Source organism: Paraburkholderia ferrariae NBRC 106233, from assembly GCF_000685035.1.
In the GTDB taxonomy this organism is placed as follows: domain Bacteria; phylum Pseudomonadota; class Gammaproteobacteria; order Burkholderiales; family Burkholderiaceae; genus Paraburkholderia; species Paraburkholderia ferrariae.
On record NZ_BAYB01000040.1, the window covers coordinates 1 to 57,355 of the forward strand.

Here is a 57,355-nt window from a genome sequence, read left to right on the forward strand (position 1 = left end):
CCCGCTTCGCAGTGCAAGCCGATTGAGTACCCGAAGCCGGACGGCAAGCTCACGTTCGACCGTCTTTCTTCGGTGTTCATTTCCAATACGAACCACGAGGAAAACCAGCCGGCGCACCTGACGCTGAAGGACCCCACGGTGCCGGTGGACGTGAACCTGCGCACCTATGCGGGCCCGGAAGGGCGTTTCTGCCCGGCGGCGGTGTACGAGTTCGTGAAGAACGACGACGGCAGCGACCGGCTGCAGATCAACGCGCAGAACTGCGTGCACTGCAAGACCTGCGACATCAAGGACCCGACGCAGAACATCGTGTGGGTCACGCCCGAAGGCGGCGGTGGGCCGAATTATCCGAACATGTAAGATCGGCAACACATAAAAAAACCGCTTCAAACGAAGCGGTTTTTTCTTTGTTGCGTCTACAACCGATTCGCAGACCGATTCGCAGACCGATCAGAGATCGCTGGCCGCAATCTTCGGTGTGCCGACCACCACATCGCCGCACTGCGCGCGATGGCGCAGCGCGTGATCGATCAGCACCAGCGCGAGCATGGCCTCGGCGATCGGCGTCGCGCGGATGCCCACGCACGGATCGTGGCGCCCGAAGGTCTCCACCGTCGCCGGCACGCCGGCCTTGTCGATCGAGCGGCGCGGCGTGCGGATGCTCGAGGTCGGCTTGATGGCGATCGACACGGTAATGTCCTGCCCCGTCGAAATGCCGCCGAGCACGCCGCCCGCATGATTGCCGTGGAAGCCGTTCGGCGTGAGTTCGTCGCCGTGCACCGAGCCGCGCTGCGCGATGCTCGCGAAGCCCGCCCCGATCTCGACGCCCTTCACCGCATTGATGCCCATCATGGCGTGCGCGATGTCGGCATCGAGGCGGTCGAAGAGCGGCTCGCCCCAGCCCACCGGCACGCCCGACGCCACCACGTTGATGCGCGCGCCGATCGAATCGCCGTCCTTGCGCAGCGCGTCCATGTAGGCTTCGAGTTGCGGGACGATCTGCGCATTCGGCGCAAAGAACGGGTTGGCGGGCACGTGCTGCCAGTCCACGAAAGGCACGTCGATTTCGCCGAGCGCCGCCATGTAGCCGCGCACCTCCACGCCAAAGCGCTCGCGCAGCCACTTCTTCGCCACGGCGCCGGCCGCGACGGTAGGCGCCGTGAGGCGCGCCGACGAACGCCCGCCGCCGCGATAGTCGCGGATGCCGTACTTCTGCCAGTAGGTATAGTCGGCATGGCCCGGGCGGAAGGTCTCGACGATGTTGCCGTAGTCCTTGCTGCGCTGGTCGGTGTTGCGGATCAGGAGCGCGATGGGCGTGCCGGTGGTCGTGCCTTCGAACACCCCCGAGAGAATCTCGACCTTGTCCTCTTCCTGGCGCTGCGTGACGTGGCGCGACGTGCCGGGGCGGCGGCGGTCCAGCTCGAGCTGGATGTCGGCTTCCGCGAGCGCCATGCCCGGCGGGCAGCCGTCGATGACGCAGCCGATGGCCGGCCCGTGGGATTCGCCGAAGGTGGTGACGGTGAAAAGCGTACCGAGCGTGTTGCCGGACATGGCGGTCGTCCAAAGTGAATCGGGGAATTCTCCATTATGCCAGCCCGCGCGGGCCGTCGCCCCGGTGCCGGATCGAGCGGGCGCCCCCTGCGCCCCAACCCCGGCGCCCCACCCCCGTTTCAGCGCCGCGCGCCGCGCAGCGCGGCAACCGCGGCCTGCAACCCGTCGAGCGTCGCCTCGCCGGGCGCGAACGGCTCGCCCACCGCGAGCGTGAGCCGGTTCGTCAGGCCGCGCCGCCGGTTCTCCTGAGGCCGGCCCGAATCCGCCCCGCGCGAAAACATGCTGCCCCACAGCCCGCGCAGCGCCATCGGCACGACGGTCACGGGCGAGCGGCGCAGTATCTCGATCACGCCATGGCGGAACGGATTGATGTCGCCGGTGCGCGTGAGCTTGCCCTCGGGAAAAATGCACACGAGATCGCCCTCGGTCAGCGCCTCGGCGCAGGCGTCGTAGGCGGCTTCGAGCATGCCGGGGTCCTCGTGCGCGGGGGCGACCGGAATCGCCTTCGCGTGGCGGAACACCCAGCCGAAAAGCGGATGCCGGAAGATGCGGTAATCCATCACGAAGCGGATCGGCCGCGGGCTTTCGGCCATGACGACGATCGCATCGACGTAGCTCACGTGATTGCAGACCAGCACGGCCGGCCCTTCGGCCGGAATGCGTTCGACGTTCAGGAGCTTGATCCGGTACACGGTGCGGATGAGCACCCAGGCGAGAAAGCGCAGCAGGAACTCCGGCACGAGCGCGTAGATGTAGCCCGCCACCACGATGTTGAGCAGCGCGGTCGTGAGGAAGATGCCCGGAATGCCCACGCCCGCCTTGCTGAGCGCCATGGCCATCAGCGCGGAAACGATCATGAAGAACGCGTTGAGAATGTTGTTCGCGGCGATGATGCGCGCGCGATGGCTCGGCTCGCTGCGGCTCTGGATCAGCGCATAGAGCGGCACGCTGTAGAAGCCGCCGAACATCGCGAGCAGGAACAGGTCCGCCAGCACGCGCCAGTGCGCGCCCACGCGCAGGAACTCGCCCACCGTGAGCAGATGCGAAGCGGCGGGCACGGCGTGGCTCGCGAAGAACAGGTCGATGCCGAACACGCTCATGCCGATCGAGCCGAGCGGCACGAGCCCGATCTCGATGCGCCGCCGCGAGAGCCGCTCGCACAGCAGCGAGCCGATGCCGATGCCGAGCGAGAACATGGCGAGCAGCACGGTGACGACGTCGGGGTCGGCCGAAAGCACGTCTTTCGCGAAGTTGAAAAACGAGGCGAGGAAGGTCGCGCCCACGAACCACAGCCACGAGATGCCGAGCAGGCTCAGAAACACCGTGCGGTTGCCGCGCGCGAGGCGCAGGTTGCGCCAGGTTTCGGAAAACGGATTCCAGTTGATGGCGAGGCCGGGCTGAGAAGGCGCGCAAGGCGGCACGAACGCCGAGGCCACGCGCCCGACAAGCGCGACAGTCACGCAGATGCCGCCGAGCCACACCGCGCCGGCCGGCGCGCCGCCCGCCTGCGCGGCGCGGGCGACACCCGCAGCGTCTGCAACGCCGCTCGCACCGAGGCCGGCCGCCACGCCGCCCAGTATCGTCCCCACGAGGATCGCAACGAAGGTGCCCATCTCCACGAGCCCGTTGCCGCCGACGAGCTCGTCGGCGCGCAGCTTCTGCGGCAGATAGGCGTATTTCACCGGCCCGAACACGGCCGAATGCACGCCCATCAGAAACGTGCAGGTATAGAGCAGCATCACGCTGTGCAGCCCGAAACCCGCGGCGCCGATCAGCATCACCGCGATCTCGAAGGTCTTGACCCAGCGCATGAGCGTGGCCTTGTCGTACTTGTCGGCGACCTGGCCCGAGGTGGCGGAAAAAAGCACGAACGGCGCGATGAAGATGGCCGAGATGAGGAACGCAACGGTCTTCGGATCGACGCCCGAAAAACGCGCGGCCTGGTACGTGACGAGCGACGTGAAGCCGATCTTGAACACGTTGTCGTTCATCGCGCCGAGAAACTGCGTCCAGAAAAACGGCGCGAAGCGGCGCTCGCCGAGGAGCGCGAACTGCGAATGCGAGGCGTGGCCGTCGTGCTCGCGCGAAGCGTGTTCAACGGCGGGGATCGGGCGATCGTTCATCGGAGGGAATGAAATCGGGCAGGCAGTGCGGAAGTCCGCGCAAACCAGGCAAGCCAGACGCGAAAAAGCGCGCCGGACGCGCGCTTTTTCAGACTGGAGGAAAGACGGCTCAACGCGCCGGCTGACGGTCCTCTTCGGGCCAGTCGCGAATATAGGCCTTGAGCAGACGGTTTTCGAAGCCCTGCTCTTCCACCACGGCCTTCGCGACGTCGTAGAACGAGATCACGCCCATCAGCGCGCGGCTCTCCATCACCGGCAGATAACGCACGTGGTGCTCGAGCATCATGCGGCGCACCTCGTTGACATCCGTTTCGGGCGTGCAGGTGATGGGGTGGTCGTCCATGACCTTGCGGATCGTCGAAGTGCCGACGTTGCCGCCGTTCTTGCGCAGCGTGAGGATGACTTCGCGAAACGTCAGCATGCCGACGAGGTCGCCGTACTCCATCACGACGAGCGAGCCGATGTCGTGCTCGGCCATGGTATTGACGGCGTCCTGCAGTGCCGTGTCGGGCGTGACGGTGAAGAGCACGTTGCCCTTGACCTTGAGAATGTCGCTCACGCGCATGATGTGTCTCCTGAAATGCCGCGTCGTATGGGGGGAGATGCTGGAAAGATGCCTACCTGTTTTCGATCCTAGCGGAAAGGTCACCAAAAAGAAAGCAACCCGGGGAAAGCAACCAGGGAAAGCAGGGATCAAGTCCCGCCGCGCGCCGAAAAGCCGCGCCGCACGGGCATCCGGCACGAAAAACCGCTCTGACGGAGCGCCGGGCGCAGCGGCCCTGTCCGGCCGGATAAGGCGGCCGGGCGCACGGGTGCTTTCGCAGGCGGCAGGCGCTGTTATACGATTGCCCCCACTCCAGATATGACGCCGGTTCGGCACCGGCGCCGCCGCCACCATGCCAGACACCCGATTCGACACGCTCGCGCTGCACGCCGGCGCGGCCCCCGACCCCGCTACGGGCGCCCGGGCGACGCCGATCTACCAGACCACCTCGTTCAGCTTCCGCGATACCGACCACGCCGCCGCGCTCTTCAACATGGAGCGCGCCGGCCACGTCTATTCGCGCATCTCGAACCCCACGGTGGCCGTCTTCGAGGAACGCGTCGCGGCGCTCGAAAGCGGCGCGGGCGCGATCGGCACCGCGAGCGGCCAGGCGGCGCTGCATCTGGCCATCGCCACGCTGATGGGGGCGGGCTCGCATATCGTCGCCTCGGCGGCGCTCTACGGCGGCTCGCACAACCTGCTGCACTACACGCTGCGGCGCTTCGGCATCGAAACGACCTTCGTGAAACCGTGCGACCTCGACGCCTGGCGCGCCGCGCTGCGGCCGAACACGCGGCTGTTGTTCGGCGAAACGCTCGGCAACCCGGGGCTCGACGTGCTCGATATCGCCGCCGTCGCGCAGATCGCGCACGCGCACAAGGTGCCGCTCCTCGTCGATTCGACCTTCACCACGCCCTACCTGCTGCGTCCGTTCGAGCACGGCGCGGACTTCGTCTATCACTCGGCGACGAAATTCCTCGGCGGCCATGGCACGACCATCGGCGGCGTGCTGGTGGACGGCGGCACGTTCGATTTCGACGCGTCGGGGCGCTTTCCCGAGTTCACGGAACCTTACGCGGGCTTTCACGGCATGGTTTTCGCCGAGGAGAGCACGGTCGCGCCCTTCCTGCTGCGGGCGCGCCGCGAGGGGCTGCGCGACTTCGGCGCGTGCCTGCATCCGCAGGCCGCGTGGCAGCTTCTGCAGGGCATCGAAACGCTGCCGCTGCGCATGGAACGGCATATCGCGAATACGCGGCGCGTGGTGGCGTTTCTGGTGGCCAGCGAGGCGGTGGAGTCGGTCGCGTATCCCGAACTGCCGGACCATCCCGATCACGCGCTCGCGCAACGGCTTCTGCCGCGCGGCGCCGGCGCCGTGTTCAGCTTCAACCTGAAGGGCGGCCGCGAGGCCGGCAAGCGCTTCATCGAATCGCTCGCGCTGTTCTCGCATCTCGCGAACGTGGGCGACGCGCGCTCGCTCGTGATCCACCCCGCCTCCACCACGCATTTCCGCATGGACGCGGCCGCGCTGGCCGCCGCCGGCATCGCGGAAGGGACGATCCGGCTGTCCATCGGCCTCGAAGACCCGGACGATCTCATCGACGATCTCAAGCGCGCGCTGAAGGTGTCACAAAAGGTGTCGCAGCAGGCGCCCGCCACGCAGGCGAAGGCAGCCGGCAAGGAGGCGTCATGATCGTCGAGGTGCAAGGCAAGGCGGCCTATGCCTATACCGGCGGCCGGCCGTTCGATCCGGCGCTGCCCGTGGCCGTGTTCGTGCATGGCGCGGAGCACGATCACAGCGTGTGGGGCCTGCAGTCGCGCTACTTCGCCCATCACGGCTTCAGCGTGCTCGCCGTCGATCTGCCCGGCCACATGCGCAGCGCCGGCCCCGCGCTCGCGAGCATCGGCGCGCTCGCCGACTGGCTCGCGGCGCTCCTCGATGCGCTGCACGTGCCGGCGGCCTTCGTTGCCGGGCACAGCATGGGCTCGCTGGTCGCGCTCGAATTCGCGGCGCGCCATCCGGAGCGCGCGCGGTGCATTGCGCTGCTCGCCACGGCGTTTCCGATGGCGGTCTCGCCGGCGCTGCTCGAAGCCGCCCGCGAGCGCGAACCGGAAGCCATTGCGATGGTGAACCAGTGGTCGCATTCCACGCTTGCGGCGAAGCCGTCGAGCCCCGGCCCCGGCTTCTGGCTGCGCGGCACGAACCAGCGGCTCATGGAGCGGGTGTCGGCCCGCGGCGCGCCGCAACTGTTCCACACCGATTTCGCGGCGTGCAACGACTACGCGGACGGCCTCGCGAGCGCGGCGAAGGTGCGCTGCCCCGTGCGGCTCGTCGTGGGCCAGCGCGACGCGATGACGCCGCCGCGCGCCGCGCGCGCGCTTGCCGATGCGCTGGGCGCGGCGGATGTGAGCGTGGATACGGTGACGCTCGACGCGGGCCACGCGCTGATGACCGAGCAACCGGACGCGACGCTCGACGCGCTGTACGCGTTCGCGAAGGCGCGCTAGCGCGCCGCTGCGGGGGCTCGGGACCGCCCCCGTCCGGCCGCGCCGGATGTCCGGAAACCGGGTTGCGCCGCCTGGCGGATCGCTGGAGAATGGGGTTGTCCACGGACCCGGGCACGGTGTCCGGACAGCGCGCGAGGCAGGCTGTCGCGCAAAAGGGGGAGACAATGAACCACACCACCCACACCGGGCACTTCGCGAATTTCGCGGAGTTCTACCCGTTCTATCTGAGCGAGCACGCGAACCGCACGTCGCGGCGGCTGCATTTCATCGGGTCGCTGGGCGTGATCGGCTGCATCGCCATGGCGATTGCCACCGGCGACTGGCTGTGGCTGCCGGCCGCCATCGTCTGCGGCTACGGGTTTGCCTGGATCGGCCATTTCGCGTTCGAGAAGAACCGGCCCGCCACCTTCCGCCATCCCATCTACAGCCTGATGGGCGACTGGGTGATGTTCTCCGATATTTGCCGCGGGAAGATTTCGCTCTAGCTGCGCGGGCCGTCCAAGGTCGGCCGCTCGCGTCGCGCGCCCGAGGCCCCAGGAAGGCGCCAGGCCCTGGGCCTCAAGCCGACAGATGCGGCAGCGGCGCGTGCGACTGCGCCGCGTCCTCGGCGGCAGCCGCGTGAGCGCGCCGCGCGGCCAGCAGCGTGGCCAGCGAAACGCCCAGCTTCTCGTTGTCGAGCGCGCTGAGCAGCGTATCCGCATCGATCCCGCTCGACTTCACCTGCAACTGATACGCCAGTTCCTTGCGGTCGATCACGAAGCGCCCGAACAAGCTCGCCACCGTGATCCGCGCCGGGTTCGCGACCAGCAGGAAACGCGGCTTCGCGCCGTCGCTTTCGAGGCGCGCCACCAGTTCGTCGTCCTCCATGTCGTTCGTGAGCCGCGTGACGGTCGCGAGATCGCGTCTGAGCAATTGCGCAAGCTCCTCCGCCGTCAAACCCGGCTGGCCCGCATCGCGCGCGTCGGCCAGCCGCGCAAGCAGTTCGAGCGCATCGAGCAGGTCGCTGCCCGGAAAGCGCGGCCGGTCGAAGCGCCCCGTGCGTATCTCCGGCAACGCCGAGGTGATCATCGCGCCCATGAGCGTGATGATCCAGCTCAGATACATCCACAGCAGGAACATCGGCGCAGCCGCGAACGCGCCGTACACGGCGGTATAGGTGGGAATGCGCCGCACGTAGTAGCCAAAGCCGCGCTTGGCCAGTTCGAAGGCGACGGCCGCGGCAATCCCGCCCACCACGGCGTCGCGCCATTGCACGCGGCAGTTCGGCAGATACACGTAGAGCATCGTGAACGCGAGCGCGGTGAGCGGTAGCGTGGCGCCCACGAGCGCCCAGTCGAACACCATCGAAACGTGCTGCTCCGTGGCGAGCGCGAGCGAGCGTGTAAAGAGATACGACGAAATCGACAGGCTCACGCCAATCAGGATCGGCCCGAGCGTGAGGATCGCCCAGTACACCAGCACGCGCTGCGCGAAGGGCCGCGGCTTGCGCACGCGCCAGATCACGTTGAACGAGGATTCGACGGTCATCATCGTCATCACCGAGGTGACGAACAGCACGATCATGCCCATCGTAGTGAGGCCCTTGGCCTTCGACGCGAACTGGTTGAGATACTTGAAAATCTGGCTGTTGATCTGCGCCGGCATCAGGTGATCGGCGAGAAAGCCCTGCAGCGAGTTCTGGAACGAGGCGAAGATCGGGAACGCCGTGAAGAGCGCGAACGCCACCGTCGCGAGCGGCACGAGCGAGAGCATCGTGGTGAACGTGAGGCTGCCCGCCACCTGCGGAATGCGGTCCTCGCGGCTGCGCCGCGCGGCGAAGCGCGCAAGACGCCGGACCCCGTCCAGATCGAAACGAACCCTCGACAACACGTCCATCAGCCTGCCTTCCCGAAACGATGCGCCGCGTGAACCAACAGGCGCGGCCAACCCAGCCCCTATAATATCCCGTCCACCGACGAGGTCCGATGAAACCCATTCTTGTGCTCTATTACAGCCGGCACGGCGCGACGCTCGAACTCGCGCGCGCCATTGCCCAGGGCATCGACAGCGTCCCCGGCGCCGAGGCGCGCGTGCGCACCGTGCCGGCGGTCTCGGCCGTCTGCGAGGCCACCCAGCCCGACATTCCCGACGACGGACCGCCCTACGCCGAACCGCGCGACCTCGAAGAATGCGCGGGCCTCGCGCTCGGCTCGCCCACGCGCTTCGGCAACATGGCGGCGCCGCTCAAATACTTTCTCGACGGCACCACGCCGCAATGGCTCTCGGGCGCGCTCGCGGGTAAGCCGGCCTGCGTGTTCACCTCGACCGGCAGCCTGCACGGCGGCCAGGAAAGCACCCTGCTCTCGATGATGCTGCCGCTCCTGCATCACGGCATGCTGCTCGTCGGCATCCCCTATACCGAAACCGCGCTCTCCACCACGCAAGGCGGCGGCACGCCCTACGGCGCATCGCATCACGCGCGCGCGGATGGCCGCGGGCACGGGCTCGTCGCCGAGGAAAAGGCGCTTGCGTTCGCGCTGGGCGCGCGGCTCGCGCGCGCGGCGCTCGCGCTGACCGGGCGGCCGTGAACGCACCCCGGCCCGCTTCGCCGCCGCCCGTCACCGGCAATCGCGCGGCCGCGCTCGGCGCTTTCGTCACGCTCGCCGCGCTCGCGCTCTTCTGCCTCGCCTGGGAATGGCGGCTCGCGCCGCTGCGGCCGGGCGGCAGTGCGCTCGTGCTCAAGGCGCTGCCGCTCGCCATCGCGCTGCCGGGCGTGCTGCGCCGCCGCATCTATACGCTGCAATGGGCGTCGATGCTCGTGCTGCTGTATTTCGCCGAAGGCATCGTGCGTGGCATGAGCGACCCGGCGCCGGAAAACCGGCTAGGCTGGATCGAAGTCGTGCTCGCGCTGGGTTTCTTTGCCTGCGCGCTCGCGTACGTCGCGCCGTTCAAGCGTGCGGCGCGGCGTGCGAAGCGCGAGGCGGCATGAAGCAGGCGACAAAGCTGCCAATGAAGCAACCCATGCAGCGGCACATCGAGCGCCCCGCAGCACCCGAGCGCGCCTGAAAGCGCATCGGCACGGCGCCTGCCTGCCCGCCGGCGCCCCGCTTGCCAGCGCACCGTGTCACACTGATTCTTTCTCCCAACCGATAGTTGCCAGCCCGCGATTCGCGCGCCGCCCCGCGCCCGCGGATAGCCCCAAAGATCATGAGCCAGGCCCGCCCCGATACCCGTTCCGCCTTCCTCGCCGCCTGCGCCGAAGCCATCGGCGCCCAACATGTGCTGACCGACGCGCACGACACCGCCCCCTACGTGGCCGACTGGCGCAAGCGCTACCAGGGTGCCGCGTGCGCCGTGCTCTGCCCGGCCGACACCGCCGGGGTGGCCGCCGTCGTGAAGCTCGCGCACGCCCATCGGGTAGCGCTCGTGCCGCAAGGCGGCAACACCGGCCTTGCGGGCGGCGCGACGCCCGACGCTTCGGGCGAGCAAGCCGTGCTGAGCCTGCGCCGCCTGAACCGCGTGCGCGAGATCGATGCGCACAACAACACCATCACGGCGGAAGCCGGCGTGATACTCGCCGAAGTCCAGGCGCGCGCGGCCGATGCGGGACGTCTCTTCCCGCTCTCGCTCGCCGCCGAGGGCAGTTGCACACTCGGCGGCAATCTTTCGACCAACGCGGGCGGCACCGCCGTCCTGCGCTACGGCAATACGCGCGAGCTCTGCCTCGGCCTCGAAGTCGTCACGCCGCAAGGCGAGGTTTGGGACGGGCTGCGCGGACTGCGCAAGGACAACACGGGCTACGACCTGCGCGATCTCTTCATCGGCGCGGAAGGCACGCTTGGCGTGATTACGGCCGCGGTCATGAAGCTGCATCCGCAGCCGGCCGCGCGCGTCACCGCGCTGGCGGCGCTCGGCTCGGCGCATGCCGCGCTCGATTTCCTCGCGCTCGCGCAGCGCTATGCGGGGCCGCTCCTCACCGGCTTCGAACTGATGTCGGACTTCTGCATGCAGCTCGTCGGCCGGCATTTCCCGCAGTTGCGCTACCCGTTCCAGACGCGCCATGCGCAAGTCGTGCTGCTCGAACTCTCGGACAACGAAAGCGAAGAACACGCACGCGCGCTCTTCGAGCGTCTCATGGAAGCGGCGCTCGACGAAGGGCTCGTGGAAGACGCCGTGGTGGCCGAAAGCCTCGCGCAGTCGCAGGCGTTCTGGCATATCCGCGAGCACATTCCGCTCGCCCAGGCGCAGGAAGGGCTGAACGTGAAGCACGATATCGGCGTGCCGATCTCGCGCATCGGCCATTTCATCGAGGAGACCGATGCCGGAATCGCCCGCGCCGTGCCGGGTGCGCGCATGGTCACCTTCGGCCATCTGGGCGACGGCAATCTGCACTACAACGTGCAGGCCCCCGAAGGCGGCGACCCGAAACGTTTCCTTGCGGAAAACGAGAAAACCTTGAACCGCATCGTGTACGACAGCGTGCATCGGCATCGCGGCACGATCAGCGCGGAGCACGGCCTCGGGCAATTGAAGGTGGAGGAAGCGGCGCACTACAAGAGCGCCGTCGAGCTGAAGCTGATGCACGCGATCAAGGCCGCGCTCGATCCGCTCAATCTGATGAATCCGGGCAAGGTGCTGCGCTAAGGCGCCACCCGGCATCGACAGGAGACCCCAGCGTGAAAATCCGCGTGCTGTCCGATCTGCATCTGGAAAACGACGAGCCGGACACGATCCCGCACGCCGATGCCGATCTCGTCGTGCTGGCAGGCGACATCCACAACCATGCGCTCGGTCTGCGCTGGGCGGCGCAAACCTTCGATCCGCAGGTGCCGGTGGTTTATGTGCCGGGCAATCACGAGTACTACGACGGCGAGTTCGGCGCGCTCGAAGCCGCGATGCACGACGCGGCCTCCACGCTCGACAACGTGCACTTCCTGAACAACGCAGTCCTGACCGACGAGGCGGGACGCTGGCGCGTGCTCGGCACGACGCTCTGGGCGGACTTCGCGCTCTTCGGCGCCGACGATTCAGCCCGCGGCGATGCCATCGCCGCGGCCGAGCGCGTGATGCTCGATTTTCGCGGCCTGATCCAGGTCTCGTGGCCCGACAGCCCCGCCGCGCTCGCGCGGGACTTCACGCCGCAGGATTCGCTCGCGCTTCACGCCCACGCACTGGCCTGGCTGAAAACGGAACTGGCGAAGCCCTTCGCGGGCAAGACGATCGTCGTCACGCATCACGCGCCGCACCGGCTGAGCCTCGCGGCACGCTATGCGAACGACCTGGCATCAGGAGGCTTCGTGAGCGATCTGGATGCGCTCGTGCGGCCGCCCGTGGCGCTCTGGCTGCACGGGCACACGCATACGAGCTTCGATTACACCGTCAACGGCACGCGCGTGGTGTGCAATCCGCGCGGCTACCGCGACCGGCGCACCGGCGTGCCGGAGAACGGGGCGTTTGCGTGGGACAAGGTGGTGGAGGTGGCGGAACCTGGGGATTGAGGCGGCAGCGGGCTCAACCCAGCCCGCCGCGCGAGCGACCGGCGGCGCCGTTCTCGCGCTGCACGCGCAGCGACACCGGCTGAAGCTGCGCGCGGCGCATGCGCAGCAGGTCGCGCGATGCCGCGATGCCGATCAGGCCCATCATCACGGCGATGCCGATCATCAGATGCGTATCCATGGAAATCCTCGGGGTCTGGCGAATTGAACGTTAGCAAAAGTGTTTCGCTACGTTAGCAAAGCGCCGCGCGCCGAGGCGTAAGGAAGTGTTGCGATCCGCCGCAGGTGTAACAGCCTGTCACAACCCGCTGCGGCCCGAGACGCCGGCTGAGGTTCAGCCCGACGTGCAGCCCGAGGTGTCGCCTCAGGTCCGCGCGAACTGGCGCAACTCGGCCTGGTCGGTGGCGAACGTGGCCGGCAAGGTCTCGCGCAGCAGTTCGATCCACGTGCGGATCTTCGCATCGAGATACTGGCGCGACGGATACATCGCGTAGAGGTTCATCTCCTGCGAACGGTATTCGGGCAGGATCCACACGAGCTCGCCGCTGCGCAGCCCGCTGATGGCCGAATAGATCGGCAGGAGCCCGATCCCCATGCCCTCGCGGATGGCCACCGCCAGCGCCTCCGCCACGTTGACCTGAAACGTCGCAGCGCCGAGGTCGACGTTCTGCTCGCCTTCCGGCCCGGTAAAGCGCCATTGCGCCGTGGGGAACACCGGCGTCACCATCTGCAGGCACGCGTGCGCCTCGAGATCCGCGGGCTTTTGCGGCACGCCGCGCCGCTCCAGATAGGCGGGCGAAGCACAGGCAATGCTGAACGTGCTCGCAATGCGCTGCGAGACGAAGCCCGAGTCGGGCAGATCGGTCGCGAGCATGAGGGCGATGTCGTAGCCTTCGTCGAGCAGATCCGGCATGCGCTGGGCGGCCAGCGTGAGTTCGACGCTCACCTCCGGATAAAGCTGCTGATAGCGCCCCACCGCCGGCACCACATAGTGCTGGCCGAAGCTCGTCATCGAATAGACCTTGAGCTTGCCCGAGGGCCGCGCGTGCGCGTCGCCGGCCTCGGCTTCCGCCTGGTCCACATACGCGAGGATCTGCTCGCAGCGCTGCAGGTAGCGCTCGCCGGCCTCGGTCAGCGCGATGCGGCGCGTCGTGCGGTTCAAAAGACGCGTGCGCAGATGCGCCTCCAGATCCGAGACGGCCCGCGAAGCGTAAGCCGTCGTCGTATTCAGGTGCTGCGCGGCGCCCGTGAAGCTCCCCGCTTCGACCACCCGCACGAATACCCGCATGTTTTGGAGCGTATCCATAGCCTTCCTCGTGATGTCGGAGGCATTGTTACATATTTTGCAAGATCGATTATCACAGAATCCGTAAAAATCCCTTGCATCCTTACCGGTTATTCAGGAATCGATCGAAAAATATAATGCCTGACATTAATCTATAGCCAGGAAAAGGAGTAAATCGTGCAGTCTCCGGTACCGAAAGGACTCGCCGCGCTCACGGTTCTTACGTTCTCGTTGATAATCGCGGGCTGCGCCAGTACCGGAGGGGTTGCACCGCAAGACAAGCAGGCCGACGCCGCCCGGCTCGACGCCGGATCGGCCATCCGCGCGGCCAATACGGACGCGCAGTGGCCCGCCAGCGACTGGTGGAAAAGCTACAACGATGCGCAGCTCGACGCGTGGATCGACGCCGCGATCGCGGGCAATCCGTCGCTCGCGGCCGCGCAGGCGCGCGTGCGCGAAGCGCGCTCGATGGCGGGCGTGGCCGAGGCCGGGCTGCTGCCGCAGGTGAGCGGCAACCTGTCGGTCCAGCGCCAGCACTGGTCCGACAACGTGTATTACGGCCCGGGGCCGCTCGCCGGCGCCGACACCTGGAACAACACGGCCTCGCTCGGCCTCTCGTACCACCTCGACCTCTGGGGCCAGGACAAGAACAACGCCGAACGCGCGCTCGACCTCGCACACGCCAGCGCCGCCGACGCGCGCGCCGCGCAGCTCGAACTCGAAGTGAACGTCACGCGCGCCTATATCGCGCTTTCGATGAACTACGCGCTGCTCGACATCGCGAAGCAGACGCTCGCCGAACAGCAGAAGGTACTCGCGCTTGCCCAGCGGCGCCTCGCGGGCGGCCTCGGCACGCAGCTCGACGTGAGCCAGGCGCAAACGCCGCTGCCCGAATACGAGCGCCAGATCGACGCGCTCGAAGAGGAAATCGCACTCGGCAAGAATCAGCTCGCCGCGCTCGCGGGCAAGGGCCCGGGCGCCGGCGAAGCGATCGCGCGGCCCGCGCTCTCGCTCGCGAGCCCGGCCGGCCTGCCCTCGGCGCTGCCCGCCGAGCTGATCGGCCATCGCCCCGACGTCGTCGCGGCGCGCTGGACCGTGGCCGCGCAGGCCCGCGGTATCGACGTGGCCAGGGCCGACTTCTATCCGAACGTAAACCTGCTCGTTTCGATGGGCGGCTACGCGGCCGCGGGACCGCTCTTCCAGTTCCTCAAGTCGATGAGCGGCAGCTATAACGCGGGCCCCGCCCTCTCGCTGCCGATCTTCGACGGCGGCCGCCTGCGCTCGCAGCTCGGCGCGCAGTCGGCGGCCTACGACATCGCCGTCGATCAGTACAACCAGACGATCGTCACCGCGCTCAAGGAAATCGCCGACGAAGTCGTGCGCATGCGCTCGCTCGCCACCCAGGAGGACGATGCGCACCGCTCGGTGGCAGTGGCGCAGCGCAACTTCGATCTGTCCGAGGAAGGCTACCGGCGCGGCCTCACCGACTACGTGAACGTGCTGATCGCGCAGACGCAACTGCTGCGCGCGCAGGAAGGCGTCGCGCGCATCCAGGCCGCGCGCCTCACCGCGCAGGCGACGCTCGCGGCCGCGCTCGGCGGCGGCGCGATCGATGCGGCGGACCCTGCCGTCGCGACGCCCACCGACGCCGAGCAACTGCCCGCCCACGGCAAGAAGACCCGCGACATCCCGCTCGCGCCCGCCGCGCTGCTCGCGCCCCGCTCCGCCGCCTCGGCCAGCGCCAACGCGCAGCCCGCAAGCGGGGACCGCGCGGCTGGCGCGCTCAACTAACGCTAAACCAAGGCAGCGGCCATGCAAGCCCCCTCCTCTCCCACGCAGCCGGGCAGCCAGCGCCTCCTCGCCTGGTTCGCGGCGCTCTCCGACTGGGCGCGCACGGACGGCCTCGTCTGGATCTATCTCTTCAAGGCCATCGCCGCGGCGCTCCTCGCGCTCGGCGTGGCGATGAAGCTCGACCTGCCGCAGCCGCGCACGGCCATGACCACGGTTTTCATCGTCATGCAGCCGCAAAGCGGGCCGGTGTTCGCCAAGAGCTTCTACCGGCTCTGCGGCACGCTGGTCGGCCTCGTCGTGATGCTCGCGCTGATCGGCCTGTTCGCCCAGCAGCCCGAACTTTTCATCGCCTCCACGGCGCTGTGGGTCGGCATCTGCACCGCGGGCGCGGCGCGCAACCGCAACTTCCGCTCGTACGGCTTCGTGCTCGCGGGCTATACGGCCGCGCTGATCGGCATTCCGGCCTCGCAGCATCCGGACGGCGCGTTCATGTCGGCCATGACGCGCGTGTGCGAAATCTCGATCGGCATTCTGGCCTCGGGCTTCGTGAGCGCCGTGGTGTTTCCGCAGTACACGGGCGAGCTGCTGCGCGCGAGCGTGCGGCGGCGCTTCTCGTCGTTCGTCGATTACATTTCGGCGTCGCTCGCAGGCAACGTCGATCGTTCGCAGATCGAATCAACCAATGCGCGCTTCGTGGCCGACGTCGTCGGACTGGAGGCGAGCCGCAGCATGGCCGTGTTCGAAACGCCCGACGCCCGCATGCGCTCGGCGCGCATCGCGCGCCTGAACACCGAGTTCATGAGCGCCTCCACCCGCTTTCACGCGCTGCACCAGTTGATGAACCGGCTGCGCCACGACGGCGCCTCGGCCACGGTCGATGCCCTTGAGCCGTACTTCCGCGAGATCGCCCCGCTCTTCGCCAAGGCCGGCGAGCCGGTGCTCACGGCGGCCGACGCGGCGCACGTGGCGAGCCAGCTCGACGCCTACCGCGCGACGCTGCCCGCGCGCGTGCGCGAAACCCGCGCCGGGCTCGAAGCACGACTCGCGCAAACCGGCGCGGCCGAAAGCGCCGCGAACCTGCTCGACTTCGACACCGCAACGGAGCTCTTCTACCGCTTCGTGCACGAGATGCACGAGTACACGGCCACCTACGCGTCGCTCGCCGTCGATACGCACTCGCGCGAAAAATGGCTGGCGCGCTACGTGCCGAAAACGAGCTGGATCGCGGCAGGGGTCGCGGGCCTGCGCGCGGCGACCGTCATGGGGCTGCTCGGCGCATTCTGGATCGCGACGGCGTGGCCGAGCGGCGCAACCCTCGTGCTCACCGCCGCGGCCACCTGCGCGCTCGCGTCGTCCGCGCCGCAGCCCGCGCGCATGTCGAGCCAGATGGCGGTCGGCACGATCCTCGCGTCGCTCGTGGGCATGGTCCTCGTGTTCGGCGTGTTTCCGCACATCGACGGCTTTCCGATGCTGTGCGTCGCGCTCGCGCCGGCGCTCGCGTTCGGCGTGTTCCTCACGACGCGCCCGCAGTACGCGGGCTACGGCATGGGCTACTGCATTTTCCTGTGTTTCCTCGCCGGCCCGGACAACGTCATGCAGTACAACCCGGACAGCTACATGAACGACGCGCTCGCGCTCGCGATGTCGATGATCGCCACGGCCGCAGCGTTCGCCGTGTTCCTGCCGACCTCCGCGAAGTGGCTGCGCACGCTGCTGCTGGCCGAGCTGCGCGGCGCGGCCGTGCAGGCGTGCCGCGCGCGCCTTGCGGGTTTGCGCAACCGCTTCGAGAGCGGCGCGCGCGACCTCGTGTTCCAGTTGAGCGCGCTGGCCGGCAACGATCAGGCCTTGCGCCGCGACACGCTGCGCTGGCTCTTTTCCACGCTCGAAGTCGGCAATGCGGCCATCGACCTGCGCCACGAACTCGCCGCGCTGCCCGCGCACCCGCGCTATGCGAAGAGCACGGCGTGGCGCGCGGCGATCGACGCCGCGCTCAAGTCCGTGAGCGCCCTGTTCGAGCGCCCGGCCGCGAAGCGCTACGCAGCGGCGCTCGCCGCCACAGGCGCCGCGATCGAAGCGGCCCAGGGCATGCTGCAGTTCGACGCGACGCGCGAAGAGCGCCATCGGCTCCAGCGCATCCTGAGCCATCTGCATTTCATCCGCACCGCGCTCATCGACCCGCAGTCGCCGCTCGCGGCCTGTGCGGACCCCGAGGGCGCGCATCCGGGCGCCGTGCCCGCAACCTGAGGAGCTCACCATGCCTCGTGACGTCGCGTTCCTCGACGCCTACATTCCCGCGATCGTGCTGCTCTTCATCCTGAGCGCCGCGATCACCTGGGTGCTCGACTCGCTGCTCGCCCGCACGGGCCTGTACCGCGTGGTGTGGCACCCCTCGCTCTTCCGCGTGAGCCTGCTCGTGATCGTGAGCTGCGCGCTCGGACTCGCTGTTTATCGTTGATACCGACGGATATCGCTCGCTATCGTTGAACCGGATTCGAAGAATCATGACACTCCGAAACATCATTGGCTTTATCGCAACGGCCCTCATCTTCGTCGCCGCCATTGCGGCCGGGCGCGTGCTCTGGGTCCACTACATGGACGAGCCGTGGACGCGCGACGGCCGCGTGCGCGCCGACGTGGTCAACATCGCCGCCGACGTCTCGGGCGCCGTGGTCGATCTGCCCGTGCACGACAACCAGTTCGTGCACAAGGGCGACCTGCTCATGCAGATCGACCCGTCGCATTACCAGATCGCCGTGGAGCAGGCCCAGGCCGCCGTGGCCGCGCGCAAGGCCGAGCTCACCATGCGCCTTGACGACGCGAAGCGCCGCGCCGACATGGACAGCCTCGTCGTCTCGCAGGAAAGCCGCGAAAACGCCTCGCATACGGCAAATTCCGCCCAGGCGCAGTACGAGCAGGCGCTCGCCGCGCTCGACGCCGCGAAGCTCAACCTCGAACGCACGCGCGTGATCTCGCCCGTGGACGGCTACGTGACGAACCTGCAGGTGTTCAAGGGCGACTACGCGACTGGCGGCCAGGCCAAGCTCGCCGTGGTGGACAGCCACTCGTTCTGGGTCTACGGCTACTTCGAGGAAACCAAGCTGCCGCGCGTGAAGATCGGCAACAAGGCCGAGATCAAGCTGATGAGCGGCGGCACGCTGGAAGGCCACGTGGAGAGCATTTCGCGCGGCATCTACGACCGCGACAACCCGCAAAGCCGCGAACTCCTCGCCGACGTGAACCCCACCTTCAACTGGGTGCGCCTCGCGCAGCGCGTGCCGGTGCGCATCCATATCGACAAGGTGCCCGACGACATGATCCTCTCCGCCGGCACGACCTGCACCGTGGTGGTGAAGCCCGGGGCCTGAGCGCGCCGCGAACCGCGAGCCGCCCTGCGCGCGCCTCCCTGCGAAACCTCCCCGAAAAGCCGGTACCGCAGCCGGCGCCACACAGCAGCGGCGCAAAGCGCGGCATCATGGAGAACCCGCGTTGTCCGCGTCCATTGCGCTGCACTATGCTGCGGGGTCCGGCCCCACACCGCCGACCGCCAGGGAGGAACGCCATCATGAGCCGTTACCGCGACTTTCACCGCGAATCGATCGCCCACCCCGAGGACTTCTGGCGCCGCGAGGCCGCGCGCATCCACTGGGAAACGCCGTTCGACGCCGTGCTCGACCGTTCGAACCCGCCGTTCGCGCGCTGGTTCTGCGGCGGCCGCACGAATCTGTGCTTCAACGCGGTGGACCGCCATCTCGCCTCGCGCGCCGCCCAGAATGCGCTCGTCTATGTCTCGACCGAAACCGGCATCGAGCGCCGCTACACCTACGCCGACCTCCATGCCGAAGTGAACCGCATGGCCGCCGTGATGCAGTCGCTCGGCGTCACGCGCGGCGCGCGCGTGCTGATCTATCTGCCGATGATTCCCGAGGCCGTGTTCGCGATGCTCGCCTGCGCGCGGCTCGGCGCGATCCATTCGGTGGTGTTCGGCGGCTTTGCCGCGCCCTCGCTCGCCGCGCGCATCGACGACGCGAAGCCCGTGCTGATCGTGAGCGCCGACGCGGGCGCGCGCGGCGGCAAGGTGATCGACTACGCGCCGCTCGTGGACGAAGCCATGGCGCGCGCGCAGCACGCGCCGCCGCACGTGCTGCTGATCGACCGGCAACTCGCGCCCACCCGCCTGAAGGCGAACTACATCGTCGATTACGAGCCGCTGCGCGAACAGCACTACGAGGCGCAGGTGCCCTGCGTGTGGCTCGAATCGAACGAGCCCTCGTACATCCTCTACACCTCCGGCACGACCGGCAAACCCAAAGGCGTGCTGCGCGACGTGGGTGGCTACGCCGTGGCGCTCGCCGCTTCGATGGAATACATCTTCGAGGGCCGCGCGGGCGACACGATGTTCACGGCCTCGGATATCGGCTGGGTGGTGGGCCACAGCTACATCATCTACGCCCCGCTTCTCGCGGGCATGACGACCGTGATGTACGAAGGCACGCCCATACGCCCGGACGGCGGCATCTGGTGGCGCCTCGTCGAGCAGTTCGGCATCAACCTGATGTTCACCGCGCCCACCGCGATCCGCGTGCTCAAGAAGCAGGACCCGGCGCTGCTGCGCTCGGCCGATCTGTCGAGCCTGCGCACGCTGTTTCTCGCGGGCGAGCCGCTCGACGAACCCACGGCCGCGTGGATTTCGCAGGCGCTCGGCAAGCCGGTGGTCGATAACTACTGGCAGACCGAAACCGGCTGGCCGATGCTCGCGATCCAGCGCGGCGTGGAGGCCCTGCCGCAGAAGCTCGGCTCGCCCGGCGTGCCGGTGTACGGCTACGACCTGAAGCTGCGCAGCGAACATACGGGCGAGCTGTGTGCGGCGGGCGAAAAAGGCGTGATCACGCTCGGCTACCCGTTGCCGCCGGGCTGCATGCAGACGGTATGGGGCGACGACGCGCGCTTCGTGAAGACCTACTGGGAGAGCGTGCCCGGCCACGAGGTGTACTCGACCTTCGACTGGGGCGTGCAGGACGCCGAGGGCTACGTGACGATTCTCGGCCGCACCGACGACGTCATCAACGTCGCGGGCCACCGGCTCGGCACGCGCGAGATCGAAGAGGCGATCTCCTCGCATGCGGCGGTGGCGGAAGTGGCCGTGGTGGGGGTCAACGACGCGGTGAAGGGCCAGGCCGCGCTGGCGTTCGTCGTGTTGCGCGATGCAGCGAGCGCCGCCGACCCGCAAGCGGCGCAGACCCTCGAAGCGGCGATTGCGGCGACCGTTGACCGCCAGCTTGGCGCGATCGCGCGGCCCGCGCGCGTGCATTTTGTCGCGCTCCTGCCGAAAACGCGCTCGGGCAAGCTGCTGCGGCGCGCGATTGCGGCGCTCGCCGAGGGGCGCGATCCGGGCGATCTGCCGACGATCGAAGATCCGTCGGCGCTCCAGCAGGTGCGCGACGCCGTGGCCGGCGCGTCTTAACGCGCTAACGCGCGGCCGCGGCGTAGGCGGCGAGGAAACGCCTGAGCACGCCGGTCGAATACGTGCCGGCGATATCGGTGAGGAAGCTGGTGAACGAGGTGCTCGCGTGTTCGTCCGCGGTATCGGAAATGGTGCGCACCACGGCGCACGGCACGCCGTATTCGTGGCACAGCTGCGCGATGGCCGCGCCTTCCATCTCCACCGCCAATGCATCCGGCAGCGCGGCGCGCAAGGCGCCCACGGCCTGCGCGCTCGCCACGAACTGATCGCCGCTGATGACCAGCCCGCGATGCACGCGCGGCAGATGCCCGGTCTGAAACCGTCCGGCCAGCGCAGCGCCCTCTTCGGCGACGAAACGCTCGCACGCATCGGCCAGCGCGGCGGAAAGCGCGCGGTCGGCGTCGAAGCGCGCACGGCCGAGCAAGGGAATCTCGAAGCGCGGAAAGAGCGGCTCGGCATTCATGTCGTGCTGGAGCAGCGTCTCGCCCACCACGATGTCGCCCACCCGCACCGCCGGCCCGACGCCGCCCGCCACGCCGGTGAACACGAGCGCCTCCACGTCGAACGCGTGCATCAGCGCACTCGCGGTGGCGGCTGCCGCCACCTTGCCGATGCGCGCCAGCGTCACGACGCAGGGCACGCCGTGCACGGTGCCGGCGTGATAGTCGCGCTGGCCCAACGTGCGCGTGGCAACGCCGGATTCGGCGCGCATCGTCGCGAGCAGGTCGCCGAGTTCCTCAGGCAGCGCGGCGAGCACGCCGAGCGGACGCGAAGGGTTCATCGCTGAAATCTTCCGTGTGGGTTTCAGAAGCCGGTTTCAAGGACCGCAAACGCTACGCAGGCCGCGCTCATTCCACCGCTTGCAGCTTGGCCACCGCGAGCGCCAGCCACTTCTCGCCGTGACGCTTGAAGCGGACCTGGGCCTTCGCATCGGCGCCGCTGCCTTCCAGCGCCGTGACCGTGCCTTCGCCGAATTTCGTGTGGAACACCTGCTGCCCCACGCGAAAGCCCGCGTCGGCCGCGCGCTGCTCGTTCGCAAACGAAGGCAGCGGCGCCGTATCGGCAACATAGGCGTCGCGGCCGCCCGCGCTTCTGCCGCCCTCGGCGCCCGAGCGCCCGAACCAGTCGCGGCCCCAGCCCGCGTTGTCGGAGCGCCCGCCCCAGCGCGCGCCGGCCTCGACCTTCGGCGTGAGCCACTTGAGCGTTTCCTGCGGCAGTTCGTCGAAAAAGCGCGAGCGCACGTTGTAGCGCGTCTGGCCATGCAGCAGGCGGCTCTGCGCGAACGACAGATAGAGCCGCTCCTTCGCGCGCGTGATCGCCACGTACATGAGGCGGCGCTCTTCTTCGAGGCCGTCGGCCTCCATCGCGCTGTTCTCGTGCGGGAACAGGCCCTCTTCGAGCCCGGTGATGAACACCGCCGTGAATTCGAGGCCCTTGGCCGCATGCACCGTCATGAGCTGCACCGCGTCCTGGCCTGCCTGCGCCTGGTTGTCGCCGGCTTCGAGCGACGCGTGCGAGAGGAAGCCCGCCAGCGGCGTCATCACGTCGGGGTTCTGCGCGGGGTCCGTGAGCGCGGGCGCGTCGAGCACCTGCACTTCGCCGTCGTCCGAGACGATCTCGGGCGCAGCCGTTGCGCCCCGGCGCAGCGGAATCGAGCGCGCGGGCGTGTCGAGCCCGTAGCCCTCCTCGCTCACGAACGCCGTGGCCGCGTTGACGAGTTCCTGCAGGTTCTCCAGCCGGTCCTGGCCTTCGCGCTCGTTCTGGTAGAAGTCGGCGAGGCCGCTCATGCGCACCGTGTACTCCACCGTCTCGGGCAGGCTCAGGTGCGCCGTCTCCGCGCGCATCTTCGCGATCAGGTTCGCGAACGACGCGAGGCTCGAACCGGCCTTGCCCGTCACGTAGGGGATCGCGGCCGCCATCGAGCAGTTGTAGAGCCGCGCCGCGTCGGCCAGCTGCTCGATCGAGCGCGCGCCGATGCCGCGCGTGGGGAAATTCACCACGCGCGCGAAGGCGGTGTCGTCGCTCGGGTTGTCGATGAGGCGCAGATACGCGAGCGCATGCTTCACTTCCTGGCGCTCGAAAAAGCGCAGGCCGCCATACACCTTGTAGGGCACGCCCGCGTTCACGAGCGTGTGCTCGATGGTGCGCGACTGGGCGTTGCTGCGGTAGAGCACCGCAATCTCGTTGCGCGCGAGGCCCTGATTGATGAGCGCGCGGATCTCCTCGATGATCCAGCCCGCCTCCTGCGAATCGGTCGCGGCTTCGTAGACGCGCACCGGTTCGCCGTGGCCCGCGTCGGTGCGCAGGTTCTTGCCGAGGCGGCGCGAGTTGTGCGCGATCAGGTGGTTCGCCGCGTCGAGAATATGGCCGTGCGAGCGGTAGTTCTGCTCGAGCTTGATCATGTGCTTCACGCGGAACTCGTTCTCGAAGTCGCGCATGTTGCCCACGTTCGCGCCGCGGAACGCGTAGATCGACTGGTCGTCGTCGCCCACGGCGAAGATCGCGTTGTTCGCGCCCGCCAGCAGCTTCAGCCAGGCGTACTGCAGCTTGTTGGTGTCCTGGAACTCGTCCACGAGGATGTCGCGAAAGCGCGCCTGATAGTGCGCGCGCAGCGGCGGATTGTGCGCGAGCAGTTCGTAGCAGCGCAGCAGCAGCTCCGCGAAATCGACCACGCCCTCGCGCTGGCACTGCTGGTCGTAGGCCTCGTAGAGCTCGACGAACCGGCGGTTGAAGTCGTCGGTCACGTCCACGTCCTTCGGCCGCAGGCCCTGCTCCTTCGCGTTGTTGATGAAGTACTGCAGGTTCTTCGGCGGATACTTCTCGTCGTCGACGTTCAGGCCCTTCATCAGGCGCTTGATCGCCGAAAGCTGGTCGGCCGTATCGAGGATCTGGAAGGTCTGCGGCAGGCCCGCGTCGCGGTAATGGGCGCGCAGCATGCGATTGCACAGGCCGTGGAAAGTGCCGATCCACATGCCGCGCGTGTCGATGGGCAACAGCGCCTGCAGGCGCCCCACCATTTCGCGTGCGGCCTTGTTCGTGAAGGTCACGGCGAGAATCGTCATCGGCGAGGCGAGGCCCTGCTGGATCAGCCATGCGATGCGCGTGATCAGCACGCGCGTCTTGCCGCTGCCGGCGCCGGCCAGGATGAGCGCCGGTTCGTTCGGCAACGTGACGGCGGCGTGTTGTTCGGGATTCAGGTTCGCGAGCAGGTCGGGCATGGGGTGCGCAGGTATCAGGGAGGCGGGATGCGCGCGGCAAGGCGCGCCGGTGCGGGACCGACCGCCATTATAAGTCGCCCCTCACCGCCCTGCCGCCCGCGCAGGGGAACCCCGGGCCGCGGGCGGCGTTCAAGGCGGCGGCGCCGGCCCGGGCGCCAAAATCGGCGATTGCGCCCGCCACCCCGCTGCCGGCGCGGGGCCATGGGCACTTCCCCTTATAATTGACGGTTTCCGCATCCATTTTTCGGCAGACTCCACCCATGAGCGACAGCACGCTAGCGAAAAGCTTCGAGCCCCAGACGATCGAGGCCCACTGGGGCCCCGAATGGGAGCGCCGCGGCTACGCCGCCGCGACTTTCACGCCCGGCCGCAACAACTTCTCGATCCAGTTGCCGCCGCCCAACGTCACGGGCACGCTGCACATGGGCCATGCGTTCAACCAGACGATCATGGACGGCCTTGCGCGCTATCACCGCATGCTCGGCGACAACACGCTGTGGGTCCCCGGCACCGACCACGCGGGCATCGCCACGCAGATCGTGGTGGAGCGCCAGCTCGACGCCCAGAAGATTTCGCGCCACGACCTCGGCCGCGAGAAGTTCGTCGAACGCGTCTGGGAGTGGAAGCAGAAGTCGGGCTCGACCATCACGAACCAGGTCCGGCGCCTCGGCGCCTCGATCGACTGGTCGCGCGAGTACTTCACGATGGACGACAAGATGTCGGCCGCCGTGCGCGACGTGTTCGTGCGCCTCTACGAACAGGGCCTCATCTACCGCGGCAAGCGCCTCGTGAACTGGGACCCGGTGCTGCTCACCGCCGTCTCCGACCTCGAAGTGGCGAGCGAAGAGGAAGCGGGCAGCCTGTGGCACCTGCGCTACCCGCTCGCCGACGGCTCGGGCCACCTGACCGTGGCCACCACGCGCCCGGAAACCATGCTGGGCGACACGGCCGTGATGGTTCACCCGGAAGACGAGCGCTATGCGCACCTGATCGGCAAGCGGGTGAAGCTGCCGCTCACCGAGCGCGAAATCCCCGTGATCGCCGACGAATACGTGGACCGCGAGTTCGGCACCGGCGTCGTGAAGGTCACGCCCGCGCACGACTTTAACGACTATCAGGTGGGCCAGCGCCACGGCCTGCCGATGATCGAGATCCTCACGCTCGACGCGAAGATCAACGACAACGCACCCGAGAAGTACCGCGGCCTCGACCGCTTCGAGGCCCGCAAGCAGGTGGTGGCCGACTTCGAGGCGGCCGGCCTGCTCGAATCGGTGCAGCCGCACAAGCTGATGGTGCCGCGCGGCGACCGCACGGGCGTGGTGATCGAGCCGATGCTCACCGACCAGTGGTTCGTGGCGATGAGCAAGCCGGCGCCCGAGGGCACGTTCAACCCGGGCAAGTCGATCGCCGAAACCGCGCTCGACGTGGTGCGCAGCGGCGAGATCCGGTTCGTGCCGGAAAACTGGACCACCACCTACTACCAGTGGCTCGAAAACATCCAGGACTGGTGCATCTCGCGCCAGCTCTGGTGGGGCCACCAGATCCCGGCGTGGTACGGCGAAAACGGCGAGATCTTCGTTGCGAAGAGCGAGGAAGAGGCGCGCGCGCAGGCGCAGGCCAGCGGCTACCAGGGCGCGCTGCGGCGCGACGAGGACGTGCTCGACACGTGGTTCTCCTCCGCGATGGTGCCGTTCTCGTCGCTCGGCTGGCCGCAGGAGACGCCGGAACTGAAGGCGTTCCTGCCCTCCTCCGTGCTCGTGACCGGCTTCGACATCATCTTCTTCTGGGTGGCGCGCATGGTCATGATGACCACGCACTTCACCGGCAAGGTGCCGTTCGGCACCGTGTACGTGCACGGGCTCGTGCGCGACGCCGAAGGCCAGAAGATGTCGAAGAGCAAGGGCAACACGCTCGACCCGATCGACATCGTGGACGGCATCGATCTGGAAGCCCTCGTCGCCAAGCGCACCACGGGCCTCATGAACCCGAAGCAGGCCGCCAGCATCGAAAAGAAGACGCGCAAGGAGTTCCCGGACGGCATTGCCTCGTTCGGCACCGATGCGCTGCGCTTCACGATGGCCTCGATGGCCACGCTCGGCCGCAACGTGAACTTCGACCTCGCGCGCTGCGAGGGCTACCGCAACTTCTGCAACAAGCTCTGGAACGCCACGCGCTTCGTGCTGATGAACTGCGAAGGCCACGACTGCGGTTTCAGCAAGCCCGGCGACTGCCAGCCGGGCGACTGCGGCCCCGGCGGCTATACGGACTTCTCGCAGGCCGACCGCTGGATCGTCTCGCTCCTGCAGCGCGTGGAAGCGGAGGTCGCGAAAGGTTTCGCCGACTATCGCTTCGACAATGTGGCCAATGCCCTGTACAAGTTCGTTTGGGACGAATACTGTGACTGGTATCTGGAGCTCGCGAAGGTGCAGATCCAGACGGGCACGCCCGAGCAGCAGCGCGCCACGCGCCGCACGCTCCTGCGTGTGCTGGAAACGGTGCTGCGCCTCGCGCACCCGGTGATTCCGTTCATCACCGAAGCGCTGTGGCAAAAGGTGGCGCCGCTTGCCGGCAAGTATCCGCAAGGCGCGGCCGAGGGCGAAGCCTCGATCATGATGCAGCCCTACCCGGTGGCCGAGCCGAAGAAGATCGACGAAGCCGCCGAGCAGTGGGCGACCGACCTGAAGGCCCTGATCGATGCATGCCGCAACCTGCGCGGCGAGATGAACCTCTCGCCGGCCACGCGGGTGCCGCTTCTCGTGACGGGCAACGGCGAGCGCCTCGCGAGCTTCGCACCGTATGCGCAGGCGCTCGCGCGCCTCTCGGAGGTCCAGATCATCGCCGATGAAGCCGCGCTCGACGCCGCTTCGGCAGGCGCGCCGGTTGCTATCGTAGGAACGGACAAGCTGGTGCTGAAGGTGGAGATCGACGTGGCCGCCGAGCGCGAGCGGCTCGGCAAGGAAATCGCCCGCCTCACGAACGAAGTGACGAAGTGCAATGCCAAGCTGGGAAATGACAGTTTTGTTGCAAAAGCGCCGCCGGCCGTGGTTGAACAGGAGCAGAAAAGGCTGGCAGAATTCCGGGCTACGCTGGAGAAGCTGACCGCCCAGCTGGCGCGGCTGCCCGCCTGAGCATCGAACGAGTGGCAAGGCAAGAGGCAACGGAATGGCAACCGCGTAAAAACCGGGGGGGCAACCGGAAGCTGAGGGGCGATCCGGCCACAGAACAGGACCAGGACTAAAGACATGCTAAAAGTTACAAAGGCGGTATTTCCGGTAGCGGGCCTCGGCACGCGCTTCCTTCCCGCCACCAAGGCGAGCCCGAAGGAGATGCTGCCGATCGTGGACAAGCCGCTGATCCAGTACGCCGTCGAGGAAGCGGTGGCGGCCGGGATCACCGAGATGATCTTCGTGACCGGGCGCAGCAAGCGCGCGATCGAGGATCATTTCGACAAATCCTACGAGATCGAGGCGGAGCTCGAGGCGCGCGGCAAGGCGAAGCTGCTGGAACTGGTCCGCAACATCAAGCCGAGCCATGTCGACTGCTTCTACGTGCGCCAGCCGGAGGCGCTGGGTCTCGGCCACGCCGTGCTGTGCGCGGAAAAGCTCGTGGGCGACAACCCGTTCGCCGTGATCCTCGCGGACGACCTGCTCTACGGCACGCCGCCCGTCATGCAGCAGATGGTGGAGGTGTTCGACCACTACCATAGCTCGGTGCTCGGCGTGGAAGAGATTCCGCCCTCGGAAACGCGCTCGTACGGCATCGTGGACGGCAAGGAGTGGGAAGACTCGATCGTCAAGCTTTCCGGCATCGTCGAAAAGCCGGCGCCCGAAGTCGCGCCGTCGAACCTCGGCGTGGTGGGCCGCTACGTGCTCAAGCCGCGGATCTTCGACCACCTGCGCTCCATCAAGCCGGGCGCGGGCGGCGAGCTGCAGCTCACCGACGCGATCCAGTCGCTGCTCGCCGACGAACAGGTGCTGGCGTACAAGTACCACGGCACGCGCTTCGACTGCGGCAGCAAGCTGGGCTATCTGAAGGCGACCGTGGAATTCGCGCTGCGCCACCCCGAGGTGGCCGCCGAATTCGCCGACTATCTGCGCACGCGCAAGCCGACGATGGAGGGCTAAAGCGCCCGCCCGGCTGCGCCCGCCGCCGAAAGCAAAATGGCCCGCAATTGCCTATTGCGGGCCATTTTTTTGCATTGCCGTCTTTCGCAAAGGCGCCAGGCGGCAAAGCACTCGACTTCTGCACTGAACTTCAGCGCCGGCGCATCAAAAACACGAACGTCTTGTCCTGCTGCGTAATCTCGACGATCTCGTTGCCGGTCTGCTTCGCGAACGCGGCGAAATCGCGCTGCGAGCCGGGGTCGGTGGCGAGGACCTTGAGAATCTGGCCGCTTTCCATATCGGCGAGCGCCTTCTTGGCGCGCAGGATCGGCAGCGGGCAGTTCAGCCCGCGCGCATCCACTTCCTTGTGAACCTGAATCTGCATCGGGGTTGGATCCTTCGGGGGAGGCGCCATACGCGGCGCTAGCGACAAGCGCTAATTCTACCGCAGGCGCGCGCACCGCTCAGGGCGCCGCCCGCGAGCCCCCGCGCCCGCACCCGCGCTCAAAGCGTGACGGCCTGCCCCGTCTGCAAAGACTGGCGCAGCGCCTGGCCGATGCGCGTCGCCTCCAGCGCATCCTCCAGCGTCGCCCCCTGCGCGGCGGCCGCCGCACTGTCGCCCTGGCCAGCCTGCCCGCCCATGCGCGCCTGCACTGCCGCCACGAAGGCCTGGGCCTCCACGAGGAACGCCTCTTCGAAGCGGTCGAAGAAGGTGGGCGTGCATTCGCTACGCACGCCGTGCGCGTCGTAGATCTCGACGCGGTTCGTGCGCGGAATATGCCCGATCGCGAGCGCGCCGGCCGTGCCGATCACCTCGCTCGACGTATCGTTGCCGTGCGCCATCGTGCGCGACGCATAGAACATGGCCAGGCCGCCGCCTTCGAACTCGCAGATCGCCACGCCGTTGTCCACGTCGCCCGCCGCGCGCAGGCCGTCGTGCAGCGCCACGGTGCCGCTCGCGTAGACGCGCGTGGCGCGCGGCTTGCCGAGAAGCCAGCGCGCCACGTCGATGTCGTGCACCGTGCAGTCGAGGAAGATGCCGCCCGAGGTGGGCGCGAAGCGCACGAAGAAACCTTCGGGATCGTTGAGGTCGCAAGTCTGCGAGCGCACGAGGAATGGCCGGCCGATCGCGCCCCCGCGCACCTTCGCGTGGGCATCCTGATAGCTCGGATCGAAGCGCCGCATGAAGCCGATCGTGACTTGCTGGCCGTCGTAGCGCCGCGCTTCGGCCACCACGCGCTCGCATTCGGCCACGTCGAGCGAGAGCGGCTTCTCGCAGAACACGTGCTTGCCCGCGCGCAGCGCTTCGACGATCTGTTGCGCATGCAGCGCCGAGGGCGTGACGAGCCACACGGCATCGAGCGCGTCGTCGGCCAGCATCGCGGCGTAGTCCGCGTAGCGCCGTGCCTCGGGCAAGGCCTCGCGCGCCCAGGCGAGATCGTCTTCGAGCGGGCTGCACGCCGCCGCGAGCGTGGCGCCCGGCACGCGAAAAGCCAGGTTCTGCGCATGGCGCCGCCCCAGCCGCCCCAGTCCCGCCACGCCCACGCGCAACGGCCGGGCACGCTGCCCGGGGTGTTCTGCTGCCTGCATCCTGCTTCTCCTCCAGTACCTTGCTTGACGCGTGGATTGACGCATAGCCGGACCGCACGGGCGGTCCGCTGCCGGGTGGCGCGAGCGAGCCCGCCGCCGCCTGGGATGTGTGCCGCCGTGGCGTTAGCCGCCCACCTTCACCACCCGCCCTTCGCGCCACGACAGCGCCGCGGCTTCGGCCAGTTCGAGCGCCTTCAGGCCGTCCGCGACCGTCGTGCGCACCGGCCTGCCATTCGTCACCGCGTCGTGAAAATGCGCCATTTCGCTCGCATAGGCCGCGCGGTAGCGTTCGAGGAAAAACGCCTCGGGCACGTCCTGCGACACCGCCTGCCTCGACCAAGCCACCACCTCCGTGGGCTTCATGTTGCCCGCCTGCAGCATGCCCTCGCTGCCGAGAATCTCGAAGCGCTGGTCGTAGCCGTAGGCCGCGCGCCGCGCCGTGTTGATCTGGCACAGGCGCCCGCGCTTCGTGCGGATCGTCACCGCGGTGGAATCGATATCGCCCGCTTCGGCAATCGCCGGATCGGAGAGGCAACTGCCCGTGGCGTGCACCGTGTCGGCTTCGTCGGCGAGAATCCAGCGGAAGATGTCGAAGTCGTGGATCAGCATGTCCTTGAAGATGCCGCCCGAGTGCTTGATGTACTCGACGGGCGGCGCGCCCGGATCGCGGCTCGTCACCACCAGCATTTCCGGCGTGCCGATCTCGCCCGCGTCCAGCCGCGCCTTGAGCGCGGCAAAGGTAGGATCGTAGCGGCGCTGGAAGCCGATCATCGCCACCACGCCCGCGCGCGCCACCGCGTCGGCGCACAAGCGCGCCCGTTCCACGGTGAGATCCACGGGCTTTTCGCAGAAGATATGCTTGCCCGCCGCCGCCGATTTCAGAATCAGTTCGGAGTGCGTATCGGTACTCGAGCAGATCACCGTCGCGCCGATCGACGCGTCGCCGAACGCGCCGTCCACGTCGGCCACCTGCGCGCCGTGCTGCGCGGCCAGCGCCGCGGCGGCCTCGCGATTCACGTCGATCACGTACTTCAGGCGCACGCCGGGCTGCCGCGCGAGATTCGCCGCGTGTATGCGCCCGATGCGGCCCGCGCCGAATACGGCTACGTCCAGCGTCTTGCCTGCTTGTTCAGTCATCGTATCCTCCAGTATCGGTCGATTCTTCGACGTTCAGTTCGAGCCGGTACGCAAGCGCGATGAAGAGCGCCTGGCACAGGCAGAAAGTGCTCGTGAGCGAGCGGAACGCAAACGCGCTCCCCTCTTTCACGTAAAGCAGTGCGTTCGCGTGGCGCGCGAGCGGCGAAAGCTGGCTGTCGGTGATGACGAGGGTTTTCGCGTGGTGCTGCTGCGCGACGCGCAGGCAGTACTGCGTCTCCTTGCCATACGGTGCGAAGCTGATGGCGATCACCACGTCGCCCTTCTTCACGCTGCGGATCTGCTCGTGATACATGCCGCCGAGGCCGGAGACGAGATGCACGCGCTTTCTCGTGTGCTGCAGCGCATAGACGATGTAGCTCGCCACCGGAAACGAACGCCGCACGCCGATCACGTAGATGTTGTCGGCGGCTTCGAGCATCTGCACGGCTTCGTCGAACTGCGCGTCGTCGAGGCCCGCCTCGAGTTCGTCGAGACCGCTGCGGCATGCGCCGATGAATTCGCGCGCCACCGCGCCGCCCAGATCCGGGCTCGCCTTGCCTTCCTTCTCGTCGATCAGCTGGCGGATGCGCTGCTGATAGCTCGTTGCCGACGCGCCCTGCCCCGCATAGGCCTGGCGGAACACGGCCTGCAGGTCCGAAAAGCCGGAGAAGCCAAAGCGCTGCGCGAAGCGCACCACGGCCGAGGGATGCACGCCGCAGCTCGCCGCGATGTCGCTCGTGCGGTCCATCATCACGCTCGCGCGGTTCTGCTCGATGTAGGTGGCGACGCTCTTCAATTGCCGCGGCAGCGCCTCGTAATCGTGCGCGATGCGCTGCATCAATTCCTCGACGCCCGGTGCGGCATCGGTTGTCTCTTCCGTCATGGTCGGTTTTCCTCGCTCCTTGCCGCAATGCCGCAAAACCCTTGCCGGGCGCGGCTTTCACGGCATGTCGACGCTGCCGATTATAGGAAGCTCCGCACGCAAATGGAACAGATTTTCCATTTTTATTTGCAATGAAATTTCTGTTGCATCCTGTTCGCCGATCGCCTAATCTTGTCGATGAGCGGGACGGCATGGACTCGCGAAGCCGTCCGGTTCATCCCTAAAAACGAAAGACCGAGAAAGGTGGAGACAATGACTCAACGCAAGGGCAAGGCAAGGTTTGCGCGGCTCGCCGCGGCGCTCGCACTCGCAACAGGCCTCGCCGCCGCAGGCACGCCGGCGGCCCAGGCGGCCGACGCGCACTTCGTGCTGATCAGCCACGCGCCGGATTCGGATTCGTGGTGGAACACGATCAAGAACGCGATCAAACAGGCCGACGAAGACTTCAACGTCGAAACCGACTACCGCAATCCCCCCAACGGCGACATCGCCGACATGGCACGCCTGATCGAGCAGGCCGCCGCACGCAATTACGACGGCGTGATCACGACCATCGCCGATTACGACGTGCTCAAGAGCTCCATCAAGAAAGTCACCGACAAGCACATTCCGCTCGTGACGATCAACTCCGGCACCGAAGAGCAGAGCCAGCAACTGGGCGCGATCATGCACGTGGGCCAGCCCGAGTACGTGGCGGGCCACGCCGCCGGCGAAAAGGCCAAGGCCGCGGGCGTGAAGTCGTTCCTGTGCGTGAACCACATCGCCACCAACACGGTGTCGTTCGAGCGCTGCCGCGGCTTTGCCGACGCCATCGGCGTGGACTACAAGACCTCGACGATCGACTCGGGCCAGGACCCGACGGAAATCCAGTCGAAGGTGAGCGCCTACCTGCGCAACCACCCGAACACGGGCGCGATCCTCACGCTCGGTCCGGTGCCGGCGGCCGCATCGCTCAAGGCCGTTCAGCAGATGGGCCTCGCGGGCAAGATCTACTTCTGCACGTTCGACTTCTCCGACGACATCGCCAAGGCGATCCAGGCCGGCACGATCCAGTTCGCCATCGACCAGCAGCCGTATCTGCAGGGCTATATCCCGGTGGCGGTGCTCGCGATCGTGAAAAAGGATCACACCACGGACCCCGTGAAGATCCGCCAGATCCTGCAGGCCAATCCGAAGTTCCAGCAGCGCCTCGAAACCTATGGCCTGCAGCCGTCGTACGGTCCGCGTGACATCCGCTCGGGCCCGGGCTTCATCACGAAGGAGAACGTCGACAAGGTCATCAAGTACGCAGGCCAGTACCGTTGATCGGGTAGCGCCCGCTTCACCCGCATCGATGTAAAGCAGTCCTGTTTTTCGTCAGCCACGCGCGGCGACGGTTCGCCCCTCGCGATATCCGCTTCGCCCTTCGCTCACCGCGCCGCGCGCTCTTTCACCGGTACGCCGCCACTGCGCCCCTGCCCCGTTGCACCTTGCAGCCGGGCGGCGCACCGGGTATCAGACATTGCATGGGATTCAGGCCGGCGCCAGCGCACCGGCCCCGATCCACAAAGGAGACATCATGGGTGTAGCCGGCAAACACTTCCCCTCGCATCCCCAGGACGGCAGCGCGCAGGACGGCGCGACGCCGCCGCCGGCGGGGACCGGCGCCGCGGACGAACGCGTGCGCCGCGAATCCTGGTTCGGCCACCTGCTCGGCCGGCCCGAATTCGCCGCGATTTCCGGCACCGTGCTCATCTTCGCCGTGTTCGCCATCGGCGCGGGCGGCTCGGGCATGTTCGACCTCGACGGCGTGATGAACTGGTCGCAGGTCGCCGCCTACCTCGGCATCCTCTCGGTCGGCGCGTGCCTGCTCATGATCGCGGGCGAGTTCGACCTTTCCATCGGCTCGATGATCGGCTTCGCCGGGATGATGGTCGCCATTCCGACCATGTACTTCCACTGGCCGATCGCGCTCTCGATCCTGTTCGCCTTCGTGGGCTGCATCGCGCTCGGCGCGCTCAACGGCTACCTCGTAATGCGCACGCGCCTGCCCTCGTTCATCGTCACGCTCGCGTTCATGTTCATCCTGCGCGGCCTCACGCTCGCGCTCTCGATCATGTTCGCCGACCGCACCATCGTCTCCGGCGTGGGCGACGTGGCCAAGGAAGACTACCTGACCAACCTGCTCTTTCACGGCACCGCGTTCAAGGGCCTCTTCGTGACGCTCGCGCACATGGGCATCGTCAAGATGCTCGACAACGGCCAGCCGCTCGTGCCGGGCGTGCCCAAGGTGATCCTGTGGTGGTTCGTGCTCACCGCCATCGGCGCGTTCGTGCTCGCCAAGACCCGCTACGGCAACTGGATCCTCGCCGTGGGCGGCGACGCCAACGCCGCCAAGAACGTGGGCGTGCCCGTGAAGCGCATCAAGATCTCGCTCTTCATGCTCACCGCGTTCTGCTCGTGCCTCTTTGCCGTGCTCCAGGTGTGCGACATCGGCTCGGCCGCCGCCGACCGCGGGCTGCAAAAGGAATTCGAAGCCATCATCGCCGCGGTGATCGGCGGCACGCTCCTCACGGGCGGCTACGGCTCGGTGATTGGCGCCGCATTCGGCGCGCTGATCTTCGGCGTCGTGCAGATCGGCATCACCTACACGAACATCGATTCGGACTGGTTCCGCGTGTTCCTCGGCATGATGCTGCTCATGGCCGTGCTGTTCAATCACTATGTGCGCCGCCGCGTCGCGCAGTCGTAATCCGGAGGCTCCCATGTCCGATACCACCACCGCCGCATCCCCCGACACCATCCTCGCGCTCGAAGACGTGAGCAAGTATTTCGGCAAGGTCATCGCACTGAACGGCGTGACGCTGCGCCTGAAGCGCGGCGAAGTGCACTGCCTGCTGGGCGACAACGGCGCGGGCAAATCGACGCTCATCAAGACGCTCGCGGGCGTGCACCAGCCCACTTCGGGCCAGTACTTCGTCGACGGCAAGCCCGTGCGGTTCGAGTCGCCCAAGGACGCGCTCGACCTCGGCATCGCCACCGTCTATCAGGATCTCGCGCTCGTGCCGCTGCTGTCCGTCGCGCGCAACTTCTTCATGGGCCGCGAGCCGCAGAAGAAACTCTTCGGATTCCTCAACGTGATGGACCTCGATTCGAGCGCGAAGATCGCGAAGGACCGTCTTTCCGAAATGGGCATACATGTGCGCGACCCGCACCAGGCCATCGGCACGATGTCGGGCGGCGAGCGCCAGTGTCTCGCCATCGCCCGCGCGATCCACTTCGGCGCACGCGTGCTGATCCTCGACGAACCCACGGCCGCGCTCGGCGTGAAGCAGAGCTTCAACGTGCTCAAGCTGATCCACGCCGCGCGTGCGAAAGGCATCTCGGTGATCTTCATCACCCACAACGTCCACCACGCCTACCCCATCGGCGACTCGTTCACGCTGCTCAATCGCGGCCGCTCGCTCGGCACCTATACGAAAGAGACCATCAGCAAGAACGAAGTGCTCGACATGATGGCGGGCGGCGCGGAGATGCAGAAGATGATCGCGGAACTCGACGGCGCGACCATCTGAGCGCGCGGCACGACGGCACGAATTCAACAGGAATGCATATGGCAATCACCCGTTCCCCCGCCACGGCGGCCGGCAGCACAACGAGCCGCTTCGCGCCCGGCAAGACGCGCGACATTGTCTGCCTCGGCCGCCTCGGCGTGGATCTCTATGCGCAGCAGGTGGGCGCGCGTCTGGAAGATGTCTCGACCTTCGCGAAGTATCTGGGCGGATCGTCGGCGAACATTGCGTTCGGCTGCGCACGGCTCGGCCTCGAATCGGCCATGCTCACGCGCGTGGGCGACGATCACATGGGCCGCTTTCTCGTCGAAACGCTCGCGAAGGAAGGCTGCGACACGAGCCACGTGCGCGTGGATCGCGAACGCCTCACGGCACTCGTGCTGCTCGGCATCAAGGATCGCGACACGTTCCCGCTCATCTTCTACCGCGAGGACTGCGCCGACATGGCCGTCGATGCATGCGACTTCGACGAAGCGTTCATCGCCTCCGCCAGGGCGCTCCTCATCACCGGCACGCACTTTTCCACCGCGCAGGTGAACCGCACGAGCCTCACCGCGCTCGACTACGCGCGCCGCAACAACGTGCGCACGGTGCTCGACATCGACTACCGGCCCGTGCTGTGGGGCCTCACCGGCAAGGCCGACGGCGAGACGCGCTTCGTCGCGAGCGAAGGCGTTTCCGCGCATCTGCAGCGCATCCTGCCGCTCTTCGATCTCGTGATCGGCACGGAAGAGGAGTTCCGCATTGCGGGCGGCAAGGAGTCGCTCATCGACGCTCTCGCGCGCGTGCGCGAAGTGACCGACGCCACGCTGCTCGTCAAGCGCGGGCCGCTCGGCTGCCAGATCGTCGAAGGCGCGGTGCCCGCCTCGCTCGACGCGCTGCCGATACAGCGCGGCGTGGAAGTGGAAGTGCTCAACGTGCTCGGCGCCGGCGACGCGTTCGCCTCGGGCTTCCTCTCGGGCTGGCTGCGCGATGCGCCGCTCGACGCCTGCGCGAGCGCCGCGAACGCATGCGGCGCGCTCGTCGTGTCGCGCCACGGCTGCGCGCCGGCCATGCCTACCCCGGCCGAACTCGACTACTTCCTGCGCGAAGCCGCCGCGGACCCCGAGCGCATGCGCCGCCCCGACCGCGACGCGACGCTCGCCCGCCTGCATCGCGTGACGCCCGCGCGCACGCCGCGCGACGAAGTCCTCGGCTTCGCGTTCGACCACCGCAACCAGTTCTTCGACCTCGCGCAGCAAACCGGCGCGGACGAAACGCGCATTGCGAAGCTGAAGAACCTGTTCGTCGAAGCGGTCGCGCAGACCGAACGCTCGCTCGACCTGCAAGGCCGCATCGGCGTGCTGATCGACGACCGCTATGGCCAGGACGCCCTCAACGCCGCCACCGGGCGCGGCTGGTGGATCGGCCGCCCGGTGGAGCTGCCCGGCTCGAACCCGCTCGTCTTCGATCATGGCCGCTCGATCGGCACGACGCTCGCTTCCTGGCCCATCGGCCACACGGTGAAATGCCTCGTGCAGTTCCATCCCGACGATCCCGTCGAGCAGCGCATCGAGCAGGAGTCCCAACTTCGTGCGCTTTACGACGCCGTGCAGGCAAGCGGCCACGAGTTGCTGCTCGAAGTGATTCCGCCGAAGCGCGACGGCGTGCCGAACGCGCCCGACACGATCTATCGCGCGCTCAAGCGCCTCTACAACATCGGCATCTATCCCGAGTGGTGGAAGCTCGAACCGGTGGATGCCGCGCAGTGGCAGGCCATCGACGGGCTGATCGCCGAACGCGATCCGTACTGCCGCGGCGTGGTGCTGCTCGGCCTCTCCGCGCCGGTCGATCAGTTGGTGGAGAGCTTCCGGCTCGCCGCACGGTCGGCGACGTGCCGCGGTTTCACCGTGGGCCGCACGATCTTCTACGAACCGAGTCTCGCATGGCTTGCCGGCGAGATCGGCGACGACGAACTGATTGCCCGCGTGCGCGGCACCTTCGAAACGCTGATCGCCGCGTGGCGTTCGAGCCGCGCGAGCGCACCCGCCGGCGACCCGGCCGCGGCGCTCGCGCGCGAGGAGAAAGCAGCATGAACCAGCGCATCGTTCCCGCCGCGCAGGACACTCACCCGGGCCACGCGGGCGCACAGCACGCCGCGCCCGGCCCCACCGTGCGCCTGACCGCCGCGCAGGCGCTCGTGCGCTATCTCGCCGCGCAGCGCGTGGCCTGCGAGGACGGCTCGGGCCGCACCGAACCGCTCTTCGGCGGCGTCTTCGCGATCTTCGGCCACGGCAACGTGGCCGGGCTTGGCGAAGCGCTCTATCAATGGCGCCACGAACTGCCGACGCTGCGCGCGCACAACGAGCAGGCGATGGCGCACAGCGCGATCGCCTACGCGAAGGCCCATTTCCGCCGCCGCATGATGGCCGTGACGACCTCGATCGGCCCCGGCGCGACGAACCTCGTGACGGCCGCCGCGCTCGCGCACGTCAACCGTCTGCCGCTCCTCCTGCTGCCCGGCGACATCTTCGTCTCGCGCGAGCCCGACCCGGTGCTGCAGCAGATCGAGGACCTGCACGACGGCGGCCTCTCCGCCAACGACGCGCTCAAGCCCGTCTCGCGCTACTTCGACCGCATCGTGCATCCCGCGCAACTGCTCACGGCCCTGCCGCGCGCGCTGCGCGTGCTTACCGACGCGGCGCTGTGCGGCCCCGTCACGCTGGCGCTGCCGCAAGACGTGCAGGCCACCGCGTGGGACTACCCGGCGAGCTTCTTCACGCCGCGCCTCGTGAACTTCCACGCGCCGGCCCCGGTGCAGGCCGAGATCGACGCCGCGCTCGCGCAGCTCGCGCGCGCGAAGCGGCCGTTGATCGTCGCGGGCGGCGGGGTGCTGTATTCGCACGCCTCGGACGCCGTGCAGGCGCTCGCAGCGGCACGCGGCATTCCGGTGGCGGAGACCCAGGCCGGCAAGGGTGCGCTCGCGTGGGACGATCCGCTCAACGTGGGCGCGCTCGGCGTTACGGGCTCGCCCGCCGCCAACGCGCTCGCGCACGAGGCCGACTGCATCCTCGCGGTCGGCACGCGGCTGCAGGACTTCACCACCGGCTCCAATTCGCTCTTCCAGCATGCTCACGTGATCGGCGTGAACGCCAACGGCTTCGACGCGCTCAAGCACAACGCGCTCACGGTGCAGGCCGATGCCCGTCTCGCCGTCGAAGTGCTCGGCGAAGAACTGGCGGACTGGCGCGCCGAGGCCGACTGGACCGCGCGCGCCCTGTTGCTGGCAACCGGATGGCGCGAACGCGTCCAGCAGCTCACGCACTCGTCGGAGGAGCGCAATACGCTGCCCTACGACGCCGACGTGATCGGTGCCGTGCAGCGTTCGTCGAGCCGTTCGCCCGACGACGACATCGTCGTCTGCGCGGCCGGCACGCTCCCCGCCGAACTCCACAAGCTCTGGCGCGCGGGGCGGCCCGGCGCCTATCACGTCGAGTACGGCTACTCGTGCATGGGCTACGAGATCGCGGGCGGCCTCGGCGCGAAACTCGCGCGGCCCGAACGCGAAGTCATCGTGATGGTGGGCGACGGCAGCTATCTGATGATGAACAGCGAGATCGCCACCTCGGTGATGCTCGGTGCGAAGCTCATCATCGTCGTGCTCGACAACCGCGGCTATGGCTGCATCAACCGCTTGCAGCAGGCCTGCGGCGGCGCCCCGTTCAACAACCTCTTCGACGACTGCGCGCAGGGGCCGCTCGGCGCACCGCGCATCGACTTCGCCTCGCATGCGCGCTCGCTCGGCGCCCAGGCGGAGCACGTCGCGAACGTCGCCGAACTCGAAGCGGCCATGCAGCGCGCACGCGCCGCCACGCGCACCTACCTCATCAGCATCGACACCGACCCGGCCCGCACGACCGAAGACGGCGGCTGGTGGTGGGAAGTGGCGGTGCCCGAGGTCTCCGCGCGCACGGCGGTACGCGAAGCACGCGAACGCTACGACGAACGTCTCGCCCTGCGCAGCCGCCGCGAAGAACCGGCGGCGGACGCGGACGACGACGCGCAGGATGACGCGCAGGACGGCGGCCAATGACGCCGGCAATGGTCATGGCAACTGCGGTGGTAATCGCGGTGGCAACCGCGGTATCAATCGCAATGGCAAAGACGGTCAAGCTTGAGGAGCGCATATGAGCGCATTTGACGTACGCATCGGCATCAATCCGCTGTCGTGGATGAACGACGACCTGCCCTCGCTCGGCGGCGAAACCCCGCTCGAAGTCGCGCTGACCGAGGGCCGCGAGATCGGCTACGAAGGCTTCGAGCTCGGCAACAAGTTCCCGCGCGAACCGCAGGCGCTCAAGGCGTTGCTCGCGCAATACGATCTCTCGCTCGTGTCCGGCTGGTACTCGGGCCAGCTCGCGCAGCGCAGCGTGGAAGAAGAGATTGCCGCCGTGGAGCCGCACCTCGACCTGCTCGCGCAGAACGGCGCAACGGTCATGGTCTACGGCGAAGTCGCCGATTCGATCCAGGGGGCGCCGCGCCCGCTGTACCAGCGTCCGCGCTTTTTCAGCGAAGCGCAGTGGGACGCCTACGCGGCGCGCGTGGACGCGTTCGCAAAGCACACGCTCGCGCGCGGCGTGCGGCTTGCCTATCATCATCACATGGGCGCCTACGTCGAAACGCCGGCCGACGTGGACAAGCTGATGGCACGCACGAGCGACGCCGTGGGCCTCCTGTTCGACGCGGGCCACATCACCTTCGCGGGCGGCGACCCGGTCGTCGAACTCGACAAGCACATCGCCCGCGTGTGCCACGTGCACTGCAAGGACGTGCGTCCCGCCGTCATCAAGCTCGCGCGCAATCGCAACTGGAGCTTCCTCGACGCCGTGCTCGCCGGCGCGTTCACGGTGCCCGGCGACGGCGCCGTCGATTTCCCGGCCATCATCGCGCGCCTCAAGCAGCACGGCTATCGCGGCTGGCTGGTGGTGGAAGCCGAACAGGATCCCGTGATCGCGCCTTCCTATGCGTATGCACAGAAGGGCTATCGCACGCTGCGCGCGCTCGCCGACGCGCCGCTGCAAACCGCGGAAAAGGCAACGAAGGAGGCAGCATGACTCTGCTCGTGAAGGCCGCGCGCGAAGGCCAGACCATCGCGCGCGTCACGCCCGCCACGGCGGGCTGGCGTTACGTGGGCTTCGCCGCCTACCGGCTCGCCGAGGGCGACGTCGTCTATGTGCACGAAACGGGCCGCGAAAGCTGCATCGTCGTGCTCTCGGGCGCCGTGGATATCGAAGCGGGCGGCGAACGCTGGTCGAGCCTCGGCTCGCGCGACAGCGTGTTCGAAGACGCAGCGCCCTACGCGCTCTACCTGCCGCCCGGCGTGCAGGCGACGGTGCGCGCCACGCGCGCCGCCGAAGTGGGTGTCGCAACGGCGCCGGCCACGGGCACGCTGCCCGTGCGCCTGATCGAACCCGCGCAGATGAAGCGCTCGACGCGCGGCAAGAACCAGAATACGCGCTACGTCTGCGACATTCTTCCGCAAACCGAGCCCGCCGAATCGCTGCTCGTGGTGGAGGTGCGCACGCCCTCGGGGCATTCGTCGAGCTATCCGCCGCACAAGCACGACGCCGACCGGCTGCCGCAGGAAAGCGCGCTGGAAGAAACCTACTATCACCGGCTGAGCCCGCCGCAGGGCTTCGCGTTCCAGCGCGTCTACACCGACGCGCGCGACCTCGACGAAACCCTGGCCGTGGAGGATCACGACGTGGTGAAGGTGCCGCGCGGCTACCATCCGGTGGTGGTGCCCTACGGTTACGACTCGTACTATCTGAACGTGATGGCCGGGCCGCGCCGCGAGTGGCACTTCCATAACGACCCCGCGCACGAATGGATCATCGAGCGCGACGCGAAATGAGCCCACTGTCTTCGGTCCAATGAAAAACGCCGCCCGAAAGGCGGCGTTTTTCGTTTGTTGCAACACGCGAGCAACCTGCAAACAACGCGCAAATTCAGACCAGCCGGAACTTCCCCACGAGGCGCTTGAGCGCCTTCGCCTGATCGTCGAGCGACTGCGCCGCCGCGGTCGCCTCTTCCACGAGCGCCGCGTTCTGCTGCGTGCCCGCGTCCATCTGCGAGACCGCGCGGCCGATCTCCTCGATGCCCGCGCGCTGCTCGTGCGAGGCCGCGGAAATCTCGCCGATGATGTCGTTCACGCGCTTGACCGCCTTCACCACCTCGTCCATCGTGCGGCCGGCATCCTGCGCGAGCGTCGAACCGTTCGCCACGCGCTCGACCGAGGCGCTGATGAGCGTCTTGATCTCCTTGGCCGCCGTGGCGCTGCGCTGCGCGAGATTGCGCACCTCGCCCGCCACCACCGAGAAGCCGCGCCCTTCTTCGCCCGCGCGCGCGGCCTCGACGGCCGCATTGAGCGCAAGGATATTGGTCTGGAACGCAATGCCCTCGATCACGCCGATGATGTCGGCAATGCTCTTCGCGCTGTCGTTGATCTCGTTCATGGTGATGACCACGCGGCTCACTACGGTGCCGCCCTTCTCCGCGATCTCCGATGCGTTGCCCGCCAGCGTGCTGGCCTGCGCCGCGTTTTCGGCGTTCAGGCGCACGGTGGAGGTGAGCTGCTCCATGCTGCTCGCCGTGCGTTCGAGCGCCATGGCCTGCTCTTCGGTGCGCTGCGAGAGGTCGAGGTTGCCCGTGGAGATCTCGCCCGATGCCGAAGCGATGGCTTCCGCGCTCGCGGCGATTTCGGCCACCGTTGCCGAGAGGCCCTGCTGCATGTCGCGCAGCGCGCCCAGCATGCTCGTGGCGGCTCGCGCATCGACCTTCACCGGCTGCGCGAGGTCGCCGGAGGCGATGCGGCTCGCAATCGCCTTGGCGAGCGCCGGCTCGCCGCCCAGTTGCCGCGCGATGCGCCGCACGACCCACTCGCTCACCACGAACGCGAGCACGAAGAGCGCGACGGTTGCCGCGGCGATCATCACGAACGACGACTTGAAGATGAACGACGCCGCCTCGATCGTCGCCTTGGCGGCGGTGCCGCGCTGCTCGACGAGTTGATCGACGAGCGTTTCGAGCTTCTCCGTTTCGACCAGCAGCGAGACGTCCTGGGTGCCGACCTGCCAGCTCATCTGCGAAAGATCGAGCGGCTGGGCCTTCACGAGCGTCACGAAATCGCGCAGATGGCCGCTCCATGTGGTGGTCGCGGCCGCCAGCTTCTTCTGCAGCGCGAGCCCGTCGGCGCCCGACTGGCCGGCGTATTGCTGAAGCTGATCCATCTCGCGGCCAAGCGCCTGCAGATCGTGGTCGACGTCGTCGCCCAGTTCGTCGCGCTCTCGGGCCGTGGTGGCGGTGAGCAGCATCTTCTGCGCACGGCTCGCGCGCAGCACGTGGCCGCGCGCCTCTTCGGCCGCGCGGCTCGCCACGTAGCCCTCTTCGTAGATCGATTGCGTCGAGCCGTTCAGGCGGCTGATCTGCGTGAGCGAGAACACGCCCATCGCGAGCGTGCCGATCAGCAGAACGGCGAACGCGGTGCGCAGCGTCGCCTTGACCGAAAACGACTTGCCCGCGCGGCCGCGCGCGCGCTTCGAGGAGCCCTGTGCCGCGCCTGCGGCGAGCGTGTCCTGCGGCATGAAACCGGCTTGCCGGTTGCCCTGTGATACTGCTTTCATGTTTCGACGGTCTCCTGTCCAACCGGAGTCGGCGCGATACCGCTGACCCCGGTCCGACGCATAGCTGCAGTTGTTCGACGCACCGGGCATGCATACCGGTCCGCCACAACCCGGTCAACGGCAGATCCGCCTCCGATCTTTAGCGGCGCTCTGGTGGCGCTGCCGCGTTCCGGCCCCGTAACAGCGCGCCTTTTGGGCGCGCGCACCGCCGGGTTATACCCGACCAAAATCCGGGACCAAAAATCCAGCACCCAGAAACATCCCGGCATTACCCCAACAGGTTGTGTGCCGACCGTGTCCGATTCTCGACAAAATATGTCCGCACAGCTCGCTCAAGACACATTACACTGCGCTCATAACTCTTATACATGTCCATTTCGTGCCGTCGCCGGGCCTTTCAGGCCGGTGCCCGCGCGAACTCTCTCTGTGATCGACAACATGGAAACGAGCCTCAACAAGGGCGCCCTGCCGGGCGCCGCGCCCGCGGCGTCTGCCACGTCCAGCCAGACCGGCGCGCAACGCACGGTGTACTCCGTTCTCGGTGCGATCAGCTTTTCGCACCTGCTCAACGACATGATCCAGTCGTTGATTCTCGCGATCTACCCCATGCTCAAGGACAACTTCTCGCTGTCCTTCGCGCAGATCGGCCTCATCACGCTCACCTACCAGATCACGGCTTCCCTGCTGCAGCCGCTCGTGGGCATCTATACGGACAAGAAGCCCATGCCGTATTCCCTGCCCGTCGGCATGGGTTTCACGCTGTGCGGCCTGCTGCTGATGTCGGTGGCGCCGACCTTCGGCGTGCTGCTCGTCGCGGCCGCGCTGGTGGGCTGCGGCTCGTCGGTGTTCCACCCCGAATCGTCGCGCGTGGCGCGCATGGCCTCCGGCGGCCGCCACGGCCTCGCCCAGTCGCTCTTCCAGGTGGGCGGCAACGCGGGCTCGTCGCTCGGACCGCTGCTCGCCGCGGCCATCATCATCCCGCACGGCCAGCGCAGCATCGCCTGGTTCTCGCTGGCCGCGCTCGTGGCCATCGTTGTGCTCACGCAGATCGGCCGCTGGTACAAGGCCCATCCGGGCCTGAAGAAAAAGCGCGCCGAAGTGCCGCACGTCGCGCTCTCGCGCTCCCGCGTGGCCATGGCCATCGGCATTCTCGTGCTGCTCGTGTTCTCGAAGTACTTCTACCTCGCGAGCATCAACAGCTACTTCACGTTCTATCTGATCGACCGCTTCCACCTGCCCGTGCAGGCCGCCCAGGTGCATCTGTTCGTGTTCCTCGCGGCCGTCGCGGCGGGCACGATCATCGGCGGCCCGGTGGGCGACCGCATCGGCCGCAAATACGTGATCTGGGGCTCGATCCTGGGCGTGGCGCCCTTCACGCTGCTGCTGCCCTACGCGAACCTGTTCTGGACCGGCGTGCTCACGGTGATCATCGGCGTGGTGCTGGCTTCGGCGTTCTCGGCCATCCTCGTGTATGCGCAGGAACTGATTCCAGGCAAGGTGGGCATGGTCGCGGGGCTCTTCTTCGGCTTCGCGTTCGGCCTGGGCGGGATCGGCGCCGCGGTGCTCGGCCAGCTCGCGGATGCCACGAGCATCGGCTTCGTGTACAAGGTGTGCTCGTTCCTGCCGCTCATCGGCATCCTGACCGTGCTCCTGCCGGACATCGAAGGCAAGCGCGCGAAGAAGGCGGCGGCCTGAGTTTCGCGCCAGGCGCCTGGCACGACTGATACGCCTGGCACCACTGAACGGCACGACGGCCGGACGCCCGCAAGGGGTCCGGCCGTTTTTGCTTCTGCTGCGCACGCTCGCACTTTGCCCGGCCGCGACTTCGTACTAGTCTTGATGGGGGACTGTGCGGCGCGCCGTGCGGACCCGCTTCGAGACGTCCCGCACGAGGTCCACCATGCAATTGTCCACGGTAGCCATCGAAAAACCGGAAGCCACCAATTTCATACTCGGCCAGTCGCATTTCATCAAATCGGTCGAGGATCTGCACGAGGCCATGGTCGGCACCGTGCCCGGCATCCAGTTCGGCCTGGCGTTCTGCGAGGCTTCGGGCAAGCGGCTCGTGCGCTGCTCGGGCACCGACGCAGCGCTCGTCGACATGGCGAGCCACAACGCGCTGCGGATTGCCGCGGGGCACAGCTTCATCGTCTTCTTCGGCGACGGCTTTTTCCCGATCAACGTGCTCAACGCCATCAAGGCGGTGCCCGAGGTCTGCCGCATTTTCTGCGCCACCGCGAACCCTACCGAGGTGCTGATCGCGCAGACGGACCAGGGCCGCGGCATTGTCGGCGTGGTGGACGGCTTTGCGCCGCTGGGCCTGGAGACCGAGGACGACGTGCGCTGGCGCCGCGACCTGCTGCGCGCCATCGGCTACAAGGCCTGAGCGCCGATGGCCGCCACTGCGGGACTGCGCGCGGCGCTCGAACGGCAGACCGTGCTCGCGCTCGAACGCGGCGCGCTCCTGCCCATCGAAACCGCGCTCACGCATATCGAGGACGGCGGCGTGCGTTTTGGCGTGCGCGTGGCCGCCAATCTCGTGCGCAAGGACGCGGCCCTGCGCACGCTCGACGCGCAGCCGCCGCGCGATCCGTTTCTGCCCTACGAGGCCGGTCTTTTCGTCGCCGATCTCTCGCCCACGCACGTTGCGCTGCTCAACAAGTTCAACGTAATCGACCGGCATCTGCTGATCGTGACGCGACGCTTCGAGCCGCAGGAAGCCTTGCTCGATGTTGCCGATTTCGCGGCGCTGGCGGTGGCGCTGCGGGAAATCGACGGCCTTGGCTTCTATAACGGCGGAACGGTGGCAGGCGCGAGCCAGCCGCACAAGCATCTGCAGATGGTGCCGCTGCCGCTCGACGAGCGTGGGCCGCCGGTTCCGATGGAAGCACTGCTTGACCGCGTGCCTGCGGCGGAGGGGAAGCGGGCCGTTGTCGTAGTGCCGGGGCTGAACTTCCGGCATGCGTTTGCCCGCCTCGACCTCCTGGCGGACAGCGCGGACGAAGCCGCTCGCGCCGCCCACGCGTGCTATCGCGCGCTGCTCGATGCGGCCGGCGTGAAGGCGATCGACGTGGAAGGCGTCGCGCATCAGGGTGCGCCGTACAACCTGCTCGTCACGCGCCGATGGATGTGGCTGGTGCCGCGTTCGAGGGAACGCATCGACGGAATTTCGGTGAATACGCTGGGTTTCGCGGGATCGTTCTTCGTGCGCGACACGACGCAACTGCATACGCTTGCGCAGATCGGCCCGATGAAGGCGCTGGAGCACGTGAGCTTCACGCCCGGCACATAATCAGGACACCTTTTCTTCTAGCCGATCCCGAGCCATTCGCGAACGATATCTTCGTTCTGCGCGAGCGAGTCCAACGAGCCGTCGAACACGATGCGCCCGTGCCCCATCACCGCCACGCGGTCGGCCAGCCCAGGCGCGAGCGTGAGCCGCTGCTCGATCAGCAGCACCGCGACGCCGCGCTCGCGCAGCGACGCGAGACAGTCGCCCACGCGCGCGGCCATCTGTGCGGAAAGCCCCTCGGTGGGTTCGTCGACGATCAGCATCTGCGGGCCGCCCATCAACGCGCGCGCGAGTGCGAGCATCTGCTGCTCGCCACCCGAGAGCGCCCCGGCACGTACCGTACGGCGCTCGGCAAGAACCGGAAACAGCGCACGCACGTCCTCCAGCGACAATCCCCCGCGCCTGGAACGGGAACCGAGGCCGAGCCGCAGATTCTCCTCGACGCTCAAGGTGGGGAACACGTCGCGCTGCTCAGCGACATAGCCGAGGCCCAGCCGCGCGATCTCGAAGGTGCGCAGTTCCGCCAGATTCACGCCCGCGAAGCGCCGCTCGCCTTGCGCGCGCACCATCGACATCAGCGCTTTCGCGAAGGTCGAACGCCCCGAACCGTTGCGCCCCGCGAGCGCAACGATCTCGCCCTCGCCCACGCGCAGATCCACGCCGTGCAGCACCTGGCTTGCGCCATACCACGCGCGCAGGCCGCGCACTTCAAGCAGCGCGCTCATGGTGCGAACCCGCCGAGATAGGCCTCGCGCACAGCCGCATCGGCGCGAATTTCGGCTGGCGTGCCCGTTGCGATCACGCGGCCCTGCACGAGCACGGAAACGCGGTCGGCCAGACCGAATACGGCGTCCATGTCGTGCTCGATCAGCAGCAGCGTCTTGCCCGCCGTGGTCGCGCGGATCAGTTCGACGGCGCGCGCGGCTTCGGCGCGGTTCATGCCGGCCGTGGGCTCGTCGAGCAAGAGCGTCTGCGCGCCGCCCGCGAGCGCGAGGCCCAGATCGAGCGCACGCTGCGCGGCATAGCCCAGCGTGCCGGCTTCGCACTGTGCCAGCGCTTCGAGGCCGATCGCTTCGAGCACCTCGGCCGCGCGTGCCTCGACCCGCCGCGAGCGAAACCAGCGCGCCGCGAATCCCGCGCCGCCGCGCTGCGAAGCCAGCACCGCGCAGCGCAGATTCTCGATCACGGTGAGGCGCGCGAACACGCGCGTCGTCTGGAAACTGCGCGCGAGACCGCGCCGGCTCAGCGCGGGCGGAGAAAGACGCGTGGTATCGAAACCGTCCAGTTCGATGCGGCCCGCGCCCGGCCGGCGCTCACCCGCGATCAGACTGAAGAGCGTCGATTTTCCCGCGCCGTTCGGGCCGATGAGCGCATGGCGTTCCCCGGCCTGCACGGCAAGATCGACGCCGCGCAGGATGGGTGTGTCGCCAAAGCGTTTCTCGATCCCGGTGAGGCGCAGCGCAACGCGGTTCATTGCGCCTCCTTCTGGCCGGCTTCGTCGAGTGCATGCGCCGCGGCCCGCGCATGCCGGCCCGCGACGCAAGCCAGCACCGCCAGCACGACGATGGCGGCGGCAAGGCACCACGAAGCGCCCGGTGTGAGCGCAGCGAACCCGGTGCCGGCGTCGCCCTCGTCGGAGAACTTCAGCGCATACGCCCACTGCACGGCCAGCACGAGTGCGAGCACGCCGCCTGCCGCCGCCCCGGTGCCCGCCAGCCAGACCATGCGGCAGCGCCGCCAGCCATACTTGACGAAACGCGCACGCTGACGCGTGACGAACCCCGCGAGCCCATCGGGCGCGGCCAGCACGACGGCGATAAAGAAAAGGCCCACATAAAGCACCCACGCACGCGTGACGCTCGCCACCCCCACGCTGAACGCCACCCACACGAGCGCACCGAGGACCGGCCCGAAGAACGACGCCGCGCCGCCCGTCACGGTTGAGATCAGCACGGCTGCCGAGCGCGCCATGCCCACGCTCTCTGCCGCGGCAAGCTCGACGTTGATGAGCGTGAGCGTGCCCGCCACGCCCGCGAACGCCGCACTCCAGACGATCATCGTGGCGCGCACGCGCGTGGGCGCAACTCCCAGCGACGCGGTGCGCACTGCGTTGTCGCGCACCGCATTTGCAAGGCGTGCGAACGGCGTGCGCGAGAGCGCGAAGATCGCGCCCGCCGCAAGCAGACACCATGCGGCAATGACGCAGTAGGCCTGACGATCGGGACCGAAGGTCCAGCCCGCGATGGCCGGGCCGCTCGCGCGATCGATCGGCACGCCGGCTTCGCCGCCGAACCAGCCGGGCAGCGCCCATGCGGCCGCGGCGACGAGTTCGCCGAGTCCGAGCGTGATCATCGCGAAGGCCGTGCCCGAGCGGCGCGCGGCGACGAGCGCCGTGAGCGCGCCAAAGGCTGCGCCCCCCAGGCCGCCCGCCAGCGGCAGCAACGGCAGGGGCACCAGGTGGCGATTGAAGAGATGCGCGGCGGCCAGCGCCCCGAGGCCGGCCGGCGCGGCGTGGCCAAACGAGAGCAAGCCGGTTTCGCCCAGCAGCAGGTTGTACGAGAGCGCGAAGACGATCATCGTCGCGGCCTGGGCAAGACACGCGAGCAACCAGCCCTGCGGCACGCCCGTTGCCGAGAGCGCCGCGCTCACGAGCGGCGGCACGACGAAAAAGGCGACGAGCGCGAGCCACGGTGCGAGCGCAGGCAGCCACGTTCGCGGCGGACGTATGGCCTGCACGGACGGCACGATGCGAGGACGCTGATCGGGACTCATACGCAAGCGCTCTTCAATCAATCGTCCTCGCCGCGCTGGCCGAAGAGGCCCTGCGGGCGCACGGCAAGCATGGCGACAAGCAGCAGATACGGCAGCAGCGGCGCGAACTGCGCGAGCGTCAGCGCGCGCCAGGCGTCGGGCAGTTGCACGCCCCAGAACCCGGCAACGCCGCCGAACGAAACCTCGCTCGAAACGGCGAAGGTCTGCAGCAGACCCACCACGAGCGACGCAACGAACGCGCCGCCCAGCGACCCGAGACCGCCGATCACGACCACGACGAAGACGATCGAGCCGACCGACTCCGCCATCGCCGGCTCCACCACGAACAGCGGTGCGGCAACCGCACCGGCCAGCGCGGCGAGCGCCGTGCCGAACGCGAACACCGTCGTCTGCACACGGGGCACGTCGTGGCCGAGCGCCTCGACGGCCCGCGCATGCGTGAGCGCGGCGCGCACCACGAGCCCCGTCTGCGAGATGCGCAGCACGGCGTACAGCAGCCCGAGCATGCCGGCAGCCACGACGAGCACGAACGCGCGATAACGCGGGAACGCCGCGCCGCCGAAGGTGAAGAGCGGACCGTCCAGCAGCGCCGGCAGCGGCGCGGCAAGCGGCTGCAAACCCCAGACCAGCTTCACCAGTTCACCCATCACCCACGCCGCCCCGAACGTGAGCAGCAAGGCGTTGAGCGGGCCGGCCGGCCGCACGCGCCGCAGCAGCGTCCCTTCGAATACCGCACCGGCCACGCCTGCCGCGAGCGGCGCGAGCACGAGCGCCCAGCCGAAACCCAGCCAGAGCGCGAAGCTCACGCCCAGGTACGCGCCGAGCATGTAGAAGCTCGCGTGCGCGAAGTTGAGCACGCCGAGCATGCTGAAGATCAGCGTGAGCCCCGCGGACAGCATGAAGAGCAGGAGGCCGTAGCTGAGGCCGTTGAGCACGTCGATGGCGAAGGCCTGCACGCGGGGACCCCGGTTCTCGATGCGCGAGTCGGTCCGGCGCTGCTGCGCTCAGCCGCCGCGCGCAGCAGCGACCGCTGCCGCCACTGCCGTCACTGCAGCCGCGTCGGCCGGCACGACGAGCGGCTCGAGCGCGGCTCGCAGCGCATCGGGCAGCGCGCTCACAGGACGGCGCGTGGCACGATCGACGTACACGTGCACGAAGTGGCCCTGCGCGGCGGGCGTCGTCTCGCCTTCGCGAAAGAGCCCCACCTCGTAGCGCACGCTCGACGAACCGAGCCGCGCGACGCGCAGCCCGGCATCCACGCGCTCCGGAAACACGAGCGGCGCGAAGTAGTTGCACTGCGTCTCCACCACGAGCCCGATCGTCGCGCCCTGCTCGATGTCGAGCGCGCCCGCGCGGATCAGGTATTCGTTCACCACCGTGTCGAAGTAGCTGTAGTAGACGACGTTGTTCACGTGGCCATAGACATCGTTGTCCATCCAGCGTGTGCCGATCGGCAGAAAGTGGGGATAGGCGGAGCGGGCAACAGTGACGGGGCGGTTCATCGGCGGGGTCCTGGGCGGGCGTGACGGAAGATCGGCGGTCGGGGCGCGTGCGTTACTGCCCGGGTTACTGCCCGGGACGCTCGACGAATTCGAACGGCAGGCCGCGCCTGCGCATCCATTCGCCGAGTGCATAGCCCGTGCCCGCGCGCCACGGCCGCAGCTTCGCGGGCTCGACGAGCCGGTATTCGAGCAGTTCCGGCGAGAGCGAGACCGTACCCGTGGCCTTGACGTGATAGGCAATGATGAGTTCGTTCTTGCGGATGAATTCATACACACCCACCAGCTCGACGCTCTCGGCGCGCAGCGCGGTCTCTTCGAAGACTTCGCGCGCGATGCCTTCTTCCGGCGTTTCGCCGTTTTCGAGGAAGCCGGTGATGAGCGCGAACATGCCCTCGGGCCACGCGGCATTGCGCGCGAGCAGCACGCGGCCTTCGTATTCGACGATCGCCGCGACCACGGGCAGCGGATTGTTCCAGTGGACGTAGCCGCATTCGAGATCGGGACAGGTCTGGCGCACGCGGCCGCCTTCGTGGGCGGGATCGGCGCGTTCGGTGAGACGCGAGGCACAGCGGGGGCAAAACTGGTAATCGCTCATGATGACGTGGGCGCGCACGAGATAAGAGGCGCGGCCGCGCGGCCCGGCGGGCACGCTCGCGGCGTGCGCGAAGCGCTTATTTTAGTGCGCTATCCCGCCGCGCGTGCGGGGCCGCGAAAGGCCCCCATTCATGCCGCTATGGCTAGCCCGCCCGCGTGCGCCAGACGAGCCCCAGCGCGCCGGCCACGAGCGCTCCCGCCGCGAGCCACAGCGAGGGCGAGAACGACCCCGTCGCGGCCGCCAGCGGCGCGGCCACGAGCGGCCCGGCTATCTGGCCGATGCCGTAGGCGGCCGTCGCATAGCCCATCAGCGCGGCGGCATGCTCGCCGCGCAGCAGGCGGGCCTCGCGCATCGCGAACAGCGTGATCGCCGTGAAAGGCAGGCCGATCAGCACGCTGCCGAACGAGAAGCCCGCCGCATTCGGCCAGACGATCCCGAGTGCGATGCCCACCGCCTGGAGCACGTAGCAGCCGGCCAGCATCAGGCGGTTGTCCCAGTGAAACGGCAGCCGCGCGCCGACGAGCGCGCCCACCACCAGCGCCGCGCCGAACATCGGCCAGAACAGGTCGGGCCACGCCGAGCCGGGCAGCGCGTGACGCGCGATCACGGGCAGGAAGGTCGCGGTGATGATGTAGCCGAAGCCGGGCACGCCATAGAGCAGGACGAGCCAGAAGGCATCGACGTGACGCGCGCCGCCCGGCCCGGCCGCCTGGGTGCCGGCATTTGCGGCCCCGCGGGTGCCCACGGACGCAGGTATCGGCACGTCCTCGCCGAAAGTCTTCCACACGAGCCCGGCCAGCACCGCGCTGACGAGTCCGAAGCCGATCCACCCCGCCCGCGCCCCAAGCCCGCCCGCGGCGCTCACGAGCAGCCCGGTCGCCACGATGCCGAAGCCCGGCCCGGTATAGATCACGCCGCCCCACGCGTTCGCGTCCAGCTGCGCGAGCCGCCGCAGGCCCCACTGGGAAGCGAAGACGAAAGTCCAGGCGCTCACCGCGCCCGCCACGAAGCGCACCAGGGCCCAGATCCAGAACTGTTGCGTGAGCCCCATCGCGAGGGTCAGCAGCACCGTCGCGGCGAGTCCCGCCCGCACGATCTTCGCGTGCGGCAGACGCAGCGCCACGCAACTGAGCGCACCGGCGAAGTAGCCCGCGTAGTTGAGCGAAGCGAGCCAGCCGCCGTGCCGCAGGTCGAGGCCGCCGCCGTGCAGCATCAGCGGCAGGAGCGGCGTGAATGCGAAGCGCCCCACGCCCAGCGCCACCGCGAGCGTCACCATGCACGCAAGCGCGGTCCGGCGCGCGGCGTTGGCGGGCGGCACACCCTCGTCCGACACGGCATGCATGGCGGCATCCGGAACAACATGCGGCTCGGTGCGGGCAACGGCAGGACGGCGGGCGAATTCGTTCATGGCGGCAAACGTGGCGAAGATGGCAAAAGGCAGCGCCGCGGACGAGGCGCCTCCATTGCATCTTAGGCCGGCGAACCGTTCACGAAAAATGAATTATCATGAATCAATCCATCCCAAGGAGAGAATTATGGATCTGGCGGCGCTCGCGATTTTCCGGGCGGTGGTCCGCGAAAACGGCGTCACGCGCGCGGCGGCGAAGCTCAACCGCGTGCAGTCGAACGTTACGACCCGCATCAAGCAGCTCGAAGAACAGCTAGGCGCCGAGCTTTTCACGCGCGACGGCCGCCGGCTCGTGCTCACGCCCGCGGGCGAGACGCTGCTGCCCTATGCCGAACGCCTGCTCGCCCTCGCCGACGAAGCGCGCCACGCGGTCAAGGCCGGGCGGCCCACGGGGCGGCTGCGCCTCGGCACGATGGAGAGCACGGCGGCAAGCCGCCTGCCCAGCGTGCTCGCGCGCTATCACCAGAACTGGCCCGACGTCACGCTCGAACTGGAAACGGGCACCACGGGCCATCTGATCGAGCGCCTGCGCGAATTCGAGGTGGATGCGGCGCTCATCTCCACGCCGCTCGCCGGCGTGCCGGATACCGAAGTCTTCGAATACGTGCCGGTCTATCGCGAAGAGCTCGTCATGCTGACCCCGCGCGGGCACCGGCCCATCCGCCAGCCCGGCGACGTCGCGCTTTCCACGCTCGTGGCATTCGAGCGCGGCTGCGCGTACCGCAGCTACGTCGAGCGCTGGTATCTCGAACACGGCATCCGGCCCACGCGCGTGCTGGAACTGGGCTCGTACCATGCGATCGTCGCCTGCGTGGCGGCGGGTGCCGGCGTCGCGGTCGCGCCGCGCTCGGTGCTGGAACTGCAGCGCCACGTCGATGAAATCGCCATGCACTCGCTCGGCGCGCAGGGCCTCATCGACACGCTGCTCGTCTGGCGGCGCGGGCATTACTCGCCGGCGCTCGATGCGCTCAAGCAGGCGTTGCTGGAAAACGCGGCGTCTGTCTCGGCGCTGAATACGGCACCCGGCGCAGCGGCCGCCCCGGCCGAAGGCGTGCAGGCGACGGCCTGAACGATGTCGGCCGCCTGAAACGCGGCAACGCAAAACAACGCAAAACAACGCGAAACAAAAAAGGGCCGCCCTTCAGAGGCGGCCCTTCGCGTCGATAATACCCGGGCGGCATCGACGCCGCACCGGCAAAACGCGTGGCTTTACAGCTTCGCTTCGACCCAGCCCTTCACGCCCGCGAGCGCGGCCGGCAGGTTGGCCGGCTCCGTGCCGCCCGCCTGCGCCATGTCGGGGCGGCCACCGCCCTTGCCGCCCACCTTCTGCGCGACGAAGTTCACCAGTTCCCCGGCCTTGACCTTCTTGCTCGCCTCGGCCGTCACGCCCGCGATCAGGCTGACCTTGCCGCCTTCCACCGCCGCCAGCACGATCGCCGCGCTCTTGAGCTTGTCCTTGAGCTTGTCCACGGTTTCGCGCAGCGTCTTCGCGTCGGCGCCTTCGAGCGTCGCGGCCAGCACGTGCACGCCGTTCACCTCGACAGCCTGGCCCGCCAGTTCGTCGCCCTGGCTCGACGCCAGCTTCGACTTGAGCGCGCCCAGTTCCTTTTCAAGCGACTTCACCTGGTCCTGCACCTGCGCGATACGCTGCGTGAGTTCCGAAGGCTGCGCCTTGAGCGCCGCCGCGGCCGCGTTGATGCGCGCGTCGAGGTCCTGCACGAAGCGCACGGCGTTGTCGCCCGTGATCGCTTCCACGCGGCGGATGCCGGCTGCCACGCCGCCTTCCATCACGATCTTGAAGAGGCCGATGTCGCCGCTGCGCGTGACGTGCGTGCCGCCGCACAGCTCGCGCGAGAAACCGAGGTCGAGCACGCGCACTTCGTCGCCGTACTTCTCGCCGAAGAGCGCCATCGCGCCGCCCTTCACCGCTTCGTCGTACGACATCACGCGCACGATGCCGGGCGCGTTCGCGAGCACTTCCGCGTTGACGATGGCTTCCACGCGGCGGATTTCGTCGTCGGTCATCGGCGCGTTGTGGGCGAAGTCGAAGCGGGTCTTGTCCGCATCGACGAGCGAGCCCTTCTGCTGCACGTGCGCGCCCAGCACTTCGCGCAGCGCCTTGTGCATCAAGTGCGTCGCCGAGTGGTTGCGCGCGGTGCGGGCGCGGCGGACGGCGTCGATTTCCGCCTTCACCACGTCGCCCACCTTCAGCGTGCCCTGCTCCAGCGTGCCGTGATGGCCCGCCACGTCGGCCTGCACCTTGAGCGTGTCGGCCACGGCAAAGCGCACGCTCGCGTTCGAGATCACGCCCTGGTCGCCCACCTGGCCGCCCGATTCCGCATAGAACGGCGTGTGGTCGAGCACCACCACGGCGTCCTGGCCGGCCTTGACTTCGTTGACCGAAGCACCGTCCACGTAGAGCGCGACGACCTTCGCGTCGTCGAACACGATCTCTTCGTAGCCGTGGAACGTGGTCTTCGCGCCCGAGTATTCGAGGCCCTGCGCCATCCTGAACTTGCCCGCCGCGCGCGCCTGCTCGCGCTGGCGCGCCATTGCGTCGTCGAAGGCCGGCTCGTCCACCGTCACGTTGCGCTCGCGGCACACGTCGGCCGTGAGATCGAGCGGGAAGCCATAGGTGTCGTGCAGCTTGAAGGCGAGTTCGCCGTCGAGCGTCTTGCCGCCCTTCTGCTCAAGGTCGGCCAGTTCGGCTTCGAGAATCGACATGCCGTGCTCGATGGTTTCGAAGAAGCGCTCTTCTTCCTGGCGCAGCACGTCGGTCACGCGCTGGGCGGCTTCCGTGAGCTCCGGATAGGCTGCGCCCATTTCGGCCACGAGGTCCGCCACGAGCTTGTGGAAGAACGCCTCGCGCTGGCCGAGCTTGTAGCCGTGGCGGATCGCGCGGCGCACGATCCGGCGCAGCACGTAGCCGCGGCCTTCGTTGCCGGGGATCACGCCGTCGACGATCAGGAACGAACACGCGCGGATGTGGTCGGCAATCACCTTCAGCGAGTTGTTCGTGAGGTCGGCCGTGTGCGTTTCGCGGCCGGCGGCCTTGATGAGCGTCTGGAACAGGTCGATCTCGTAGTTGCTGTGCACGTGCTGCAGCACGGCCGCGAGGCGTTCGAGACCCATGCCCGTATCCACGCACTGCTTGGGCAGCGGCGTCATGTTGCCCTGGGCGTCGCGGTTGAACTGCATGAACACGAGATTCCAGATCTCGATGAAGCGGTCGCCGTCTTCCTCAGGAGACCCCGGGGGGCCGCCCCACACTTGCGGACCGTGGTCGTAGAACACTTCCGAGCACGGGCCGCAGGGGCCGGTGTCGGCCATTTGCCAGAAGTTGTCCGACGCGTAGCGCGCGCCCTTGTTGTCGCCGATGCGGATGATGCGCTCGGCCGGCACGCCGATTTCCTTCGCCCAGATGTCGTAGGCCTCGTCGTCTTCCTGATAGACCGTGACCGTGAGCTTTTCCGCCGGCAACTGGTAGACCTTCGTCAGCAGTTCCCAGCAGTAGTGGATCGCGTCGCGCTTGAAGTAGTCGCCGAACGAGAAGTTGCCGAGCATCTCGAAGAACGTGTGGTGGCGCGCGGTGTAGCCGACGTTCTCCAGATCGTTGTGCTTGCCGCCGGCGCGCACGCTGCGCTGCGCGGTGGTCGCGCGCGAGTACGGGCGCTTGTCGGTGCCGAGGAACACGTCCTTGAACTGCACCATGCCGGAGTTGGTGAACAGCAGCGTCGGGTCGTTGCCCGGCACGAGGCTCGACGAGCGCACGATCGTGTGGCCCTTCGATTCAAAGAACTTGAGGAATTTCTCGCGGATTTCGGCGGCTTTCATGGCGTGCTTGCGGGCGTCCTGTGCGTGGGTCCCGGTTCTCGGGCCGCGTGGCCGGCACGCCGCGCGCGAGGCGCCGGCCTGACGGCCCGGCGGCATCCGGCCGGGTTCGTACTGGTTCGTAGCGGTTTCGATCAGCGATGCGTCAGCCACCGGACGGGCCCTTCTCAGCCCGTTCGCGTTGCCATTGCTCGCTGGGGGAATCGGTCGATTATACGGGATCGACGCGGGCTCGCGGCAGCGCGCCCTGGCCGGCGTGCGAAGGCGCGACATCGCGTGCGGCCGGGTGGATGCCATCGAGTGCGATCCGGCGGGATACGCCGGAATTTTTCGATGTTCCGCTATGCGAAACATCGTACCGAAAATTGCACTGCCGGGCGTGTATCGCTTACCATGCCGGAACGGACCGCGCTCGCGGGCCGCCAGATAACGACATGGGACGACACTGTATGGGCGCTCTGAGCCATATCCGCGTACTCGACCTCACCCGCGTGCTCGCAGGGCCGTGGTGCGCGCAGACCCTCGCCGACTTCGGCGCCGACGTGATCAAGGTCGAGCGCCCCGGCGCCGGCGACGACACGCGCCACTGGGGGCCGCCCTACCTGAAAACGCCGGACGGCGCCGATACGGCCGAAGCCGCCTACTACCTCGCGGCCAACCGCAACAAGCGCTCCGTGACCGTGGATATCGCCACGCCCGAGGGCCAGCGCATCGTGCGCGAGCTGGCCGCCCAGAGCGACGTGGTGCTCGAAAACTACAAGGCCGGCCAGTTGAAGAAGTACGGGCTCGACTACGCGTCGCTGCGCGAGGTGAAGCCCGATATCGTGTACTGCTCGGTGACGGGCTTCGGCCAGACCGGGCCCTACGCGTCGCGCGCGGGCTACGACTTCATCGTGCAGGGCATGGGCGGCTTCATGAGCATCACCGGGGAGCGCGACAGCCTGCCGGGGGGCGGCCCGCAGAAGGCGGGCGTCGCCATCGCCGACCTGATGACGGGCATGTACGCGACCGTGGCCGTGCTCACCGCGCTCGCGCACCGCGACCGCACGGGCGTGGGCCAGTACATCGACATGGCGCT

The 57,355-nt window shown here is 68.0% G+C and carries 48 protein-coding genes (1 of these 48 cut by a window edge); 27 read left to right on the forward strand and 21 right to left on the reverse strand.

Annotated features, from left to right (window positions below):
• Positions 1-360 (forward strand): 4Fe-4S dicluster domain-containing protein (locus BFE01S_RS40925; protein ID WP_042339199.1); only part of this gene is annotated, 360 nt, incomplete at its 5' end.
• A 90-nt stretch (positions 361-450) separates the two neighbouring features.
• Here the strand turns inward: BFE01S_RS40925 and aroC are convergent.
• The 3 genes from aroC to BFE01S_RS31430 all read right to left on the reverse strand — a co-directional run bounded on the left by aroC (position 451) and on the right by BFE01S_RS31430 (position 4,239).
• On the reverse strand, positions 451-1,551 hold the full coding sequence (gene aroC, locus BFE01S_RS31420; RefSeq protein ID WP_028228919.1) for a chorismate synthase: 1,101 nt from the start codon (positions 1,549-1,551) through the stop codon (positions 451-453).
• A gap of 119 nt (positions 1,552-1,670) precedes the next feature.
• Positions 1,671-3,674, reverse strand: a complete 2,004-nt coding sequence (locus BFE01S_RS31425) for an MFS transporter (protein ID WP_028228920.1) — start codon at positions 3,672-3,674, stop codon at positions 1,671-1,673.
• Positions 3,675-3,783: 109 nt separating this feature from the next.
• Positions 3,784-4,239, reverse strand: a complete 456-nt coding sequence (locus tag BFE01S_RS31430) for a CBS domain-containing protein (protein ID WP_028228921.1) — start codon at positions 4,237-4,239, stop codon at positions 3,784-3,786.
• 331 nt (positions 4,240-4,570) lie between these two features.
• On the opposite strand from BFE01S_RS31430, the gene BFE01S_RS31435 reads away from it, so the two are divergent.
• The 3 genes from BFE01S_RS31435 to BFE01S_RS31445 all read left to right on the forward strand — a co-directional run bounded on the left by BFE01S_RS31435 (position 4,571) and on the right by BFE01S_RS31445 (position 7,208).
• On the forward strand, positions 4,571-5,908 hold the full coding sequence (locus tag BFE01S_RS31435) for an O-acetylhomoserine aminocarboxypropyltransferase (RefSeq protein WP_028228922.1): 1,338 nt from the start codon (positions 4,571-4,573) through the stop codon (positions 5,906-5,908).
• Positions 5,905-6,723: an alpha/beta fold hydrolase gene (locus BFE01S_RS31440; RefSeq protein WP_028228923.1), complete on the forward strand. Its 819-nt coding sequence runs from the start codon at positions 5,905-5,907 to the stop codon at positions 6,721-6,723. Before BFE01S_RS31435 ends, BFE01S_RS31440 begins: the two co-directional genes overlap by 4 nt.
• Before the next feature lie 164 nt (positions 6,724-6,887).
• Positions 6,888-7,208, forward strand: a complete 321-nt coding sequence (locus tag BFE01S_RS31445) for an Mpo1-like protein (protein WP_028228924.1) — start codon at positions 6,888-6,890, stop codon at positions 7,206-7,208.
• A gap of 73 nt (positions 7,209-7,281) precedes the next feature.
• On the opposite strand, the gene BFE01S_RS31450 is transcribed toward BFE01S_RS31445, so the two are convergent.
• Positions 7,282-8,598 carry a YihY family inner membrane protein gene (locus BFE01S_RS31450; RefSeq protein ID WP_174464475.1) on the reverse strand — a complete coding sequence of 439 codons (1,317 nt, stop codon included), beginning with the start codon at positions 8,596-8,598 and terminating at the stop codon, positions 7,282-7,284.
• An 89-nt stretch (positions 8,599-8,687) separates the two neighbouring features.
• Between BFE01S_RS31450 and wrbA the strand changes: the two genes are divergently transcribed.
• The 4 genes from wrbA (at position 8,688) to BFE01S_RS31470 (ending at position 12,200) form a co-directional block, all read left to right on the forward strand.
• Positions 8,688-9,290 carry an NAD(P)H:quinone oxidoreductase gene (wrbA, locus tag BFE01S_RS31455; protein WP_028228926.1) on the forward strand — a complete coding sequence of 201 codons (603 nt, stop codon included), beginning with the start codon at positions 8,688-8,690 and terminating at the stop codon, positions 9,288-9,290.
• Entirely contained in the window at positions 9,287-9,691 is a 405-nt protein-coding gene (locus BFE01S_RS40930; protein WP_042339203.1) for a DUF2069 domain-containing protein, read from the forward strand. Before wrbA ends, BFE01S_RS40930 begins: the two co-directional genes overlap by 4 nt.
• A 218-nt stretch (positions 9,692-9,909) precedes the next feature.
• Positions 9,910-11,346, forward strand: coding sequence for an FAD-binding oxidoreductase (locus BFE01S_RS31465; RefSeq protein ID WP_028228927.1), 1,437 nt, complete (start codon positions 9,910-9,912; stop codon positions 11,344-11,346).
• A 32-nt stretch (positions 11,347-11,378) separates the two neighbouring features.
• Positions 11,379-12,200 carry a metallophosphoesterase gene (locus BFE01S_RS31470; protein WP_028228928.1) on the forward strand — a complete coding sequence of 274 codons (822 nt, stop codon included), beginning with the start codon at positions 11,379-11,381 and terminating at the stop codon, positions 12,198-12,200.
• A gap of 13 nt (positions 12,201-12,213) precedes the next feature.
• On the opposite strand, the gene BFE01S_RS45205 is transcribed toward BFE01S_RS31470, so the two are convergent.
• Together BFE01S_RS45205 and BFE01S_RS31480 are read right to left on the reverse strand one after the other, a co-directional pair.
• On the reverse strand, positions 12,214-12,378 hold the full coding sequence (locus BFE01S_RS45205; protein ID WP_169742685.1) for a hypothetical protein: 165 nt from the start codon (positions 12,376-12,378) through the stop codon (positions 12,214-12,216).
• A gap of 183 nt (positions 12,379-12,561) precedes the next feature.
• Complete coding sequence (locus BFE01S_RS31480) at positions 12,562-13,503, reverse strand: LysR family transcriptional regulator (protein ID WP_028228929.1); 942 nt, start codon at positions 13,501-13,503, stop codon at positions 12,562-12,564.
• Between the two features lie 156 nt (positions 13,504-13,659).
• Between BFE01S_RS31480 and BFE01S_RS31485 the strand changes: the two genes are divergently transcribed.
• The 5 genes from BFE01S_RS31485 to BFE01S_RS31505 all read left to right on the forward strand — a co-directional run bounded on the left by BFE01S_RS31485 (position 13,660) and on the right by BFE01S_RS31505 (position 20,734).
• Positions 13,660-15,273, forward strand: a complete 1,614-nt coding sequence (locus BFE01S_RS31485) for an efflux transporter outer membrane subunit (RefSeq protein ID WP_028228930.1) — start codon at positions 13,660-13,662, stop codon at positions 15,271-15,273.
• A 21-nt stretch (positions 15,274-15,294) separates the two neighbouring features.
• Positions 15,295-17,517, forward strand: a complete 2,223-nt coding sequence (locus BFE01S_RS40935; RefSeq protein ID WP_042339205.1) for an FUSC family protein — start codon at positions 15,295-15,297, stop codon at positions 17,515-17,517.
• Positions 17,518-17,527: 10 nt separating this feature from the next.
• On the forward strand, positions 17,528-17,728 hold the full coding sequence (locus tag BFE01S_RS31495) for a DUF1656 domain-containing protein (RefSeq protein WP_028228931.1): 201 nt from the start codon (positions 17,528-17,530) through the stop codon (positions 17,726-17,728).
• Between the two features lie 46 nt (positions 17,729-17,774).
• Positions 17,775-18,638: an efflux RND transporter periplasmic adaptor subunit gene (locus BFE01S_RS31500; protein ID WP_028228932.1), complete on the forward strand. Its 864-nt coding sequence runs from the start codon at positions 17,775-17,777 to the stop codon at positions 18,636-18,638.
• Positions 18,639-18,835: 197 nt separating this feature from the next.
• Complete coding sequence (locus BFE01S_RS31505; protein WP_028228933.1) at positions 18,836-20,734, forward strand: propionate--CoA ligase; 1,899 nt, start codon at positions 18,836-18,838, stop codon at positions 20,732-20,734.
• A gap of 4 nt (positions 20,735-20,738) precedes the next feature.
• On the opposite strand, the gene BFE01S_RS31510 is transcribed toward BFE01S_RS31505, so the two are convergent.
• Together BFE01S_RS31510 and BFE01S_RS31515 are read right to left on the reverse strand one after the other, a co-directional pair.
• On the reverse strand, positions 20,739-21,515 hold the full coding sequence (locus tag BFE01S_RS31510; protein ID WP_156967224.1) for a 5'-methylthioadenosine/adenosylhomocysteine nucleosidase: 777 nt from the start codon (positions 21,513-21,515) through the stop codon (positions 20,739-20,741).
• Positions 21,516-21,582: 67 nt separating this feature from the next.
• Positions 21,583-23,952, reverse strand: a complete 2,370-nt coding sequence (locus tag BFE01S_RS31515; RefSeq protein ID WP_028228935.1) for a UvrD-helicase domain-containing protein — start codon at positions 23,950-23,952, stop codon at positions 21,583-21,585.
• A gap of 260 nt (positions 23,953-24,212) precedes the next feature.
• Between BFE01S_RS31515 and BFE01S_RS31525 the strand changes: the two genes are divergently transcribed.
• Positions 24,213-27,080: a valine--tRNA ligase gene (locus tag BFE01S_RS31525; RefSeq protein WP_028228936.1), complete on the forward strand. Its 2,868-nt coding sequence runs from the start codon at positions 24,213-24,215 to the stop codon at positions 27,078-27,080.
• A gap of 114 nt (positions 27,081-27,194) precedes the next feature.
• Entirely contained in the window at positions 27,195-28,076 is an 882-nt protein-coding gene (gene galU / locus BFE01S_RS31530) for a UTP--glucose-1-phosphate uridylyltransferase GalU (protein ID WP_028228937.1), read from the forward strand.
• 130 nt (positions 28,077-28,206) lie between these two features.
• Here galU and BFE01S_RS31535 read toward each other — a convergent pair whose 3' ends face one another.
• The 4 genes from BFE01S_RS31535 to BFE01S_RS31550 all read right to left on the reverse strand — a co-directional run bounded on the left by BFE01S_RS31535 (position 28,207) and on the right by BFE01S_RS31550 (position 31,665).
• A complete protein-coding gene (locus BFE01S_RS31535) occupies positions 28,207-28,434 on the reverse strand; it encodes a sulfurtransferase TusA family protein (protein ID WP_028228938.1) in 228 nt (75 codons plus the stop codon).
• Between the two features lie 125 nt (positions 28,435-28,559).
• On the reverse strand, positions 28,560-29,645 hold the full coding sequence (locus BFE01S_RS31540; RefSeq protein WP_042339210.1) for a Gfo/Idh/MocA family oxidoreductase: 1,086 nt from the start codon (positions 29,643-29,645) through the stop codon (positions 28,560-28,562).
• 123 nt (positions 29,646-29,768) lie between these two features.
• Entirely contained in the window at positions 29,769-30,782 is a 1,014-nt protein-coding gene (iolG, locus tag BFE01S_RS31545; protein ID WP_028228940.1) for an inositol 2-dehydrogenase, read from the reverse strand.
• Entirely contained in the window at positions 30,775-31,665 is an 891-nt protein-coding gene (locus tag BFE01S_RS31550; RefSeq protein ID WP_028228941.1) for a MurR/RpiR family transcriptional regulator, read from the reverse strand. Before BFE01S_RS31550 ends, iolG begins: the two co-directional genes overlap by 8 nt.
• A gap of 252 nt (positions 31,666-31,917) precedes the next feature.
• Here BFE01S_RS31550 and BFE01S_RS31555 point away from each other — a divergent pair, with 252 nt between their 5' ends.
• From BFE01S_RS31555 to iolB, 7 genes are all read left to right on the forward strand, one after another.
• Complete coding sequence (locus BFE01S_RS31555) at positions 31,918-32,970, forward strand: sugar ABC transporter substrate-binding protein (RefSeq protein ID WP_028228942.1); 1,053 nt, start codon at positions 31,918-31,920, stop codon at positions 32,968-32,970.
• Between the two features lie 253 nt (positions 32,971-33,223).
• Complete coding sequence (locus BFE01S_RS31560; RefSeq protein WP_028228943.1) at positions 33,224-34,396, forward strand: ABC transporter permease; 1,173 nt, start codon at positions 33,224-33,226, stop codon at positions 34,394-34,396.
• A gap of 13 nt (positions 34,397-34,409) precedes the next feature.
• Positions 34,410-35,219, forward strand: coding sequence for an ATP-binding cassette domain-containing protein (locus tag BFE01S_RS31565; RefSeq protein WP_028228944.1), 810 nt, complete (start codon positions 34,410-34,412; stop codon positions 35,217-35,219).
• Positions 35,220-35,251: 32 nt separating this feature from the next.
• The gene (locus BFE01S_RS31570; RefSeq protein WP_028228945.1) at positions 35,252-37,291 is read left to right on the forward strand and encodes a bifunctional 5-dehydro-2-deoxygluconokinase/5-dehydro-2-deoxyphosphogluconate aldolase; all 2,040 of its coding nucleotides are present in this window, start codon (positions 35,252-35,254) and stop codon (positions 37,289-37,291) included.
• Positions 37,288-39,288 carry a 3D-(3,5/4)-trihydroxycyclohexane-1,2-dione acylhydrolase (decyclizing) gene (iolD, locus tag BFE01S_RS31575; RefSeq protein WP_028228946.1) on the forward strand — a complete coding sequence of 667 codons (2,001 nt, stop codon included), beginning with the start codon at positions 37,288-37,290 and terminating at the stop codon, positions 39,286-39,288. Before BFE01S_RS31570 ends, iolD begins: the two co-directional genes overlap by 4 nt.
• A 94-nt stretch (positions 39,289-39,382) precedes the next feature.
• Positions 39,383-40,309, forward strand: a complete 927-nt coding sequence (iolE, locus tag BFE01S_RS31585) for a myo-inosose-2 dehydratase (protein WP_028228947.1) — start codon at positions 39,383-39,385, stop codon at positions 40,307-40,309.
• On the forward strand, positions 40,306-41,109 hold the full coding sequence (iolB, locus tag BFE01S_RS31590; RefSeq protein WP_028228948.1) for a 5-deoxy-glucuronate isomerase: 804 nt from the start codon (positions 40,306-40,308) through the stop codon (positions 41,107-41,109). The genes iolE and iolB overlap by 4 nt, the downstream gene beginning before the upstream one ends.
• A gap of 94 nt (positions 41,110-41,203) precedes the next feature.
• Here iolB and BFE01S_RS31595 read toward each other — a convergent pair whose 3' ends face one another.
• Entirely contained in the window at positions 41,204-42,877 is a 1,674-nt protein-coding gene (locus tag BFE01S_RS31595; RefSeq protein ID WP_028228949.1) for a methyl-accepting chemotaxis protein, read from the reverse strand.
• Between the two features lie 438 nt (positions 42,878-43,315).
• Between BFE01S_RS31595 and BFE01S_RS31600 the strand changes: the two genes are divergently transcribed.
• From BFE01S_RS31600 to BFE01S_RS31610, 3 genes are all read left to right on the forward strand, one after another.
• Positions 43,316-44,572: an MFS transporter gene (locus BFE01S_RS31600; RefSeq protein ID WP_028228950.1), complete on the forward strand. Its 1,257-nt coding sequence runs from the start codon at positions 43,316-43,318 to the stop codon at positions 44,570-44,572.
• Between the two features lie 205 nt (positions 44,573-44,777).
• Positions 44,778-45,263 carry an adenosine-specific kinase gene (locus BFE01S_RS31605; RefSeq protein ID WP_028228951.1) on the forward strand — a complete coding sequence of 162 codons (486 nt, stop codon included), beginning with the start codon at positions 44,778-44,780 and terminating at the stop codon, positions 45,261-45,263.
• Positions 45,264-45,269: 6 nt separating this feature from the next.
• Positions 45,270-46,169, forward strand: coding sequence for an ATP adenylyltransferase family protein (locus BFE01S_RS31610; RefSeq protein ID WP_028228952.1), 900 nt, complete (start codon positions 45,270-45,272; stop codon positions 46,167-46,169).
• Positions 46,170-46,186: 17 nt separating this feature from the next.
• On the opposite strand, the gene BFE01S_RS31615 is transcribed toward BFE01S_RS31610, so the two are convergent.
• From BFE01S_RS31615 to BFE01S_RS31645, 7 genes are all read right to left on the reverse strand, one after another.
• Entirely contained in the window at positions 46,187-46,894 is a 708-nt protein-coding gene (locus tag BFE01S_RS31615) for an ABC transporter ATP-binding protein (protein WP_028228953.1), read from the reverse strand.
• Complete coding sequence (locus BFE01S_RS31620) at positions 46,891-47,643, reverse strand: ABC transporter ATP-binding protein (protein WP_028228954.1); 753 nt, start codon at positions 47,641-47,643, stop codon at positions 46,891-46,893. The genes BFE01S_RS31615 and BFE01S_RS31620 overlap by 4 nt, the downstream gene beginning before the upstream one ends.
• A complete protein-coding gene (locus BFE01S_RS31625; protein WP_084170280.1) occupies positions 47,640-48,941 on the reverse strand; it encodes a branched-chain amino acid ABC transporter permease in 1,302 nt (433 codons plus the stop codon). Before BFE01S_RS31625 ends, BFE01S_RS31620 begins: the two co-directional genes overlap by 4 nt.
• 17 nt (positions 48,942-48,958) lie before the next feature.
• A complete protein-coding gene (locus BFE01S_RS31630; protein ID WP_028228956.1) occupies positions 48,959-49,897 on the reverse strand; it encodes a branched-chain amino acid ABC transporter permease in 939 nt (312 codons plus the stop codon).
• A gap of 48 nt (positions 49,898-49,945) precedes the next feature.
• Complete coding sequence (locus tag BFE01S_RS40940; RefSeq protein ID WP_042339216.1) at positions 49,946-50,443, reverse strand: acyl-CoA thioesterase; 498 nt, start codon at positions 50,441-50,443, stop codon at positions 49,946-49,948.
• A 64-nt stretch (positions 50,444-50,507) separates the two neighbouring features.
• The gene (locus tag BFE01S_RS31640; RefSeq protein ID WP_028228957.1) at positions 50,508-51,038 is read right to left on the reverse strand and encodes an NUDIX domain-containing protein; all 531 of its coding nucleotides are present in this window, start codon (positions 51,036-51,038) and stop codon (positions 50,508-50,510) included.
• 142 nt (positions 51,039-51,180) lie between these two features.
• Complete coding sequence (locus BFE01S_RS31645) at positions 51,181-52,380, reverse strand: YbfB/YjiJ family MFS transporter (RefSeq protein WP_042339233.1); 1,200 nt, start codon at positions 52,378-52,380, stop codon at positions 51,181-51,183.
• Between the two features lie 193 nt (positions 52,381-52,573).
• On the opposite strand from BFE01S_RS31645, the gene BFE01S_RS40945 reads away from it, so the two are divergent.
• Positions 52,574-53,515, forward strand: a complete 942-nt coding sequence (locus tag BFE01S_RS40945) for a LysR substrate-binding domain-containing protein (protein WP_042339218.1) — start codon at positions 52,574-52,576, stop codon at positions 53,513-53,515.
• A gap of 140 nt (positions 53,516-53,655) precedes the next feature.
• Here the strand turns inward: BFE01S_RS40945 and alaS are convergent, their stop codons facing one another.
• Positions 53,656-56,280 carry an alanine--tRNA ligase gene (gene alaS, locus BFE01S_RS31655; protein ID WP_028228959.1) on the reverse strand — a complete coding sequence of 875 codons (2,625 nt, stop codon included), beginning with the start codon at positions 56,278-56,280 and terminating at the stop codon, positions 53,656-53,658.
• A 446-nt stretch (positions 56,281-56,726) separates the two neighbouring features.
• On the opposite strand from alaS, the gene BFE01S_RS31660 reads away from it, so the two are divergent.
• Positions 56,727-57,355, forward strand: the 5' portion of a protein-coding gene (locus BFE01S_RS31660; protein WP_028228960.1) for a CaiB/BaiF CoA transferase family protein. Its footprint extends 592 nt past the window's final position; 629 of the gene's 1,221 nt are visible here — the first part of the coding sequence; its start codon is at positions 56,727-56,729; the stop codon falls past the right edge of the window.

Excerpts from the sequence above, each read along its gene's own strand:
- BFE01S_RS31555 (WP_028228942.1), top strand. The coding sequence starts at position 31,918 with ATGACTCAACGCAAGGGCAAGGCAAGGTTTGCGCGGCTCGCCGCGGCG.
- BFE01S_RS31465 (WP_028228927.1), top strand. The coding sequence starts at position 9,910 with ATGAGCCAGGCCCGCCCCGATACCCGTTCCGCCTTCCTCGCCGCCTGC.
- BFE01S_RS31645 (WP_042339233.1), bottom strand. The coding sequence starts at position 52,380 with ATGCATGCCGTGTCGGACGAGGGTGTGCCGCCCGCCAACGCCGCGCGC.
- BFE01S_RS31440 (WP_028228923.1), top strand. The coding sequence starts at position 5,905 with ATGATCGTCGAGGTGCAAGGCAAGGCGGCCTATGCCTATACCGGCGGC.
- BFE01S_RS31600 (WP_028228950.1), top strand. The coding sequence starts at position 43,316 with ATGGAAACGAGCCTCAACAAGGGCGCCCTGCCGGGCGCCGCGCCCGCG.
- BFE01S_RS31500 (WP_028228932.1), top strand. The coding sequence starts at position 17,775 with ATGACACTCCGAAACATCATTGGCTTTATCGCAACGGCCCTCATCTTC.
- BFE01S_RS31450 (WP_174464475.1), bottom strand. The coding sequence starts at position 8,598 with ATGGACGTGTTGTCGAGGGTTCGTTTCGATCTGGACGGGGTCCGGCGT.
- alaS (WP_028228959.1), bottom strand. The coding sequence starts at position 56,280 with ATGAAAGCCGCCGAAATCCGCGAGAAATTCCTCAAGTTCTTTGAATCG.
- BFE01S_RS31550 (WP_028228941.1), bottom strand. The coding sequence starts at position 31,665 with ATGACGGAAGAGACAACCGATGCCGCACCGGGCGTCGAGGAATTGATG.
- iolE (WP_028228947.1), top strand. The coding sequence starts at position 39,383 with ATGAGCGCATTTGACGTACGCATCGGCATCAATCCGCTGTCGTGGATG.
- BFE01S_RS31495 (WP_028228931.1), top strand. The coding sequence starts at position 17,528 with ATGCCTCGTGACGTCGCGTTCCTCGACGCCTACATTCCCGCGATCGTG.
- iolD (WP_028228946.1), top strand. The coding sequence starts at position 37,288 with ATGAACCAGCGCATCGTTCCCGCCGCGCAGGACACTCACCCGGGCCAC.
- BFE01S_RS31570 (WP_028228945.1), top strand. The coding sequence starts at position 35,252 with ATGCATATGGCAATCACCCGTTCCCCCGCCACGGCGGCCGGCAGCACA.
- BFE01S_RS40940 (WP_042339216.1), bottom strand. The coding sequence starts at position 50,443 with ATGAACCGCCCCGTCACTGTTGCCCGCTCCGCCTATCCCCACTTTCTG.
- BFE01S_RS31610 (WP_028228952.1), top strand. The coding sequence starts at position 45,270 with ATGGCCGCCACTGCGGGACTGCGCGCGGCGCTCGAACGGCAGACCGTG.
- wrbA (WP_028228926.1), top strand. The coding sequence starts at position 8,688 with ATGAAACCCATTCTTGTGCTCTATTACAGCCGGCACGGCGCGACGCTC.
- BFE01S_RS31445 (WP_028228924.1), top strand. The coding sequence starts at position 6,888 with ATGAACCACACCACCCACACCGGGCACTTCGCGAATTTCGCGGAGTTC.
- BFE01S_RS31595 (WP_028228949.1), bottom strand. The coding sequence starts at position 42,877 with ATGAAAGCAGTATCACAGGGCAACCGGCAAGCCGGTTTCATGCCGCAG.
- BFE01S_RS40935 (WP_042339205.1), top strand. The coding sequence starts at position 15,295 with ATGCAAGCCCCCTCCTCTCCCACGCAGCCGGGCAGCCAGCGCCTCCTC.
- BFE01S_RS31560 (WP_028228943.1), top strand. The coding sequence starts at position 33,224 with ATGGGTGTAGCCGGCAAACACTTCCCCTCGCATCCCCAGGACGGCAGC.
- BFE01S_RS31625 (WP_084170280.1), bottom strand. The coding sequence starts at position 48,941 with ATGAGTCCCGATCAGCGTCCTCGCATCGTGCCGTCCGTGCAGGCCATA.
- BFE01S_RS31430 (WP_028228921.1), bottom strand. The coding sequence starts at position 4,239 with ATGCGCGTGAGCGACATTCTCAAGGTCAAGGGCAACGTGCTCTTCACC.
- BFE01S_RS31620 (WP_028228954.1), bottom strand. The coding sequence starts at position 47,643 with ATGAACCGCGTTGCGCTGCGCCTCACCGGGATCGAGAAACGCTTTGGC.
- BFE01S_RS45205 (WP_169742685.1), bottom strand. The coding sequence starts at position 12,378 with ATGGATACGCATCTGATGATCGGCATCGCCGTGATGATGGGCCTGATC.
- BFE01S_RS40945 (WP_042339218.1), top strand. The coding sequence starts at position 52,574 with ATGGATCTGGCGGCGCTCGCGATTTTCCGGGCGGTGGTCCGCGAAAAC.
- BFE01S_RS31640 (WP_028228957.1), bottom strand. The coding sequence starts at position 51,038 with ATGAGCGATTACCAGTTTTGCCCCCGCTGTGCCTCGCGTCTCACCGAA.
- galU (WP_028228937.1), top strand. The coding sequence starts at position 27,195 with ATGCTAAAAGTTACAAAGGCGGTATTTCCGGTAGCGGGCCTCGGCACG.
- BFE01S_RS31605 (WP_028228951.1), top strand. The coding sequence starts at position 44,778 with ATGCAATTGTCCACGGTAGCCATCGAAAAACCGGAAGCCACCAATTTC.
- BFE01S_RS31505 (WP_028228933.1), top strand. The coding sequence starts at position 18,836 with ATGAGCCGTTACCGCGACTTTCACCGCGAATCGATCGCCCACCCCGAG.
- iolG (WP_028228940.1), bottom strand. The coding sequence starts at position 30,782 with ATGACTGAACAAGCAGGCAAGACGCTGGACGTAGCCGTATTCGGCGCG.
- BFE01S_RS31615 (WP_028228953.1), bottom strand. The coding sequence starts at position 46,894 with ATGAGCGCGCTGCTTGAAGTGCGCGGCCTGCGCGCGTGGTATGGCGCA.
- BFE01S_RS31515 (WP_028228935.1), bottom strand. The coding sequence starts at position 23,952 with ATGCCCGACCTGCTCGCGAACCTGAATCCCGAACAACACGCCGCCGTC.
- BFE01S_RS31525 (WP_028228936.1), top strand. The coding sequence starts at position 24,213 with ATGAGCGACAGCACGCTAGCGAAAAGCTTCGAGCCCCAGACGATCGAG.
- iolB (WP_028228948.1), top strand. The coding sequence starts at position 40,306 with ATGACTCTGCTCGTGAAGGCCGCGCGCGAAGGCCAGACCATCGCGCGC.
- BFE01S_RS31510 (WP_156967224.1), bottom strand. The coding sequence starts at position 21,515 with ATGAACCCTTCGCGTCCGCTCGGCGTGCTCGCCGCGCTGCCTGAGGAA.
- BFE01S_RS31565 (WP_028228944.1), top strand. The coding sequence starts at position 34,410 with ATGTCCGATACCACCACCGCCGCATCCCCCGACACCATCCTCGCGCTC.
- BFE01S_RS31540 (WP_042339210.1), bottom strand. The coding sequence starts at position 29,645 with ATGCAGGCAGCAGAACACCCCGGGCAGCGTGCCCGGCCGTTGCGCGTG.
- BFE01S_RS31435 (WP_028228922.1), top strand. The coding sequence starts at position 4,571 with ATGCCAGACACCCGATTCGACACGCTCGCGCTGCACGCCGGCGCGGCC.
- BFE01S_RS31425 (WP_028228920.1), bottom strand. The coding sequence starts at position 3,674 with ATGAACGATCGCCCGATCCCCGCCGTTGAACACGCTTCGCGCGAGCAC.
- aroC (WP_028228919.1), bottom strand. The coding sequence starts at position 1,551 with ATGTCCGGCAACACGCTCGGTACGCTTTTCACCGTCACCACCTTCGGC.
- BFE01S_RS31480 (WP_028228929.1), bottom strand. The coding sequence starts at position 13,503 with ATGGATACGCTCCAAAACATGCGGGTATTCGTGCGGGTGGTCGAAGCG.